We start from the raw sequence: 57,671 nt of genomic DNA on the forward strand, positions 1-57,671 counted from the left end.
GTGCAGACGGTGCAACGGGACCAATGGGACCAGCAGGACCAATAGGACCGGCAGGTGCAGACGGTGCAACGGGACCAATGGGACCAGCAGGACCAATAGGACCGGCAGGTGCAGACGGTGCAACGGGACCAATGGGACCAGCAGGACCAATAGGACCGGCAGGGGCTGACGGTGCAACGGGACCAGCAGGACCGGCAGGTGCAGATGGAACAAGTGGTTGGCTGCTGGATGGAAATGTTCCTGGTTCAGGTTCTTTTTTAGGAACTACTAATGATACCATAATGGATATACGATCTAACAATACCAGTATTTTACAGCTTGGAAGAAGACAAACACTTGGATTGACTCAATCTTATATAGATTATAATGATAACAATCAATACTTAACATATATAAAAGGAAACAATGGGGTATCGGCACTTCAATTTCAAGCTGATGCAGCTCAATTTTACAAACCCATGTTCTTTACTACTACAGATGGTAATTTTAGGTTGAAAGGAAGTGCTGCTGAGACAGATTTTTTTGAAATAGGCTCTACTGGGGTATCCAATGCTGGAGAAGTGGAATTTATCATTGGTGATGATGGTGCAGAACCTTTTGTTTTTAAGCGTTATGACTATAGGGATCAATTACTAAAAGAGCTTTTTAGAATCCAAGGAAGTTCAGATGCACAAAATGCATTGCCAAGAGTTGGTATCAATACAGGTCAGTTAGCAAACTCTACCCTGCAAGTAAGCGGTTCATTGTCTACAGCAATTACAACAACCACTACCAACTTAACATTGGATGAAACACATTCTACTATAATTGTAAATTCTAACAGTACAATTACATTACCAGCTGCTAACAGCTGTGAGGGGCGTTCTTATATTGTTAAAAATACAGTTAACAGTCCAATAAATATAAGTAGCTATATCAATGAAACGGGCGGCACCAGTACAACTATTCCATCAAACAGCACTATTACACTTCAAAGTAATGGCTCTACTTGGAACTCACTTTCTTCGGCCAGTGCAACTATAGTTTCAAGTGATGCCAACAATGCTATCTCTGTTGGTAGTGATGGTGGAGCTTATTTAAAAATAAATTATGGAGGACGTTGGACAAATAGTGATACTAGCACCAACATAAATGTCAATGGTACCATAGCTCCAATTTTTGGGAACCAAGATTATAAAGACGACGGCAACAATTTATACGAAGTAAGTGGCAATACCTTGATTGTAAAAGAGGCAGGAAGGTATGATATACGAGCTAATTTATCATTATTGGGTATAAATTCAACTGGGTCTACAGAGCAACGTACAAATGCCAGTGCGAGAATAACTGTAAATGGTACAGCAATAGGTGCAAATGCTACATCTGGTTATATACGATATGGAAGCAACCATACGCAATCCAGTATTCATATGAACGAAATATTACAATTAAATGCCAATGATGTTATCACATTGGTGATGTTTAGAGAAGCTAATTCTGGAACTGTAAGGTTTAGTGGTGCAGGAGAATCTAGTTTCAACATAAACAAACTAAGATAATAGTATGTACAGAAATAAATTTTTATTTTTCTTCTTGTTAATTGCATTACAATCTTTTGCACAAGATGCTGTACATAATTTTGGAAATATCCAGATTCATGAGACAGGTTTGGTGGGCTTTCACATGAATTTAATCAATGATGGTTCTTTTGACCAAAATGTTGGTTTGGTCGGTTTTTATAATTCTAATAATTCTTTAACCGTTTCAGGAGCCTATAATACAGCTTTTTATGATTTAGAAGTTGCCATAGATGAGGGTCTGTTCATAGAAACATCTTTAACAGTAAATAATCATGCAAATTTTATTACTGGCCATGTAATTACTCCTAGGGCAAATCAAGATATATCTATTAACTTCAACAATTTAGCTTTCTATAGTGGAGAAAACAACCTTTCTATGGTGGATGGTTACGCGGGCTTGACCAATATGGATACATTTACATTTCCAGTTGGCTATAATGATGTTTTACGTCCATTGACCATTGAATCAGAATCGATAGACCCTCTTACAAAATGTGCTTATTTTTTTGAAGACCCAAATACACCAATGTATCTCAACAATGGTTTTGATACGGATATTGTTGAAACAGATTTTCTAAGTGTAAGCACCCAAGAATTTTGGAAAGTTAATGGCTCGCAACCTTCCAAGGTAACCCTTACATGGAATACCATGAGCAACATTATAGTATTGGCAGAATTATTGACAGATTTAAAAGTAGTTGGATGGAGTAAGGCTGATAATCAATGGGTGAATCTTGGAAATACAAATGTTGAGGGTGGCCTGGATTATGGACGCTTAACTTCTGACACTTTTATCCCCAATGATTATGAAATTATTACCATAGGTGGTAATAATGATATATATGAAACTTTAAGTACAATAGAATTGGATAACTATTTTATGACCCCAAATGGTGATGGCAAAAATGATTACTTGGTCATAGAAGGGTTAGAAAACTCCCCCAACAATACGCTTCAGGTTTTTAATAGATACGGCGTTATGGTTTATTCAAAAACAAACTATAACAACGAATTTAACGGAAAAGCAAATGTCAATTCTGTAATTAAAGTAAATTCAGGTTTGGCATCAGGTGTCTATTTTTATATTATAACACTCAATGAACTTAGACAAAAGCACCAAGGATATCTATATATTTCTCAATAATTACATTCCTTTTTAATATTTAAACTTTTCCATTTTATCTGAATAATTTTAATGGTATTTTTAATACCATGAAAAAAGGTTCTTCAGAAGCAAATCAATGTTTTGAGTCAAAAATCATTACTACAAAAGACACCTATGCTGTTAGACAACCTGTTTTAAGGGAAGGAAGACCATTATCCTCTTGTGCATTTGAGGGGGATGATTTGAAGTCTACAATACACGTTGGAGTCTATTCCCAAAACACTTTAATAGCAGTTGCAACTTTTTTAAAAAACGATAATTCCCAGCATTCGTTCAAAAATGCCTATCAATTAAGAGGAATGGCTGTCACTAAAAACCATCAAGGAAAAGGGATTGGAAAAATACTTCTTAACTTTGGTGAAACATTATTAATAGAAAAACAAGTTTCACTCTTATGGATGAACGCCAGAGAAAGTGCGGTTCCTTTTTACAAAAATTTAAATTATACCAGCATTGGCAATGTTTTTGATATTCCCATGGTTGGAAAACATTATGTAATGTTCAAAAAATTAAAACAAACCAAATGAAGAGACGATCATTTATACAAAAAAGTAGCTTTTTTGGCATGGCCTTAACCACAATGCCTTATAATATGTTGGCGATACAGGAGGAATTTTCTGTTGAAGAGCTTATGGGAAAGGCAGATATAAAACTATATGGAGAAGGAATTAATTTAAGAAAAGAAGCCCATGATGCCTTTTTGGAAATGAAAAAGGCAGCCTATAGTGATGGTGTTGATATAAAAATAGTTTCCAGTTTTAGAGATTTTTATAGACAAGAATCCATCTGGGAAAGAAAATACGAGCAATACACAGAAAGTGATGAAATGCTGCCTTTGGCAGCCATTGACAAAATTATAGAATATTCAACCATTCCGGGTACTAGTAGACACCATTGGGGAACCGATATTGATATTATAGATGGATATAGAAAAACCACAGGTGATGTTTTGGTTCCAGAAAAGTTTGAAGGAGAAGGTCCATTTGTAGATTTTAAAAAATGGATGGATAAAAATTCCAAAAAATATGGATTCTACTTGGTCTATACGGATGTACCCAAAAGAAAAGGTTTTAAATACGAGCCATGGCATTATAGCTATGCCCCTATTTCTATCCCTATGCTTTCTGCATATAGAGGTAAGAATATTTTTAAATTAATGCAATTGGAAGAGTTTGTTGGAAAAGAGCATTTTACTACTGGTTTTTTAAAAGCCTACATCAGAAATAATATTTTGGATATTAATCCAGAACTTTTATAGTCTTTTTTGTAAATTGAAAATCCTATTTAAACACTAGTAACCATGAGAAGAGGTAGTTGGAAAATTCGCATATTAATTGGCTTGGCCATTGTTGCCTTTGCGTTTATCCAAAAATGCAATAATACAGAAGTAAATCCTTATACAGGTAGATCCCAACACATAACAATGACTTCCGATCAAGAAATTGCTATTGGTCTGCAAAGTGCCCCTGAAATGGCGCAACAACATGGTGGGCTTTATCCAGACGAACGTTTACAAGCTTTTGTAGATGCCGTTGGCAATAAATTAGTGCAAAGTAGTATTGCAAGGGAAACACCATACCAATATGAATTTCATTTGTTAGCAGATGATAGAACAATCAATGCCTTTGCGTTACCTGGTGGGCAATGTTTTATAACATATGCTCTTTTTTCTCAATTAAACGAAGCTCAATTGGCTGGTGTGCTTGGTCATGAAATTGGGCATGTAATTGGCAGGCATTCCGCAGAGAGAATTGCTGATAGTCAAACTTGGCAAACCGCTACTATGGGAGCAACTGTTGGCGCTGGAGACTTAGGCAGTATTGTAGGAGGTATTGGTCAAAATACATTGTTAAAGAATGGAAGGGGAGATGAACTGGAAAGTGATGAGCTTGGAGTGCTTTTCATGATTCAATCTGGGTATGATCCTTATCAAATGATTGAGGTTATGAAAATTCTAAAGGCTGCTGCTGGCCCCAATAGAGTTCCAGAGTTTCAGAGCACACATCCAGATCCAGTAAACCGTATTGAGAAGATAAAAGAGGCAATCAACAAATATAAAGGACAGTAGAACGATAAAATACTGTTATTAATCGGTTGTCAAATCTTAATTTGTTATATTTGATTCCCTCTCAAATCCTATATAAACAACCTCACATTTGGCCCTTATAGCTGTGGACCGAACCTATTAAAGAGACGCTATATGGGAACATTATTACATTTTAAAAATTTATATGTTGATGCTTTTAATGAATGTAAGCCAGGGATTTTAGTAACGCTATTAAAAGCTTATTCTATTTTTTGTGGTATTTTATTATTCATGGCTGTGTATGCTTTTATGTACAGACTTTTTACTGGCTTTGACTTTTAATAACAATTACTCTTTTACTTGAACACTATTTGATGTAATTTATATTAATAAAAAACGCCCTTGAATATCAAGGGCGTTTTTTGGTTGATGAATAAACGTATAGCTATTTTTTCTTGCCAGTAGCGGCCAATACAACCAATACATCATTAGCACTGGACATTTCTGCATATTTTTTTACAGAATATCCTTTATCACACTTAATTTTTAAGTTCGCTCCGTTGTCTATTAATAATTGTAGTATTTCTGCACGATTATAGCGAGCAGCAAAAATGGCAGGTGTTTTGCCCAAAGACTTTTGGTTTACATCTTCTCCTAGTGTAATCAACTTTCGTACAGTATCAATATCCCCTTTCATAATGGCTTTACAAAATGAATTAATTTCAAAGCTTTTAAAGCTAGTTAAGTTCTCTGTCACCATAGTGACATCCTTTTTGTTTTCGGCACAAATGCCGGTAACTGCCAACATACATGCTGCAGCTACAGTTAAAATTGTTTTTTTCATGATGAATGAATTATAGTTTTTGATTATACAATAATAGACTCCGTTTATTCTTAAATGTTTCAGCATTAACAGTTAAATAACATAAGTTTAACATATAGGACTTTATTTTAGTTAAATTTTTAACGGCAATTCTAAAACAATGTGAAACTTCGCAAAAAGCCAAAGCAATTTGTAGGGATACTTGTTAAATCGTTCTATTTTTGATGTTAGAATAAAGATGTTAATGATGAACAAGAAAGTAATATTGATGATTTTGGACGGATGGGGAAAATCACCAGACCCAAAAGTATCTGCAATAGATAATGCCCAAACCCCATTTATTGATTCCTTATATACAAAATACCCTAATGCCTCTTTAAGAACTGATGGTTTGCATGTTGGTCTACCAGAAGGGCAAATGGGAAATAGTGAGGTTGGTCATATGAACCTTGGTGCTGGGCGTATTGTATATCAAGATTTGGCGAAAATTAATTTGGCCATAGAAAATGATACTTTAAAAAATGAAAGAGTATTGGTGGAAGCTCTTAAATATGCTACTGACAATAACAAAAATGTTCATTTTTTAGGATTACTAAGCAATGGTGGTGTGCATGCTCATACAAATCATTTAAAAGGGTTTATTGATGCTACCAATGAAGCTGGAGTAAAAAACTCATACATACATGCCTTTACAGATGGACGTGATGTAGATCCAAAATCCGGAAAAGGGTACGTAGAAGATATAGAGAATTTTATAAGTGGAACTAACACAAAATTAGCAACAATAACTGGTCGTTATTATGCTATGGACAGAGACAACCGTTGGGAACGCGTTCATTTGGCATATGATGCATTGGTAAATGGAATTGGGACCAAAACAACGAATGCAACAGAAGCAATTCAAAAAAATTATGATGATGATGTTACCGATGAGTTTATAAAACCATTAATTCTAACTGATGAAAATGGTAAACCACTTGCCACTATTCAAAAAGATGATGTGGTTATCTTTTTTAATTTTAGAACAGATAGAGGGCGTGAATTAACGGAAATGTTGAATCAGAAAGATTTTCCAGATTACAATACCAAAAAATTGGATTTGTATTATGTAACCATCACCAATTATAGTGATGCCTTTAATGGAATAAAGGTCATTTTCAATAAAGACAATATTACTGAAACTCTAGGAGAAGTACTTGCCAAGCATGGTAAAAAACAAATTAGAATTGCTGAAACAGAAAAATATCCACACGTAACCTTTTTCTTTTCAGGAGGACAGGAAGAGCCTTTTGAAGGGGAATCTCGAATTTTAAAAAACTCCCCTAAAGTAGCAACATACGATTTACAGCCAGAGATGAGTGCATATGAATTAAGGGATGCCCTAGTGGAAGACCTTAAAAAAGGAGAAGCAGATTTTGTGTGCTTAAATTTTGCCAACGGAGATATGGTTGGCCATACCGGAATAATGGAAGCTGCCATCAAAGCATGTGAAGCTGTGGACGAATGTGCAAAGGATGTTATAACAACTGGGTTAGAAAATGGGTATACAACACTACTTATTGCAGATCATGGAAATTGCGAGACCATGATAAATCCAGACGGAAGTCCACATACCGCTCATACAACTAATCCAGTTCCAATTATTTTAATAGATAATGATTTAAAGGAAATTAAAGATGGTGTTTTAGGTGATGTTGCCCCAACAATTTTAAAACTTATTGGTATTCCGCAACCAGATGCAATGACTCAAAAACCTCTAATATAAACCATGAAAAAATATATTTCATGTATTGGTTTACTCCTATTTATTTTTGGATGCAGAACTCAAAAAGAAGTAGTCAATACACCAGAGATATTATTGGTCGGCAAAGCCATTGAATCAGAATTAAGAAATACTCCCTATTCAGATTGGTATGTTCCAAATTATGAAAACCATATAGTAAGCGAGGAGGATATCAATACAATAAAACCTCTACTAAAAAATGTTAAAATAAAAGCATTTATGGGAACTTGGTGTAGTGATAGTAAAAGAGAAGTTCCTAAGTTTTTTAAGATTATGGATGTCGTGGGTTATTCTAAAGAAAATATTGAGTTAATTACCATGACCCGTAAAAAGGATACTCCTGAAAATTATGAAGAAGGATTGGAAATTATACGTGTTCCTACCTTTATTTTTTATAAAAATAATAAAGAACTCAACCGCTTCGTGGAAGACCCTATTGAATCTTTGGAAAAAGATATTATAAAAATATTGAGTGGTATAGAATACAAAAATGCTTATGCTGAATAATCTAAAAATTAGGTTGGTCAATAGAATAAAATCTTTCCATTTATTGGATTCCTAGTATCTTTGCCCCTATGGTAAAAATCAAAACTTTAGAGGAAATAGAATTAATGCGCGAAAGTGCCTTAATAGTCTCTAAAACATTAGGGGTTATTGCTGAGGAAGTAAAACCTGGAGTTAGTACACTTCAGTTGGATAAAATTGCTGAAGAACACATTAGAGATCATGGAGCCATTCCAGGGTTTTTAGGACTCTATGATTTTCCCAATACACTTTGCATGAGTCCCAATGCACAAGTAGTGCATGGTATTCCCAATGCTGAACCTTTAAAAGAAGGTGATATTATTTCTATAGATTGTGGAGTATTAAAAAATGGATTCTATGGTGATCATGCCTACACTTTTGAAGTAGGTGACGTAACTCCCGAAATTAAAAACCTTTTAAAAATCACTAAAGAGTCGTTATATATTGGTATTAGGGAATTTAAGGCTGGAAATCGTGTTGGTGATGTTGGTTATGCAATTCAACAATATTGTGAAAGTCATGGATATGGGGTGGTTAGAGAGCTTGTAGGACATGGACTAGGAACAAAAATGCACGAAGAACCAGAAATGCCCAATTATGGAAAAAGAGGAAGAGGCAAGAAGTTTTTAGAGGGAATGGTAGTTGCCATTGAGCCCATGATCAACATGGGAGTCCGTAATATAAAACAATTAAAAGATGGTTGGACTATCCTAACAGCTGATGGAAAACCTAGTGCGCACTTTGAACATAATGTGGCCATTGTAAATGGTAAACCAGAACTTCTTTCAACCTTTAAATACATTTATGATGCTTTGGGAATAGAAAGTGATGAGGAAAATGAGTTTAGGCAAAACGGATAGGATAATGAAAGTAAAGCACATTTTAGCGCTCTTTGTCCTAGGTTTTATAGCTACTCTTTTGAGCACTTTATTAAAAATTTTACACTATCAATATAGTACTGAGTTGTATACAACGGGCTTGGTACTAAAAATAATTAGTAGTGTCCTATTGATATGGAAAATTCTTTCAACAGATAAGTTTAAAGAGTTTTTAAACAGGTAATTGTTAAATGAGTGTCTTTAAAACGATTTTAAATATAATTCCAAGACCCATTCTTATTAAAGTAAGTTTTTGGGTGCGTCCAATTACATCACTCTACTTAAAAGGTCATACATATACCGACCCCATTGATGGTAAGTCTTTTCGGAAATTTTTACCTTATGGTTATGAAACCACAAGGGAAAATGTACTCTCCCCTTCTACTCTATCCTTAGAAAGACATAGATTGTTGTGGTTATATTTAAAAAATGAAACCAATTTCTTTACCGATAAAATAAAAGTTCTTCACTTTGCTCCAGAACAAGCATTTTATAATCGCTTTAAAAAACTAAAGAATTTAGAATATATAACAACCGATCTTAATTCTCCATTGGCGACAGTAAAAGCAGATATTTGTGATTTGCCTTTTTCTGATAATTCTTTTGATATAATTCTCTGCAATCATGTTTTAGAACATATTCCAAACGATACCAAGGCCATGCAAGAATTGTACAGAATACTAAAACCTAATGGCTGGGGAATTTTTCAAATACCACAAGATTTAAAAAGGGAAACTACTTTTGAAGACAATTCTATTACAGACAAAAAAGAACGAGCCAAAATTTTTGGGCAATACGATCATGTTCGTATTTATGGGCGTGACTATTTTGATAAACTCAGAAAAATTGGTTTTAATGTTGAAGAGGTAGATTATACCACAACCTTATCATCCAAAGAAATTAATGAATATAGATTGGCTAAGGGTGAATTAATTCCATTGGTGAAAAAGTAATTATTTTACAATCAACTCCTCAAAGCCCATTGTCATAAATTCTGCTGGCTCTCCATTTTTATCCAAATAGATAATATAGGCTTCTAAAGCATCTTGTTTTACCAATAATTTTATAGAATCGTCCAAATCCATTGCCATAAAAGCTGTAGCAAAAGCATCTGCTTCTGCGCAAGTATTTGCAATTACAGTAGCTCCCAATACATTTGAATTTTTGGTGTACCCTGTTTTAGGGTTTATAGTATGCACATATTTTTTACCTGTAATAGAATCTATTCTAAACTTTCTATAATTCCCCGAAGATGCCAATGCCCTATTTTTTAATTCCAGTAAAATCTTTGGTTTACTTCTATCTTTACCTTGTGGGTCATCAACTCCTACAGTCCATTTTTTTTCTGCTATTCTATTTTCACCTTTGGTAACAATTTCACCTCCTACTTCTACCAAGTAATCGGTAATTCCATTAACATCTAACATTGCTGCCAATCTATCAATTGCATATCCTTTTGCAATGGCATTAAAATCAAAATAAACACTTGGTGATGCTTTCCAAATAGTGTTGGATTCTGTAATGCCTACCTTATCAAAACCAACGTAGTTCAAAAGGCTATCTACTCTAGTACTATCCAGTTTAATTTGATTTCCAGGACCAAACCCCCAAGCATTTACTAATATTCCAACTGTGGGGTCAAAATAACCGTCTGTTCTTCTATACACTTCATACGAAAGCTCAAAAACATCTTTGAACATAGCATCAACCACAATTGTAGAATCCCCTTGGTTGATTTTTGAAATATCAGAATTGGGTAAATATGTTGACATGGATTGATTTACCGCTGTAAAAACAGAATCTATCTGGCTTTGATAATCCAACTCTTTGTTAGCCAAATAAGTTATACTATAAGATGTTCCTAAAGCGGAACCGTAATTGGTGTTTTTGGTAAGCCTATTACATGAAAACATGGAAATTAGAATCCCCATCATAAAAATCTTTTTCATACTTCTAAACTTCAATAAGTCCTTCATAGTCAACAATATAATCTTCGTTTAAATACACAGGTAAATATTCCTCCTTGGCGTTGGACAAACCTACTCCTGCATAATAGGTTATCGCCTTATATTCTACCGCATGTTGTTTTATTCTTTTCATCAAGACTTTATCATAAACTTTTGGGTTTTGGTCGTATGCAATACTGCGAACAACAATAAAGTACACTTGTTTTTCTTTTATACAGACAAATTGGGGGTTTTTCTTTAGGGTGCTGTTTACCGCCATAAACTCATACCCTTGGGCTTCCAGCTCCCTGCCAACAATGTTCATTGCCAAATTATGTAGTTCTTGCTCACTTAACTCCTTCATTAAAAATGCCTATTAAAAAAACCGATATTCAAAAAAAGATATCGGTTTATTATTATTTCAACCCTTTAGTCATAAACAATCAGACACTTAAGGCCTATCCACCAAAGTCATCAAAACGTATATGTTCATCTGGGATTCCAAAATCCTCACCCATTTTTTGAACAGCTTTGTTCATTAATGGAGGCCCACAGAAATATAGTTCAATATCTTCTGGTGACTCATGATGACTTAAATAGTTGTCTATTACACAATTATGTATAAACCCAACAAAACCATCACCAGGGGCATCAACACTTTCTTTCACTTTCCAATTATCCTCAGGTAAAGGTTCTGAAAGCGCCAAATAAAACTTGAAGTTTGTAAACTCCTTTTCTAAATCATAAAAATGTTTTAAATAGAATAGCTCTCTTTTGGAACGACCCCCGTACCAATAAGTTACTTTTCTTCCTGTTTTTAATGTTTTGAACAGGTGATATAGATGTGACCGCATTGGTGCCATACCTGCACCACCACCAACGTAAAGCATTTCAGATTCTGATTCATTGATAAAGAATTCACCATAAGGTCCAGAAATAGTAACTTTATTACCAGGTTTTTGTGCAAAAATATAGGAGGAGGCAATTCCTGGGTTAACATCCATCCATCCATTTTTGGACCTATCCCATGGCGGTGTAGCAATACGTACATTCAACATAATCTCCCTACCTTCTGCTGGGTATGATGCCATTGAGTAAGCTCTTTCAACAGTTTCATTATTTTTCATCACCAATGGCCACAAACCAAATTTATCCCATTCGGCCTGGAACTTATCTGGAGTCTCATGCTCTTCTGGATGCGCCGTGATATCAATATCAGAATATTTTATCTCACAGTTTGGAATCTCAATCTGAATATAGCCTCCAGCTTTATATGGCATATCCTCAGGAATTTCCACAACAAACTCCTTAATAAAAGAGGCAACATTATAATTACGAACTACTGTAGCTTCCCATTTTTTGATACCAAAAATTTCCTCAGGAATGGTGATTTCCATATCCTGCTTTACTTTTACCTGACATGCCAAACGCGCACCATGCTGCAATTCTTTACGTGAAAAATGAGGTGTCTCTGTTGGCAATGCTTCTCCTCCTCCAGAATTTACATGACATTCGCATTGAATACAAGTTCCACCACCACCACAAGCAGATGGTAAAAATATTTTTTGCGCACCTAGAGTGCTTAATAAACTATCACCTGAAGCTACTTCTACTTCTCTCTCTCCGTTAATAGTAATCTTTACTGGACCAGATGGAGATAATTTTTGTTTTACAAACAATAATAAACCTACTAACACTAATGTAATTAACAAAAATGAAGCAACGGTTGCTGCGATTGTTCCTATTGTACTTGCTGCTAATACCATCATTTACTCTATTCCTTTTATGTTGTTGGCCAATTCTTTCTTTTCAGCTTCTTTTGTCTCAACGTTAACAGTAGTCTCTTTTTCTTCTGGCTCATTATCTCCAGTAAGCATACCTCCAAAACTTAAAAAGCCGATTGCCATTAATCCTGTTATAATAAATGTAATTCCCAATCCTCTTAAAGGAGCGGGAACATTTGAATATCTAATTTTTTCACGAATAGCTGCTATCGCCAAAATTGCTAAAAACCACCCAATACCAGAACCTACACCATAAACGGTTGCCAACCCTAATGATGGTATTTCGCGAGATTGCATAAATAAAGAACCTCCCAATATAGCACAGTTAACAGCAATAAGTGGCAAGAAAATACCAAGTGAATTATACAATGACGGAGAAAACTTCTCTACCACTATCTCTACCAATTGTACCATTGTTGCAATTGTTGCAATAAAAAGAATAAAGGATAAAAAACTTAAATCATAATCGGCATACTCAGCCCCTAACCACTTTAAAGCTCCTGGTTGTAAAATATACTGATCTAATAACCAGTTTAAGGGCACTGTAATCGCCAGTACAAATATTACGGCAGCGCCTAAACCAACAGCAGTAGCAACTTTCTTAGACACAGCAAGGTATGAACACATTCCCAGGAATACTGAAAATACCATGTTATCTATAAATATTGACTTGAAAAATAATTCTATATATTCCATATATTTTATTTAAAATGACGTTTAACGTCTAGTCTTCTATTAATGCTTTGTTTCTACTTCTTTGAATCCAAATGATAATACCCACAACTATTAAGGCCATTGGTGGCATAATCATAAATCCATTATTTTCATAACCAAACTTATATAGTCCAGTTTTTTCTATGGCATCTCCCAATACTGGGAAACCAAATAAGGTACCTGACCCTAAAAGTTCTCTGAAAAACCCTACTATTATTAAAATGAGTCCATAACCCAAAGCATTTCCAATTCCGTCCAAGAAAGATTTCCAAGGCCCATTGCCCAAGGCAAAAGCTTCAAAACGTCCCATTATGATACAGTTGGTTATAATTAACCCTACAAAGACAGAAAGTGTCTTGCTCAATTCATACGCAAACGCCTTAAGCACCAAATCCACAATGATTACCAATGTTGCAACCACTATCAATTGCACAATGATTCTAATTTTTGATGGTATTATATTTCGCATCAAAGAAATAACTACATTTCCTATCCCCAATACAAATATTACAGATATAGCCATTACAATAGAAGCTTCTAACTCCGCTGTAATAGCCAAGGCAGAACAAATACCAAGTACTTGAATTGTAATAGGATTATTGTCTGCTAATGGATCGGTTATTAAACTGGCATCTTTTTTTGATAAAAGTCCCATATTTTTTAGTTTTCTAAAGTTTTAAAATAAGGCTCGTACAATTTTAATTCGCTTTTAAGCATTGCAGAAACTCCGTCTCCTGTAATTGTTGCTCCAGCGATAGCATCAACCTTGTTATCTTCTTTTCTTTTATTTAATGGATCATTATTTCCTTTTGCTACTTGTATTCCCGTAAAAGTTCCATTTTCATTTTTTAAATGCTCCCCAACAAAATCGTCCATAAAGAAACGTTTGTTGATGTTAGCACCTAAACCAGCTGTTTCCCCCTTATGATCAAAAAACACTCCTTGAACCACCATCTCTTTATCTAAGGCAACAAAGCCCCAAATAGCATCCCAAAGACCTTTACCTCTTATTGGTACTACATAAAATGTTTTACCATCTTTCTCTCCAACAAACAATGGCAATTTTCTTTCAGTACCATCTTTAGCTAAAGACATTTGCTTTTTAACATCAATTAAATATGCATTCTCATCCTCAGTAACATTACTCCCTTGAATTACCAACTGTTTTTTAATGTACTTTGAAAACTCATCGGCAACAATATCTTTAGAAACAAAAGCCATGCTTCCTTCTTCATTACCATTAACACCCATTGCATAAAGAATATTTTGTTGTTTCTCTATACGTTTATTTTCATCAATATTTGGTTTTAATGCTGATGCTGCAAAAGCTAATAATGAACCAACCACCAATACCATTCCTATAGCAAATAGTACTGTATATAAATTTTTATCTGTTCTCTTTTCCATCCTTACGCAGTTTTTGCTTTAAGACGTTTTTGTCTTCGTTTAACATTTCCTTGAACCACATAATGGTCAATTGTTGGTGCAAATACATTCATTAATAAAATGGCTAACATTACCCCTTCTGGATATCCTGGATTAAACACACGAATCATTATAGAAAAAAGACCCACTAAAAATCCGTATATCCATTTTCCTTTATTAGTCTGTGAGGCCGTAACTGGGTCGGTAGCCATAAATACTGTACCAAAGGCAAAACCTCCAATTAATAAATGGTGCCAAAAAGTAGTATTCATTAACGTATAAAACTTACTGTATTCTGGCAACCATCCTTGACTTATTACCAAATTAAAAATTAACCCCATGGTCAATGCCCCCAATACGGAAGACAACATAATCCTCCAACTACCAATTTTAGCAAAAATTAAAAACAAGCCCGCCAATAAAATCAATAATGTGGATGTCTCCCCAACCGAACCGGGAATAAACCCAAAAAAGGAATTCATAAGTTCATTTCCTTGACTTAATACTTCTTTACCTTGCGCAAGACTACCTAATATAGTTTCACCAGAAATAGCATCTAAACTTTCACCAGAAGCTATTAGTTTATCTCTTTCTACTGCACCAGTAACCCAAACTTTATCTCCACTCATCCATGTAGGGTAAGCAAAGAATAAAAAAGCACGGATTGTTAGTGCTGGGTTAAGAATATTCATTCCTGTACCTCCAAATACTTCTTTACCAATTACAACACCAAAGGCAACTGCCACAGCAAGCATCCAAAGAGGAATATCTATAGGTACTATAAGTGGTACTAACATCCCTGTTACCAAATATCCTTCTTCAACCTCATGTTTTTTGATTACAGCAAACAAAAACTCTATTCCCAGACCAACCAAATAGGAAACTATTACTAGGGGCAAAATTTTCCATGCTCCAACCCAAAAGTTATTCATAGTCCAGAATTCAGAGCTAAAAAACCCTCCTGAAACAGCATTAATTTCTTCTAATTGTAAGTGATGTTGATAACCGGCATTAAACATTCCAAAAATTAAACATGGAACAAGTGCCATAATCACTGTATTCATGGTACGCTTTAAATCATCCGCTACCTTTATATGGGTACCGTTATGCGTAGTTTCATTTGGCAAGTACAAAAAGGTGTGCAGTGCATTAAATGCAGGAGCCATTTTAGTGCCTTTATACTTCTCCTTTAAATTATGTAAGTTGTTTTTTAAACCCATTTTTATATTTTTCTTTTTAAGTAGAAAAATGAATAATTATCCAATTTCTTTAATCATTAGGTCCAAACCTTTTCTTATAATATCTTGATGTGGTTGCTTAGAGACACATACAAATTCTGTCAATGCAAAATCCTCAGGCGCTACTTCGTACATTCCCAAAGCTTCCATTTCATCCAAGTCTTTATACATACACGCTTTTAAAATTTGCATGGGGTATATATCCAATGGAAAAACAGCTTCGTAATTACCCGTTGTTACAAATGCTCTGTGCTCTCCGTTTGTATTTGTATTTAGATCAAATTTCTTCTTAGGCGTCAACCATGAAAATGTCATTGCTCTAGAAGTAGATATTTTATTAAAAATAGGCTTGTTCCAACCCATAAAATCATAATCATCACCTTCAGGAATAGCAGTAACAGTATTGTTATAAAATCCTAAATGACCTTCTGGATTACTTATAGCACCAGAAAGTACATCCCCATTTATAACTCTAAATTTATCATCGTTTACTCCACTGGCATACAAAAAGGTAGAGATTTCGGCACCTATTTTAGTTTTGTAATATTTAGGTACTTTAACAGATGAGCCCGCTAAAGCCACAATACGCTCAGCATTAAATTCTCCTGTGAGAAGAAGTTCTCCAATAATTACCAAATCCTGTGCATTTACAGTCCAAACTATTTCTCCCTTATTAACAGGATCAATTTTGTTGATTTGTGTACCAACCAACCCTGCCGGATGGGGTCCAGAAACAGTATGATGAGACACATTGCTTAAACCAGCCAAAGGGGAGTTTTTGGATTTACCTACAGACACATGCACTTTACCAGAAGTAAGCTGGCTTAAAGCTGTTAATGCTGCCTGCAACTCATTTTCTTTACCCTGCAACGTATAATCCAAATCTGCTGCCAAAGGAGCGGTAGTATATCCAGAAACAAATATAGCTTTTGGAGTATGCTTTGGGTTAGCTACAATATCATAAGGTCTTTGCTTAATAAATGGCCAACAACCAGATTCTAATAAAAGCGCCTTAATATCTTCTGCACTTGCTTTAGTAACATCCAGTTTTTTATGCGTTGTAGCGCTTTGGGTTTTATCAGCAAGTATTTTTACAGACAAAATCCTTCTACGATCACCCCTTTCAATTTCTGAAACCTCCCCACTAACCGAAGAAACAAAACGCATGGCCTCAACATCTTTATTAAAAAAAATGGGTTCGCCAGCTTTCACCTTATTGCCTACTTTTACAAGCATTTTTGGCAATATTCCATGAAAATCTGAAAGGTTAATCGAGTATGCGTTGCTTAGTACGGCTTTGGAAGTAGTCTGTTCAGCGGCTCCAACAAGGTTAATGCTCAAGCCTTTTTTAATCCGAATGTCTTTAGACATATTTTGTAGACCTTAAATTATCAAAATTTGCTGCAAATCTAATACTTAATAGAAAGTTTTCATAATAATTAACTAGAAAAATAGGCAATAAAACGAGGATATTATTTTAGGTATGCTTTTTGTTTAACTTTGCTAAAAAAGCATTAAATGCCAATAAATCTTAAACGAATCTTTTTTCTTCTATTTGCCCTACCCTTATTTTCACAGGTACAAGAAGAAATAAACCCACCAGAGAATATTAAATCCATCATTTTTAAGGGGCCAACAGAAGACCAATTTCCTATTGTTCAACTTGGGGAACCTATTAATTTAGAGTTTGATGACCTTTTGGCACAGGAGCAAGATTATTATTATAAAATAGTACATTGCGATTATGATTGGACACCTTCCTCCCTTTTAAAATCACAATATTTAAATGGTGTAGATAATCAACGTATTATAAATTATGGAAACAGCTACAATACACTACAGCCCTATTCCAACTACAATCTTACCATTCCAAACAACAATGTTAGATTAAAAGTTAGCGGTAATTATGTGCTAGAAATTTACAATAGTAGATACGAGCTTCAATTTTCTAGACGGTTTATTGTTTATAAAGATATAGCTAAGGTTGGAGCGCAAATAAAAAGGTCTCGGGATTTTGCATTTATCAATGAAAAGCAAGTGGTGCAGTTTACTATAAATTCAGCTGGGTTCCAGTTGGTCAATCCAAAAAGAGAAGTAAAAGTAGCCATCATACAAAATTACCATTGGCCAACAGCTTTGTATAATGTGGCCCCACAATACACTATAGGAACTCAATTGGTATATAAGTACGACCAAGAGACCAGTTTTTATGGCGGAAATGAATTCTTAAATTTTGACACCAGTGACTTAAGGGCTCCTAGTGCGGTTATTTCTAGGATAGAGTATAAAGAACTGTATCACCATATTCTATTTTCTGATAGAGCTCGTGCCGATAGGCCTTACACCTTTTTTCCCGATATCAATGGTGATTTTGTTATTAGAACGTTACAGGGAGATGATAATTCTAGAGAAGCAGAATATACCCAAGTGCATTTTAGCCTTCCATACACTCCAGACATTGGATTGGATGAAGTCTATGTTTTTGGCAAGTTCAACAATTATGACTTGAACGATGAAAATAGAATGACTTATAATGAAGAATCTGGCTATATGGAAGCAACCATAAAAATAAAGCAAGGTTTTAACAACTATAAATATGTCATTAAAAATGGGGACGGTATTATTGATTTGAATATCATTGATGGTAATTTTCATTTTACGGAAAACAACTATACCATAATAGTATATTACAGAAATTTTGGTGACCTTTATGACAGCGTAATAGGAATAGGCTCTGCAAACTCTAGGGACATAAGTAATTAGCCTATCTTTTACCCTTTAAACAAGATGGAAAACAAACCAACCATACTGTCCAAAGGAAGATACAATCTTAAATACAGAGGGACCAAGTGTTTAAATTGTGAGCATCCTTTAGATATGAGTGACAAGTATTGTCCCAGTTGCTCGCAGGCCAACAGTACCAAAAAACTTACGCTCAAAGATTTTTTTGATGAATTTTTTAGCAGTCTTATCTCTTATGACTCCAAGCTCATAAAAACATTTTCCGCCCTTATAACAAGACCAGGAAGAATTACCCGTGATTACGTTAATGGAAAAAGAGCTTCCTACACCAACCCTTTTCGGTTTTTGTTGAGCCTTGCAATCATCTATTTTTTAATGGTCAATTATACCGGGGATTTTGAAAAGCTTAATAATACTGCTGGTAAAGGAGAAAAAGCAAATCAAAATGTTGGTGTCCTTAATTTCAATTTTAACGAAGCTATGGAACAGGAAAAAGAGGCAAAAGAAGCTTTGGATTCTTTGGGATTGACAAAAACCATTAACAAAGGGATTGAAAAAGGAATTGAACAAGCCTCCAAAAAAGATTCCACCATTTTGGCAGATCCCACCACTTATTTTATTTCTTTAAAAGAAAAATCAGGTATAGATAGATATTACACCAAACAAGATTTTTTTGACCTTTTGCTAGATGAGGAAGTTATTTATGATTTTGACGAAGCAAAGGAAAAATACGAAGTTGAAGATACTGTTGAGAACAGGAACATGTTCAATATGGCTGTCAATATAGAAAAAGCAAAAACAGAACCAGGTACTTTTATAAGCTACATTGTTTCCAAATTACCATTTACCATATTCTTCTTTTTACCGGTCTTTACATTGTTCATTTGGTTGGCGTATATCAGAAAAAAATATAATTATACCGATCATCTGATCTTTAGTTTTCACAATCAGTCCCTGTTGTTTATCTTGCTCATTATTAGCTTTTTGATAGACACCATTTTTAAGGTGAGCAGTTCTGGAATTTTTCTTTTGATATTTTCCATATATCTGTACAAAGCTATGAGGAAATTTTATGGGCAGGGAAGATTTAAAACTATTGTTAAATATATGTTCCTTAACTCAATTTTCTTTATTTTAGCAACGGTTACAGTGCTCCTGTTGATTACAGGAAGCGTTTTAACATTTTGAGATTAAAAAAGTATGATTACACAAGTAACAAAAGGCATAAAAATATCCGTGGATACTAGTTTTGAAGGAACTTTCTTTAAAAACTACAAGATGCACTTTGCCTTTGGCTACACAATCACCATAGAGAACCAAAGTAAGGATTCGGTTCAATTGACCTCCCGTCACTGGTGTATTTATGATGCTTTGAACGAAATGGAAATGGTGGATGGTGAAGGTGTCATTGGAAAAAAGCCCGTTATTAAGCCTGGCGAATCCCATACCTATAGTTCTGGATGCCTTTTGGGTTCTCCTATTGGAGCAATGAGAGGTCACTACAATATGGTGAATTTTAGTTCTACCGAAAAATTTAGAGTCTACATCCCTACTTTTAAGTTTAGTGCTCCATTTGCATTGAATTAAAATTTTACTTCTTTATTCTTTTTTCAAAGCTGTTAGGTTTCACTAACTTTATCCCATAATTTGTTTTAAAATACACAATCATGGGTAAAGGATTTTTTCAAGTACCAACTGCATATAACGAACCAATAAAAAGCTACGCTCCTGGAACACCAGAAAGAGAAGCCGTGCTTAAACAATACAAAGCCTATTATAGTGGTAGTGTGGATATTCCCCTTTATATTGGAGGGCAGGAAATACGTACAGATAATACCAGAACCATGTCCCCACCGCATGACCATAAACATGCTGTAGGAAAGTATCATTTAGCGGAAAAAACACATGCAGAACTTGCTATTGCCACCGCTTTAGAATCTAGGGAAGCCTGGGCCAATTTAACCTGGGAACAACGCGCCGCCATTTTTATGAAAGCTGCCGAGTTGATTGCTGGTCCTTACCGTGCAAAAATAAATGCAGCTACCATGATAGCGCAATCCAAAACCATTCACCAAGCTGAGATTGATGCTGCTTGCGAGTTTATAGATTTTCTACGTTTTAATGTGGAATATATGTCGCAAATTTATGAAGAGCAGCCAGATTCTGCTGAAGGCATTTGGAACCGAGTAGAATACCGCCCTTTAGAAGGTTTTGTGTACGCCATTACCCCATTTAATTTTACTGCTATTGCAGGAAATTTACCTGCCAGTGCTGCCATGATGGGTAATGTAGTTGTATGGAAGCCAAGCGACCACCAAGTTTTTTCTGCAAAAGTAATTGTTGATGTTTTTAAAGAAGCTGGTTTGCCAGATGGCGTTATCAATGTTATTTATGGAGACCCTGTTATGATTACCGAAACTGTTTTGGCGAGTCCAGATTTTGCCGGCATCCATTTTACTGGCTCCACCTATGTTTTTAAAGAACTTTGGAAACAAATTGGCACCAATATACATACCTATAAAACCTATCCAAGAATTGTTGGGGAAACAGGCGGTAAAGATTTCATTATAGCCCACCCTTCTGCCAAACCAAAACAAGTGGCCACGGCCATTATCAGAGGGGCATTTGAATTCCAAGGGCAAAAATGCAGCGCAGCATCTAGGGTTTATTTACCAAAATCCACTGCCAATGAAATTTTAGAATTGGTAAGGGCTGATATTAAATCCTTTAAAAAGCCCGGCTCTCCAGAGGATATGAGCAACTTTATAACTGCTGTAATTCATGAAGGTTCTTTTGATAAATTGGCAAAATATATTGACCAAGCTAAAAAAGATAAAAATGTAGAAGTCTTTGCTGGTGGTGGATATGACAAGTCCAAAGGGTATTTTATAGAACCTACAGTTCTTTTGACCACTGACCCTAAATACACTACTATGGAAACCGAGCTTTTTGGACCCGTAGTTACTATTTATGTGTATGAGGACAAAGATTGGAGCAAGACCCTACAATTGGTGGACACTACTTCTGAATATGCCTTAACAGGTGCCGTACTTTCTACAGACCGTTATGCAATTGACGAAGCTACCAAAGCCTTACAGAATAGTGCAGGTAATTTTTATGTAAATGACAAGCCTACCGGAGCCGTTGTAGGGCAACAACCTTTTGGTGGGGCAAGGGCCTCGGGCACCAATGACAAGGCTGGGTCTGCACAAAATTTATTGCGTTGGGTATCTCCTAGATTAATAAAAGAAACCTTGGTAACACCAGAGGATTATAGATATCCATTTTTGGGGAAGTAATAATGATTAATTAAGCTTCAACATAAAAATTACTACGAGTTTAATTTCAAATAGCCTTCATGCACATTATAAATTTGACTTACAAAGTTCCTCTTGAAAAGGTTGACAAACATTTAGACAATCACATTGAATATTTAAATGAACAATATCAACTAGGGAATTTTCATGCTTCTGGAAGAAAAGTTCCCAGAACTGGAGGAATTATCTTATCCAAGATTTCTGATAAAAATGAATTATTAAAGATTATTGAAAAAGACCTTTTAAAATAAATGACTTGGCCAATTATGAGCTAACCGAATTTATACCAAATAAGACAAGTGAAGAGCTGAAAATTTTATTAGAATAAAAATAAGTACACACAAAAACACGCTTAACCTAACTGGGCATTACATATACAACATCAAAACCACTTATAAAATCACAAATCTCAAATAAATAACAATCCATCTTGTTAATTTATTACTTTTAGCACGACCCATAAAGGGTATTATTAATCCTAACCCTATAAAAATGAAAATTAAACTAGTATTATCGGCTTTAATGTTGACATCTGTTTTTGCACTTACAGCACAAGACAATTTGGTACAAGCTACCCTACAGGGCACATTGGCCTACAACCAAGGACAAGTGGTTTCTTTGGCAGAAGCTTTCTCAGAAGACCAATATGACTGGAGACCATCAGAAGGTGTTCGTTCTGTTGGAGAATCTATTCTACATGTTGCCAGTGGTAACTATTTTTTGGCATCCAAAATGGGTTTTACCCCTCCTTCTGATGTAGATTTAATGAATATTGAAAAAATAGAGGGCAAAGAAAACATTTTAGCTGTTTTAAAAAAGTCAAACGAATTTGTTCTTAAAAACATTATGCTTGTAGAGAGCTCTAAATTTGGTGAAGAAATAGACTTTGGTTTTATGAAAATGAGTGCTTTGAGTGGGCTTTTAACAATTCTAGAACACAATGGCGAACACAAAGGACAATTAATTGCCTATGCAAGGTCTAACGGAGTTACGCCTCCTTGGAGTAAATAATTATAAAAAAGTTTACTTAAAAGGTGCCTTTCGGCACCTTTTTTTATTAGTCTACCCTTTAAATTTCATGGGTAAGTACACTACTTTTTTAGTTTCAAAAAAATCGTCTTTAAAATACTCATGTAAATCAAAAATTTCGGCTGTTTTATAGTCTTTTAATTCTTCAGATAAATCGCCTCCTTTTAAGTAAAGGATTCCATTTTTCCTTTCGTGTAGTGATTCTTTTTTTATTTTTCCCTTTGTCCATCTTACAAAAGTGGGCATTGCTGCAACAGCTCTACTTACAATAAAATCGAACTGAGACTTTAATTCTTCAACCCTACCATGTACTGTTGTAACATTTGTCAATTGCAACCCTTCTATCACCTCATCTACAACTTTTATTTTTTTTCCAATAGCATCAATCATAGTAAAATGGGTTTCTGGAAAAAGTATTGCCAAGGGAATCCCAGGAAAACCACCACCAGTACCCACATCCAACACAGATGTTTTAGGTAAAAACTGATGTATTTTGGCAATTCCTAAAGAATGTAATACATGACGCACGTATAATTCATCAATATCCTTTCTGGAAACCACGTTTATTTTTTGGTTCCAGTCCTTATAAAGGTCCTCCAACTGTACAAAATGCACCTGTTGTAGTTTTGTTAAATCTGGAAAATAGTTGAAAATTATGTCCGCTTTCATTGATATTCCATTAATTTTGTCAAAAATACTATATTAGTAGACATTCTGCTGCGTTATAATTAAAGTAGCTTTATATAAAAACATACCAAATTATGGAAAAAGGACCTATCCGATTTTCTAGAAAAGATTCAACTCAATTCTTCAAAACGCTCAATCAAAGAGTAAATACCTATTTCAAGGAAAATAAAATAAAGAAAACAGGTAACTGGAAATTACATTTGAAAACCATTGTAATGTTCTGCTTATTCTTGGCTCCATATTTTTTAATATTAACATTAAATCTTCCTGTGTGGGCCTATTTATTATTAACCATTGTTATGGGAGTGGGCATGGCAGGAGTGGGCATGAACGTGATGCATGATGGTAACCACGGTTCTTATTCTAATAAAAAATGGATTAATAAATTAATGGGTGGCAGTATCTATATTCTTGCTGGTAATGTATACAATTGGCAGGTACAACACAATGTGTTGCATCATACTTATACCAACATTCACAATCATGATGAAGATTTGGAAGCAGGTCGTATCTTAAGATTTTCTAAACATGCCGAATGGCGAAAGCACCATAAATTTCAGCATTTTTATTCTGTTTTTCTATACGGATTGTTAACATTCAACTGGGCAATTACAACAGATTTTCAGCAAATGTACCGGTATATGAAGCGTAAGTTATCTTATGGCAAACTACCCAACAAAGTAACCAACTGGAGCACATTGGTCATCACCAAGATTCTTTATGTCTCTATTTGGATTGTACTACCACTAATCTTTGTTGACATTGCATGGTGGAAAATCTTGTTGGGGTTTTTTATTATGCATTATGTTGCAGGTGTCATCCTAAGCGTCGTATTTCAATTGGCACATGTAGTGGACGATGCAGAAACTCCGTTACCAGATGAAAGCGGTACCATGAAAAATACATGGGCCATTCACCAATTAATTACTACCGTGAATTTTGGCACCAAAAACAGAATTGTAAACTGGTTTACTGGCGGGCTCAACCATCAAGTAGAACATCATATTTTTCCTCATATTAGCCATATACATTACACAAAAATTTCAAAAATTGTTAAACAAACGGCTAAAGAGTTTAATTTGCCCTACAACGAATATAAAACTACAAGAAAAGCTATAATTTCGCACTTCAAACATTTAAAAGAGTTGGGCAAAAACCCTGCTTTACAGTACTAGCAAATTTTGACACTTATGAGTATTGAATTATCCGACAGGATTAATAGCCTAGTGCCTTCTGCCACCCTAGAAATGGCAGCTAAGGCTCGTGAATTAAGAGCTTCTGGAAAAGACATCATTGGTTTAAGCTTAGGAGAACCAGATTTTAATATCCCAGATTATATTAAAGATGCTGCTATAGAAGCAATCAACCAAAACTATAACTCTTATACTCCTGTAGATGGGTATGTAGAGTTAAAGAATGCTATTATTACCAAGTTCAAAAGAGACAATAATATTACTTATGATGCCTCGCAGATTGTAGTATCTACTGGCGCAAAACAAGCATTATATAATGTTGCCCAAGTATGCTTAAACAAAGGTGACGAAGTAATTTTACCATGCCCGTATTGGGTAAGCTATAGTGACATTGTTAAATTGGCAGATGGAATCCCTGTTGAAGTTGCAACCTCAATGGATACTGACTTTAAGATGACTCCTGAACAATTAGAAGCCGCTATAACGCCTAAGACAAAAATGCTTTGGTATAGTTCTCCATGTAATCCCAGTGGTTCTATATATAGCAAAGAAGAATTACGAGCTTTGGCAGATGTTCTACAAAAACATCCTCAAATTATTGTTGTAAGTGATGAAATTTACGAACATATTAATTATGGTGTAACTGCACATGCCTCCATGGGAGCTTTTGAAGATATGGTTGATAGAACCGTAACCGTAAATGGTGTAGCCAAAGCTTTTGCCATGACTGGTTGGAGAATTGGTTTTATTGGTGCTCCCACATATATTGCAAGAGCATGTAACAAACTACAAGGACAGGTAACCAGTGGTGCCAATTGTATTGCACAAAGAGCTGTGATTACTGCTTTGTTAGAATCTCCCACTCGTATTAAATACATGGTTGATGAATTCAAAGAAAGAAGAAAATTGATTTTGAATTTATTAAATGAAATTGAAGGGTTTAAATGTAATGAACCTGAAGGTGCTTTCTATGTCTACCCAGATGTATCCTCATTTTTTGGAAAAACATTAAATGGCACTACTATAAATAATGCCTCAGATTTCGCAATGTATTTATTGGAAAAGGCCAACGTAGCAACAGTTACCGGGGATGCCTTTGGTAATGGTAATTGTATACGCATTTCTTATGCGGCATCCGAGAAAGAAATAATAGAAGCCATATCAAGAATAAAAGCGGTAGTATAACAACTGCAAAACAATTAAGAAAATCGGCTTTTCGTTATTTTAATTTTAACTGATTGCCGATTTTTTTTATGTTGATTTCCAAAAATAGGGAGTCAATAAAATAAGAACAGTAAAAAGTTCTAACCTACCTGCAAGCATTAAAAATCCACACCACCATTTTCCAGCATCGGGCAAGCTATTAAAATTGCTTACTGGGTTAAGACTGCCCAAGGCAGGTCCCACATTACCCAAAGAAGAGGCAGCTCCACCAATAGCGGATTGGAAATCCAACCCTAAGAAACCTAAGATTAATGCTCCAATAATGAACAACAACATATAAAGGACAAAAAATGCAATGATATTATATACAATATGCTCTTGAACTGTCTTATTATTATACCGTACTGGAATAATTGCATTGGGGTGAAGTGTTCGTTTAAACTCTAACAAGCCATTCTTAATAATCAACAAATGGCGCATCACTTTAATACCACCCGCAGTTGAACCTGCTGAACCACCTAAAAAGAACAACCCAAAAAAGAAAATGGTTAAAAAGGGTGTCCAACCAGTAAAATCTGCACTTACAAAGCCTGTAGTAGTAATTACAGCTACAACCTGAAATAATGCATGTCTAAAAGCACTTTCCCCTTTTCCCAATACCATAGGGTGAAAATCTGATACAGGTACATTGGTGTTATAATAAATCACCAAAGCTGAAATAATTGCAAAAAGTCCTATAAATATTGCATAATATTTAAACTCTTCATCTTTAATAACCCGCTGTATTTTCCCTTTAAAAACAAAATAGCTCAGTACAAAATTACTACCTGCTAAAAACATGAAAAATATTACAATATATTGAATAAGAGGTTGGTTGTTCCAATACGCCAAACTAGCATTCTTGGTTGAAAAACCACCTGTTGAAAGTGTTGCCAAGGAATGGTTTATAGCATCAAAAAAAGACATTCCTGCTAGCTTCAACAAAATAGTTTCTGCTGCCGTATAGCCCACATAAATATACCATAAACGTTTTGCTGTATCTGTGATTCTTGGATGTAGTTTATCTCCTGCAGGACCAGGAGCCTCTGCAGCAAACAACTGCATACCTCCAATTCCCAATAAGGGAAGAATTGCAATGGCCAAAACAATAATACCCATACCACCAATCCAATGGGTAAGACTTCGCCAGAACAGAATTCCCTCTGGCATTGACTCTATATCATCTAAAATAGATGCTCCTGTAGTGGTGTACCCAGAAATGGTTTCAAAAAAAGCATTGGTGACACCTGGAATGGCATCAGAAAATAAATATGGAAACATACCAGAAACCGACATAACCAGCCAACCGAAGGTAACAATCATATATCCTTCTTTGCGCTTCACTTCCTTTTTATGGTCTCTGGTATAGAACATAGCCAAAACACCAATAAGCATTGTAACAATGGCCGCAAGGGTAATATCTAAGGTAACCCCATCTTTATAAATTCCACTGACCAAAGCAGCAATCAGCATAAAAAAACCGTTGCAGAGCAACAGCAACCCCATAAGATGTATGATTATTTTGGAGTTAAGACGCATTACAAGAACAGCTTTTCTATTTTTGGAATAGCTCTAGGCAAACAACAAACCACTACCCTATCACCTTCTAAAATTTTAAAATCCCCAAGAGCAATAATTCCTTCTCCATCCCGTACCACACCACCAATAGTCGCTGACCTTGGAAAGTCCAATTCACGGATGATTTTTCCATTTACTATAGAGGTAGATTTAACAATAAACTCTAAGATTTCAGCATTAAGATTGTTTAATCTAGTTAAAGCAACGACCTCCCCTTTTCTGATATACCTAAAAATATTATTTGCAGCCAATAGTTTTTTATTGATAAGTGTATCAATACCTATGGAATGAGACAACTGAAAATAGTCCATATTTTCCACTAATGCTATGGTCTTTTTTATATGCTTGGATTTTGCCACAAGACAAGACATAATATTGGTTTCAGAATTTCCTGTAACAGCAATAAAAGCATCCATGGATTCCAAACTTTCTTCATCCAACAGTTCCACATTGCTACCGTCACCATTAATAATTAAGGCATTTGGTAATCCGTCTGCAATTTCAAAAGCTTTTTCCTTATCTTTTTCTATCAGTTTAACATTAAATTTCTTGGAGCAAAGATCTCTAGCTGTTTTAAAACCAACCTTACTACCACCAAGAATCATTACATTTTTAATTTCTTCTTTTTTCTTTCCAGTAAGTTTATAAAGTTCATCCACACCACCTTTAGAAGTCACAAAATATACTTGGTCTTCTTCTTTAAAAACGGTATCACCCCTAGGAATTAGCGTGTATTGAGTACCTGTTCGCTGAATAGCTATAGGCATAAAATGTAGTTCTGGAAATACTTTTGCAGCATCCTTGACAGTTTTACCAACAAATGGTGCAGATTTTGGAAGCGAAACACCAACCATAATCAATGCGCCATCCTCAAATTCGTAAGTGTCGTTAAAAGCGGATTGATTAAGTAATAATTGAATCTCCGTAGCAGCCAGTTCCTCTGGGGAAATAAGTTCATCAATCCCCAATTCATCAAACTTAACCAAGTCTTTATAATCAACAAACTCAGTATTAGATATTCTAGCAATGGTTCTTTTACAACCCAACTGTTTTGCCAACATGCACAATGTTATATTGGTGGTTTCTGATGCTGTAACGCCAATTACCAAATCAGACTTTTCTGCCTGAGCGTCTAACAACATAGAAATAGACGTTGCATCCCCTTTTAAAACTCTAATATCCAGGTGACTATCTGCGTAGGTAAGGTTTTCTTTATTGATATCAATAAGTGTGATATCCTGAGATTCGTATGATAGTAGCTTTGCCAAATGAAAACCTACTTCACCAGCTCCAGCAATTATTATTTTCATTTGCTTTTAAAATTGTTCTTCATAGGTTAAAACCTATAATCTTCTAGCAATTAATTGTAGTGAAACAGAATGTATAACACTCTGGTATAGAACATATAAAAATTATTATGTTCATTCAACGGGGCAAAATTACGCAAATTTATGTTCCTGATTATATTATTCCGTTAATATGTGCATTACAAACGATTCTGAGCCCATGTTTTATAAAAGAATCAATCTGTCCTTGTATATTTGCCCAAAATAGTAAAATGGCAGAGAAGATTACCCCATATAAGGATTCCAAACTTGGCAAAAAAGAACAGGTAACCCAAATGTTTGATACTATTTCTGGGAGCTATGATGGTCTTAACAGGGTAATTTCTTTTGGAATTGATGTAAAATGGAGGAAAAGGGTTGTTGCTATACTTACCAAAAAACAGCCAAGTACAATTCTAGATATTGCAACAGGAACAGGGGATTTGGCCATTAATATGGTAAAAACCGGGGCCAAAAAGATTGTTGGGTTGGATATTTCTGCAGGAATGTTAGAAGTAGGGAAGAAAAAAGTAGCTGATAAAAATCTGGATTCCACCATAGAAATGGTGGTTGGTGACAGTGAGAATTTGCCTTTTGAAGATAATACATTTGATGCCATTACAGTTGCTTTTGGAGTTCGCAATTTTGAAAATCTGGAAAAGGGATTATCAGAAATATACAGGGTTTTAAAACCCTCTGGAACTTTTGTTGTGTTGGAAACCTCTGTACCTACCAAAACACCATACAAGCAAGGGTATAGGTTTTATACCAAAAATATTTTACCCTTAATTGGTAAGCTTTTTTCAAAAGACCAATCCGCATATAGTTATTTATGCGAATCAGCTTCAGTATTTCCGTATGGTGGAGCTTTCAACAATATTTTGAAGAAAATTGGGTTTATAGAGGTAGAAAACAAACCTCAAACATTTGGGGTTGCATCCATATATGTTGCAACAAAATAAACACATGAAAAATATTTTTCCCTTATTGGGGGGATTTTTACTTTTTTTTGCCTCTGTACAAGCACAGTTTAATGAGAAGCCCATTTTAAATCTTGAAAATGAGGATAAACCATTTTTAAATTTTGGGTACTTTCTAGGTTTTAACCAATATGATTTTCAATTTGAATATAAAGATGACTTGCCAGACATTTTAGTGGATAAATCTTTTGGGTTTAATGTTGGTTTAATTGGTGAAATGCGCATTAATGAGTTTTTGGATGTACGCTTTGAACCTGGCCTTCACTACACACAGCGAATATTAGGATTTCCAGGATTTACTGCAGAAAATGATGCCATTAGAGAAGTTAAATCTACCTACATAAACTTTCCTTTACTATTAAAAGTAAGCACCAAAAGATTAGGGAATTGGAAACCATTTCTTATTGGTGGTGGTTCAACCTCCTTAAATCTTGGGAGTAATGAAGATAGCTTGGACGACAATAGTAGTGGCACTTTTAGGATGAAAAAAATCACGTATTATTATGAGTTGGGGTTTGGAATTGATTTTTACACCCAATATTTTAAGTTTGCTCCTTCCATAAGAGGGGTTTTTGCTCTAAGCGATGAATTAGTAAGGGATATTGACCCCAATAGCCCATGGACAGGAAATATTGATGCTATGCGTACTCGTGGTATTTTTGTGAACTTTACTTTTGAATAGAGCTATCCTTTATTTCTTTTAATTTCATTTAATAAAATAGCCGTGGCTGTGGCAACATTAAGGCTTTCTGCAGTTTTGTTACCGAATTGAGGTATGCTTACTTTTTTGGAAATAAAAGCTTCTATTTCGCCAGAAATTCCGTTGGCCTCATTTCCCATGACCAATATTCCAGATTTTGGCACTATTTCTTTATAAACCACATCGCCATTCATAAAAGCACCATAAATATTGGCATTAGACTTTTCTAAATAGTTTTTCAAATCAGTATAAACAATATTTATTCTACTTATGGAACCCATAGTGGCCTGCAACACTTTTGGATTATAACAATCCACTGTGTTGGGAGAGCATAAAAGAGTTTTAATCCCAAACCAATCACACAAGCGTATAATGGTTCCTAAATTACCTGGATCTCTTACATCGTCCAAAGCCACTACCCAATCGGCAGCATTAATTTCTGTAGGTTTTGGAATATAAAAAACACCAACAACCATGTTTGGGGTTTGTAGGGAACTAATTTTTTTTAAATCAGTTTCTAAAATTAATTCTGCTACTTCTTTATATTTCTCAACAAACTCCGCATCAGTGCTATAAATAATATGAGGAACAATTTGTGATGCTAAAAGTTCTTTTACCACCTTTACACCTTCAACAACAAACATACCGTGTTGATTTCGGTATTTTTTTTGCTGTAAGCTTTTTATAAATTTTATCTGGTTTTTAACAACCATACAAATAATGTATTTTTGATTTCATGAATACCCAAAAAAGTCTTACTGGATACATAGCAAAAATAGGGTTATTATTACTATGTGTTGTCATTACTTCCTGTAATGCACTTAGAAGGGTTGGGGATGAAGAACTGCTACTTACCAAAAATTCTATTTATGCTGATGGTGAAAAAGTTACTAATGAGGATGTTCATAGCTTAATTGTTCAAAAACCGAATAGTACTTTATTAGGATATCCGTTACGATTGAATTTATATAACCTTGCCAAACAGAATCCAGATTCATCCTACCAAAACTGGTTGTACAAAAAAGAAAAGAGAGAACAACGACTAATAAATTGGTTGTCTAAAAAACAAGTTGATAGACTTGGAGAATCTTTTATGGTGAAAGGATACAGTGAATGGCTCAAAAATATTGGAGAGCCACCAGCTATAATAGACACTTCTAGAACTACCAAATCATTAAAAAGATTAGAAGCCTATTATGGTAGTAAAGGCTATTTTAACAACAAAGTAACTTATGATATTGTTCCCAATGGAAAACAAAGAGCAGAAATAGATTACAAGGTAAATTTAGGAAGCCCATATTTAATTGATTCAATTTCAAAAAAAATAAACTCGACCGCTATTGATTCAATATACAAAATACATACGGATGAATCTTTTGTGAAATCTGGCAAACAATTTGATTTATCGGATTTTGACAATGAACGTGAAAGGCTTACGGGGTTATTCAGGAATTCTGGTGTTTATAATTTTCAGGAAAGTTCCATTAAATATAACATATCCAGAGACACTATAGTGACCAATGGTGACCAAAAAATGGGCGTAGAACTTACGATTGACAATTTAAAAACAAGAAGTGAGAATACTTTGACAACATCAGAATACAAAGTCCACAGATTTGATAAAGTCAATATATATACCGATTACCTTTTCGACAATGGAAAAGATTCTCTCAAATCAATAGATTATGAAAATTTTACCATTTATTATAAGGGCAAGCTTCGTTACAAACCTAAAGCTCTAGCAAACGCAATTTTTTTGGAAAAAGATAGTGTTTATAGAGATATAGACAGGTTGCGTACCTATAGGCAGATAACTAGCCTGAACACTTTTAAATATCCAAGCATAGATTTAATCCAGGATAGCACCCAAACAAAGCTAACATCCAATATTTACTTAGCGGCACGTCCAAAATATTCATCTGAAACAAATTTTGATGTTACCCATTCCAATTATCAACTATTGGGTATTGCCTTTAGTCAATCTCTGGTCACAAGAAATGTTTTTGGGGGAGCCGAAACCTTAAGCCTTTCAGCTAGAGGAACTTTTGGTCTTTTAGGCGATACTTCATTATCAGAAGATTTCTTTTCAGAAATTGGTGGAGATATTAATTTGACATTTCCAAGAATTTGGATGCCCTTGTTTAATACTGAAAGGCTTATTCCATATTATATGCTGCCACAGACACGTATGTCTTTAGGAACCAGTTTTCAAAAAAATATTGGATTAGATAAACAAACTTTTAATAGCATTCTAAGTTATAATTGGTCTCCAAATGATTTCAAAAAAAATAATATTGAGCTATTAAATCTTCAATTTGTAAGAAATGTAAATACAAACAGATATTTTAATGTCTATCAAAATTCTTATAGAAGATTAGATGAGATTGCTGACCCATATCAAGATGATACTAATTTCAGTGAATTGTTCAATGAAAATGACGAGTTAATTGTCCCTACTGGCACAGATGGGTTTATTGATGAAGTACTAAACAATGGCTTAGCTCTTAGCCAAGATGACTTTAACACTGTAAGAAGTATTAATGAACGTAGAAACAGGCTTACAGAAAACAACTTAATATTCGCCTCTAATTACACTTTTACCAAAAACAACAAAAACGGAATAAACGATAATGATTTCTACCAGTTTAGATTTAAGCTAGAAAGTGCCGGCAATCTTTTATCGGCCATGTCCAATATTGTTACCTTTAATCAAGATGACAATTCCAATTTGTTGGTCTTTGGAGTCCCGTATTCCCAATATGTAAAAACAGAATTCGATTATATAAAACATTGGAACCTTAATGGACCCAATGTACTGGCGTTTAGAAGTTTTTTAGGAATTGCTATTCCATATGGAAATTCGGACAATATTCCGTTTACACGAAGTTATTTTGCTGGCGGGTCCAATGACAATAGGGCATGGAGAGTATATTCTTTAGGGCCAGGGCGAACCCAAGAAGTCAATGATTTTAATGAAGCCAACCTAAAATTAGCTTTGAATATGGAATATCGTTTCCCTATAGCAGGTGACGTAAAAGGAGCTTTGTTTGCTGATGCGGGAAATATTTGGAACGTTTTGGACAATGTAGATGATAAAGAAGCAACTTTTAATGGTTTTAGTTCCTTAGCAGATATTGCATTGGGAACTGGGTTTGGGCTAAGATATGACTTCACTTATTTTGTTATTCGTTTAGATACGGGTTTTAAAACATACAATCCCGCAGAAGAAGCATCAAAAAGATGGTTTAGGGATTATAACTTTGCAAATGCCGTCTTTAACATAGGTATAAATTATCCTTTTTAGACCTAATTATTTTATTACTTTTGTGGCATCTTTTTAAAAACTAAACAGACTAAAAAAAATTATGGGTCATAATATAAAAGCAGGAGTTGCCACAGGTGATGAAGTTCAAGAAATTTTTAACTATGCAAAGGAAAAGGGATTTGCCTTACCTGCGGTAAATGTTATAGGCTCCAATACCATAAATGGAGTATTGGAAACAGCTGCTAGCCTAAATGCACCTGTTATCATACAATTTTCAAATGGAGGTGCTCAATTCAATGCAGGAAAAGGATTGTCAAATGATGGGCAAAAAGCTGCAATTGCTGGTGCAGTTGCTGGCGCAAAACATGTACATCAATTAGCGGAAGCTTATGGTACAACTGTTATTTTACATACCGACCACTGTGCAAAAAAATTACTGCCCTGGATAGATGGACTTTTGGATGCTAGTGAAAAGCACTATGCTGAGACTGGAAAATCACTTTTTAGTTCACATATGATAGATTTATCTGAAGAACCAATCGAAGAAAATATTGCTATCTGCAAGGAGTACCTAGCCAGAATGAGCAAAATGGATATGACTTTGGAAATAGAACTTGGTATTACAGGTGGTGAGGAAGATGGTGTAGATAATTCTGATGTAGATGATTCTAAGTTATACACACAGCCCGAAGAAGTGGCATACGCCTATGAAGAGCTTTCCAAAGTAAGCCCAAGATTTACAATTGCAGCTGCCTTTGGAAATGTACACGGGGTTTACAAACCAGGAAATGTAAAATTGACTCCAAAGATTCTTCTAAACTCTCAAGAGTATATCTCAAAAAAATATGGTGTTGAGCATAATCATATAGATTTTGTTTTCCATGGTGGGTCTGGTTCAACAGTAGAAGAAATTAGAGAAGGTATTAGTTATGGTGTTATCAAAATGAATATTGATACCGACTTACAATATGCTTTCCTTTCTGGTGTAAGGGATTATGTTCAAGACAATAAAGACTATTTGCAAGGACAAATAGGAAATCCAAAAGGGAGTGACGAACCAAACAAGAAGTTTTATGATCCACGTGTATGGTTGCGTGCTGGGGAGGTTACATTTGTAGAAAGATTAAAGAAAGCTTTTGAGGATTTAAACAATGTAAATACCTTATAATAGAATCATTAGTAATTTCTTTTAATTTTATATTTGACGTATGACAGCATGGTTTAAGAGAACAGAAAAGGGAATACAAACAGCTACCGAGGAAAAAAAAGACACCCCAAAAGGACTTTGGTATAAGTCCCCAACAGGGAAAATTGTTGAATCGGAAGAATTGGCAAAAAACTTTTATGTTAGTCCAGAGGACGACTATCATGTAAGAATAGGAAGTAAAGAGTATTTTCAGATTCTTTTTGATGACAATAAATTCAAAGAGCTAGACGCTAAACTTTCTTCTAAAGATCCTTTAAAGTTTGAGGATACCAAAAAATATACTGATAGATTAAAAGCTGCAGAGAAAAAAACTGGATTAAAAGATGCGGTTAGAACAGCCGTTGGAAAATCCTTGGGAAAGGATTTAGTAGTGGCAGCCATGGATTTTAGTTTTATTGGTGGTTCTATGGGAAGTGTAGTTGGTGAAAAAATTGCTAGAGCTATAGATTACGCCATTAAAAAGAAAATTCCTTTTTTAATGATTTCTAAATCTGGTGGTGCCAGAATGATGGAGGCAGCATTATCGTTGATGCAATTGGCAAAAACATCGTCCAAATTAGCACAGCTTGCCGAGGCAAAGATTCCATACATATCTTTATGTACCGATCCAACAACTGGTGGCACTACAGCCTCTTATGCCATGTTGGGTGATATTAATATTGCCGAACCTGGGGCTTTAATAGGTTTTGCAGGACCACGTGTAGTAAAGGATACAACGGGGAAAGAATTACCAGAAGGATTCCAAACTTCAGAATTTCTTAAAGAGCATGGGTTTTTGGACTTTATCTCACATCGTAGAGATCTTAAAAAGAAAGTTAATTTATACATAGATCTAATACAGAACAATCCTATTAGGTCGTAAACAAAATAATTGTATATTTGCGCCCGGATTGAAAATCAATCATATACATAAAAATCATTAAAAATAATATTGGAATGTATTTAACTAAAGAAGTAAAAGCCAACATTTTTAAAAAACACGGCGGAGAAGAAAAAAACACAGGTTCTGCCGAAGGGCAAATAGCCTTGTTCACGCACAGAATTAATCATTTAACAGAGCATTTAAAAAACAATCGTAAAGATTACAATACAGAACGTTCTTTGGTTAAATTGGTTGGTAAAAGAAGAAGTCTATTAGATTATTTAATTAAGAAAGATATTGTTAGGTATCGTGCCATAATTAAAGAATTAAATATTAGAAAATAATAAAAAAGGGGAAGCTTAGCTTCCCCTTTTTTCAACATAAAGTCCTGATTTTAGATAAAGTTGGGCAACACAAAAAGCTGCATTTAGTTTTTCATTGGTCAACACAACAACACAACCCGACCGTCAGGCAGACGGTAGACCAAATGTTTAACAGACCTATACATATAACAATAGGTTGAAACAATTTTTTATGATTCCAAAAACTTTTAAAGAGGTCATAGACCTTGGTGATGGTAGAGAAATTTCTATCGAAACCGGAAAATTGGCAAAACAGGCGCATGGTTCTGTAGTTGTCCAATCTGGAAAATGTATGTTATTATGTACAGTGGTTTCCAATTACAAGCAAAGCGATGTAGATTTTTTACCTCTAACGGTAGATTATCGTGAAAAGTTTGCTGCTTCAGGCCGTTATCCTGGTGGTTTCTTCAAAAGAGAAGCAAGACCTAGTGATGGTGAAGTATTGACTATGAGATTGGTAGACAGAGTTTTACGTCCATTATTCCCAAAAGATTATCATGCTGAAACACAAGTAATGATTCAGTTAATGTCTCACGATGATGATGTAATGCCAGATGCTATGGCAGGATTGGCAGCATCTGCAGCTATTCAATTATCAGACTTTCCATTTGAATGTGCTATATCAGAAGTTCGTGTTGGTAGAATCAATGGTGAGTTTATCATCAACCCAAGTAGGGCGCAATTAGAAGAAAGTGATATCGATATGGTTATTGGTGCTTCTGCAGATTCTGTGATGATGGTAGAAGGTGAAATGGATGAAATTTCTGAGGAAGAAATGGTTGAAGCCATAAAAGCTGCTCACGAAGCCATAAAAGTACAATGTGCTGCACAAATTAAATTGGCAGAAGCTTTTGGCAAGAAAGAAGTTCGTGAATATGAGCCAGAAAGAGAAGATGAAGATGTGGCTAAGAAAATTCATGACATGGTATATGATAAAGTATATGCCATTGCAAAGGCAGGTTCTGCAAAGCACGAAAGAAGTGCTGCTTTTTCAGAAATAAAGGAAGAGATTAAAACATCATTCTCCGAAGAAGAAATAGAAGATTTTGGAGATTTAGTTTCCAAATATTACTACAAAGCAGAAAAAGCTGCTGTTCGTGATCTTACTTTAAATGAAGGTTTACGTTTGGATGGTCGTAAGACCGATGAAATTCGTCCTATTTGGTGTGAGGTAGATTATTTACCTTCTACTCACGGTTCTGCCATATTCACAAGAGGAGAAACTCAAGCTTTGGCAACAGTAACCTTAGGAACTTCTAGGGAAGCAAATCAAATAGATATGCCATCCTATGAAGGTGAAGAAACATTCTATTTGCATTATAACTTTCCTCCTTTTTCAACAGGAGAGGCAAGACCTATTAGGGGAACATCTCGTAGAGAAGTTGGGCATGGTAACTTGGCACAACGTGCTTTAAAAGGAATGGTTCCAGAAGATTGTCCTTATACAGTACGTGTTGTTTCCGAAGTATTGGAATCCAATGGTTCATCTTCCATGGCAACAGTTTGTAGTGGTACTATGGCATTAATGGATGCTGGTGTGCAATTAAAGAAGCCTGTTTCTGGTATTGCTATGGGATTGATTTCTGATGCAGATTCTGGAAAATATGCTGTTTTGTCTGATATTTTAGGTGATGAAGATCATTTGGGAGATATGGACTTTAAAGTAACTGGAACTGCTGATGGCATTACAGCTTGTCAAATGGACATTAAAGTAAAAGGACTTTCCTACGAAATTCTTGTAAATGCTTTAAAACAAGCGCAAGCAGGTCGTATACATATTCTAGGCAAATTGACTGATACTATTGCTGCTCCGAATGCCGATGTTAAACCGCATTCTCCAAAAATGGTAACAGCTCGCATACCTAATGAATATATTGGTGCTTTAATTGGTCCAGGTGGAAAAGTAATACAAGAACTTCAAAAAGAAACAGGGTGTACAATTGTTATTAATGAAGATCCGGTTACTGAAGAAGGTATTGTTGAAATACTTGGAACAGGGCAAGAAGGAATTGATGCTGTTTTAGCCAAAATTGACTCATTGACATTTAAACCAGAAGTAGGCAGTGTTTATGAGGTAAAAGTCATAAAAATGTTAGACTTTGGTGCCGTGGTTGAATATATGGAAGCTCCAGGAAATGAAGTTTTACTTCATGTATCTGAACTAGCATGGGAACGCACAGAAAATGTTTCTGATGTAGTGAACATGGGTGATGTGTTTGATGTTAAATACTTTGGTCTTGATAAAAGAACTAGAAAAGACAAAGTTTCTCGCAAAGCATTGCTTCCAAAACCAGAAGGTTATGTAGAAAGACCACCAAGAACTGATCGCGATAACAATCGTGGACGAGGTGGAAATGATAGAAATAGAGATAGAGACCGTAAACCAAGAAGAGATTAAAACTTCCTAGTTTGCCGAAATTATAAAGCCCTTAATTCATTTTAAGGGCTTTTTTTATGCATTTTAACCATAAAATTGAAATTTAGTAACCCTTTTGTAACATTTCTAGAATTTCTACGTATAAGTATATGCAGTCTATGCAAATTGAACTTAATTTATTTTAATGAGACAGCTTAAGATTACAAAACAGGTTACCAATAGGGAAACCGCATCTTTGGACAAGTACTTGCAAGAAATTGGCAAAGTAGATCTTATTACCGCAGACGAAGAAGTAGAATTGGCACAACGTATCAAGGCAGGCGACCAGATCGCTCTTGAAAAACTAACAAAAGCCAATCTAAGATTTGTGGTATCGGTCGCTAAACAGTACCAAAACCAAGGGCTTACTTTACCGGATTTAATTAACGAGGGAAACCTTGGCCTAATTAAAGCTGCACAACGATTTGACGAAACTAGAGGTTTTAAATTTATTTCTTATGCCGTATGGTGGATTCGTCAATCTATTTTACAAGCATTGGCAGAGCAATCTAGAATTGTACGTTTGCCTTTGAACAAAATCGGTTCTATTAACAAGATTAATAAAACCTTTGCTTTCTTGGAGCAAGCTCATGAGCGTATGCCATCAGCTGAAGAAATTGCCAAGGAGCTAGACATGACAGTTGATGATGTAAAACAATCATTAAAAAATTCTGGCCGCCATGTATCCATGGATGCACCTTTAATTGATGGAGAAGATTCTAACCTTTACGATGTATTACGTAGTGGCGAGTCTCCAAATCCAGATAGAGAATTGTTGCACGAGTCTTTAAGAACTGAAATAGAAAGAGCTTTGGAAACATTGACTCCAAGAGAGGCGGATGTTATTCGTTTATATTTTGGTTTGGCAGGACAACATTCTATGACCTTAGAAGAAATTGGTGAAACTTTTGATCTTACAAGAGAAAGAGTTCGTCAAATTAAAGAAAAGGCCATTAGAAGGCTTAAACATACATCTAGAAGTAAGATTTTAAAGACATATCTTGGATAACCAAGAATAAATTACAAGTAAAATATGTGCTAAATTGGAAATTTGGCATATAAATTGTAATTTTAACAGTAACAACAGTTTATCATGACTGTTCGTTTTTTGATTGATGAATAAACTCCGGCTGATTACCGGAGTTTTTTCATTTATAATAACCACATCATTTCACTACTTTTGTATGAGTAACGAACTTAGTTCAACATACATGAGTAAAAAAATTATAGCCCCTTCTCTTTTAGCAGCAGATTTCGCAAATTTACAGCGAGATATAGAAATGGTGAATCAAAGTGAAGCAGATTGGTTTCATTTAGATATTATGGACGGTGTTTATGTTCCAAATATTTCTTTTGGTATGCCAGTTGTTAAAGCCATTGCTTCTCATGCAAAAAAAACATTGGATGTTCATTTAATGATTGTTGACCCCGACCGTTATATAAATACATTCGCAGAATTGGGGGCCAATAACCTTACAGTACATTATGAAGTTTGCACCCATTTACATAGAACCCTACAAGCCATAAAAGCAGCAGGAATGAAAGCTGGTGTGGCACTTAACCCCCATACAAGCATAGACTTATTAGAAGACATTATCAATGATATTGACCTAGTGTGTATAATGAGCGTAAACCCCGGGTTTGGTGGACAATCATTCATTGAGAACACCTATGAAAAGGTAAAAGATTTAAAAGCATTGATAAAAACTAAAAATGCAAGCACCTTAATAGAAATTGATGGTGGAGTAACTTCGAAAAATGCAAAAACACTGATTGATGCCGGAGCAGATATTTTGGTAGCTGGGAGTTTCATCTTTAAAAGCTCCAACCCACCACAGACCATTATAGAACTTAAAGATATCATAGCATAATGGAATTTTTTGATGTTGCCATTATTGGCGGGGGTCCCATAGGTATAGCTTGTGGATTGGAAGCCAAAAAAAAAGGCCTGTCATATATTATCCTTGAAAAAGGGCCCATAGTAAATTCATTGTTCAATTATCCAGTAAATATGCAGTTCTTTTCCTCCTCGGAACGATTGGAAATTGACAATGTACCTTTTATAAGTAAAGAGGCAAAACCCAATAGAAGTGAGGCATTGGAATATTACCGTAGAATTGCCACATCAAATGAATTAAATATCAGATTATTTGAAAAAGTAGAATCAATTGAAAAAAAAGACAGCAATTTTATTATTGTATCCAATAAAAACAAATACAACTCCAAGAATGTAGTTGTTGCCACCGGTTTTTATGATTTACCCAACCGCCTAAAAGTACCAGGAGAGAACTTATCCAAAGTATCCCACTATTACAAAGACCCACATTTTTATGCTGGTCAAAAATTAGCAATTATTGGAGCAAGTAATTCTGCCATAGATGCTGCATTGGAATGTTGGCGTAAGGGTTCAGATGTCACTCTTATTATTCGTGGTTCAGAAGTAGGACAACGTGTAAAATATTGGGTTAGACCAGATATTATTAATAGAATTGAAGAAGGAAGCATCAAAGTATATTACAATTCTGAAGTAAAAGAAATTTCAGAAAATAAAATATCAATAAATACTCCTGATGGTATTATTTCTATTGAAAATGACTTTGTATTGGCCCTAACGGGATATATGCCCAATTTTGAATTTTTAGAAAAAATAGGAATAGAACTATCACAAGATGATAAAAGATTACCTAATTACAATCATGACACTATGGAAACCAATGTGGAAGGAGTATATCTTGCAGGAGTAATATGCGGAGGAATGGAAACTCATAAATGGTTCATAGAAAATTCAAGAATTCATGCCCCAATAATCATGAGTGATATATTGACAAAAAAGAAAGTATAACATCTTTTCAATAAATAAAAAAAGCCTTGCATTGCAAGACCAATTTTTATGTGACCGCGGAAGGATTCGAACCCTCAACCCTCAGAGCCGAAATCTGATATTCTATCCAGTTGAACTACGCGGCCTATTGCCTATAACTTAGGAAAGTTTTGCTTTTACAATGGTAGAGATAGTTTTACCATCAGCCTGTCCAGCCAGTTCTTTGGATACCATTCCCATTACTTTGCCCATATCTTTCATACCCTCTGCACCAATAGCATCAATTGTTTGTACAACAACTTTTTCAATTTCTTCTTCAGATAATTGTTCTGGTAAAAACTTTTCAATAATAGCAGCTTGTGCCAATTCAGGAGTTGCCAAATCATCCCTACCTTGTTCAGTGAAAATTGAAGCACTATCTTTTCTTTGTTTTACAAGTTTTTGAACCAGCTTTATTTCATCCTCCTCAGATAATTCATTACCAGCACCGCTTTCCGTTTGCGCCAACAGCAAAGCGGATTTAATTGCTCTAAGTGATTCTAAAGCAACTGAATTCTTGGCTTTCATGGCCGTTTTCATTTCTTGCATTACCTGTTGCTGTAAACTCATAGTCTATTGTTTTTTTGCGGGACGAAGATAAAAAAATATACCCGAAAATAGTTCATCTATTTTCAGGTATATCAATAGTTTTTATAGCCCATAATTATTAAAAAAAGCACTAATCCACATTATCATGCAAAAAAGAGTTGTTGGAACGCAATTGTATTTCATCATTACTGTCCTCGCTCAATGTTGTTCTGGAAACTTTGTTTTCATTTGGGTTGTCATTAAGGTTTACTCCTTGCCGCTTATAAGCTGGTTCTTTTTCAATTTCATCAACATTGTTTAAGCTGTTTTGAAATTTATAATTAAAGTCTTTGAGTTTCTTTCTTCTCTCATCTGCTCTACTTCTTAAAATATCTTCAATAGAACTGTTCATGGGGTCAGCATCTCCGCCTAAACTGGCTTCAACTTTATTTTCTTTTTCTTTTAGCGTAATTTTTTCAAAAACTAGCTCTTCTTCCACTATTTTAGGAATAAATTCTTCAGCTTTGGATTTGGCCCCTGTTAATTTCTCTTCTAGTTCCATATAATCATCCAAGCTATAGCGCGTTTCTCCCTCTTTATTATATTCCAAAACAGGAACAACTTCTATATGGTCAGTAACATCCATGTCACTCACTTCATCACTTAAATCAAAAGTAATTACATGTTCTTGTTCATCTTCCTCCTCTGTAATATCATCATTATTAAACAAAGGCAAATCGAAACTCAAAGCTGTTTGGTCCTCTTCCTTTTTGGAGGATACCACAACAGGATCAATTACCTCTATATCATTTATTAAATCCTTGGCATCTATAATAATGAAATCATCTTCTACTAGATTCTCAGCGATTACCTCCTCATAAAAAACATTAAAGTTTCTAATATAATTTGTTGTAGGTATTAATTCATCATCTAGTTCAACATCCAATAAGGTATGTTTAATAACTGGCTCAGAAACCACCTCTTCTTCCTCTTCTAAAACAATATCGTCCAAGTTTTTTTCTTCAACTTCAACTTGTTCTGCCCTTTTCTCTTCCTCTAAAGTGTGGATTATTTTTTTTGTTTCGGTATTTACAATATCGTCTTGTTGTTCAATATCAAAACCTGTGGCTATAACAGTTACTGCAATTGCTTCACCTAAAGTATCATCCTCACCCACACCCATAATAATATTGGCTCCAAAACCTGCTTCTGTTTGGATATGATCATTGATTTCCCCTATTTCATCTATTGTAATTTCCTGAGAACCAGAAACAATAAGCAGCAATACATTTTTAGCCCCAGAAATTTTATTGTCATTCAATAACGGAGAATCCAAAGCTTTCATAATTGCTTCGTTGGCTCTTGATGAACCTGATGCTGTAGCAGAACCCATAATAGCTGTACCACTATTTGAAAGTACTGTTTTAGCATCCCTTAAATCAATGTTTTGAGTATAATGATGCGTAATTACTTCTGCAATACCTCTTGCAGCAGTTGCCAATACTTCATCTGCTTTAGAGAAACCAGCCTTAAAACCTAAATTACCATATACTTCTCTTAATTTGTTGTTGTTGATGACTATTAAAGAATCTACATTTTCACGCAATTTTTCTATTCCTTGTTGCGCTTGTTGGCACCTCATTTTTCCTTCAAACTGAAATGGCATCGTAACGATACCTACCGTTAAAACATCCATTTCCCTAGCTTGTTTGGCAATTATTGGAGCAGCACCAGTTCCTGTTCCTCCACCCATTCCAGCAGTAATAAAAACCATTTTTGTACTATGTCCCAGCATGCTTTTAAGATCCTCCATGCTTTCAATAGCAGCTTGTTCACCAACTTCAGGGTTTGCACCAGCACCCAATCCTTCTGTTAGAGATACACCCAATTGTATTTTCTTCGGTACCGGACTATTATCCAATGCCTGAGAATCTGTATTGCAGATTACAAAATCTACTCCATTGATTCCTGCTTGGAACATATGGTTAATGGCATTACTACCACCACCGCCAACGCCGATTACTTTTATTACATTACTTTGATTCTTAGGTAAATCAAAAGAGATATTATCAAATTCGGTGCTCTTGCTCATGTTTTATATATTACTGGTTGTATATTGATTTTATTGAATGATTTTTTACTCTGCGTTATCTAAAAAGTCTTTCAACTTTTCTGACCATTTATCAAAAACAGACTTTCTTTCTCTTTTGATTGCTCCAGTGGTCGCTGTTTCCACATGCTGCTCATCATACATACCATCTTCCAGTCCTTCTTGCTCCTCAACAACTCTGTTCTTATCCTTGTTTTTTACTGCATTCATTAATAATCCTACAGCTGTAGCGTACATAGGACTTGCTATTTCTTCATCAGAATCACCTGCCAAATGCTCATTTGGAAAACCAATCCTTGTATCCATTCCTGTGATATATTCCACTAATTGCTTTAAATGCTTTAATTGGCTACCACCACCTGTAAGAACAATACCAGCAATTAATTTCTTCTTTTGATCATCGTGCCCATAATTTTTTATCTCTACATATACCTGCTCTACAATTTCTACAACTCTAGCGTGGATTATTTTAGAAAGATTTTTAAGTGTAATTTCTTTTGGTTCTCTTCCTCTTAACCCAGGAATAGATACAATTTCATTGTCCTTGTTCTCACCCGGCCATGCAGAGCCAAACTTCATTTTTAATAATTCCGCTTGCTTTTCTATAATAGAGCAACCTTCTTTTATATCTTCTGTTATTACATTACCTCCAAAAGGGATAACTGCCGTATGACGAATGATGCCATCTTTAAAAATGGCCAAATCAGTTGTTCCGCCTCCTATATCTATCAATGCAACACCAGCCTCTTTTTCTTCCTGGCTTAATACGGCATCTGATGATGCCAAAGGCTCCAATGTTATATTGCCTAAATCCAGCCCGGCACTTTTAATACATCTGCCAATATTTTTTATTGAAGTAACCTGACCCACAACTACATGAAAGTTGGCTTCTAACCTACCTCCGTACATACCAATAGGTTGTTTAATCTCTGCCTGTCCATCTACCTTATATTCTTGCGGCAATACGTGAATGATTTCTTCGCCAGGTAGCATAATCAATTTATATACTTGATTGCATAACTTATCTAAATCCTCTTCGTTGATAACTTCTTCTGAATTGATTCTTGTTATATAATCACTATGTTGTAAGCTTCTAATATGTTGCCCAGCAATACCAACTACTACAGAACCTATTTTTAATCCTGCATCAACTTCTGCCTGCTCAACAGCCTGCTGTATTGATTTTATAGTTTGGGTAATATTGTTTACAACGCCACGATGAACGCCTAAGCTTTTAGATTTACCAATACCCAAAACCTCAATTTTGCCGTATTCGTTCTCCTTACCAATAATGGCTACAATCTTAGTGGTTCCTATATCTAACCCAACTGAATAACTATCTTGTTCCATAATTTATATTTTGGTGCAAACTACCTGATTATTAAATTCTAAGCTTACCATGTTATATTCTTCCAGCGTTTTGTCCTTATTTGCTTTGGTATAAAACGCTTTAAAATTGTTGAACTTCTCTGTTAAATTGTCCACTCCACCAAGATTCACCACAAAATTTTCCATTCGGAATTTTAGCTGATACTTATCTACATCATCAATATGTATTCCTATAACATTTTTACGTAAAAACTCATCAGAATTAATATGTTTTAGGATAACATATACATCCTCCAGACTTTCACCTGTGATTTTTCCCGTAATTATAGGAACTCTAGCAGAATGATACTTGGATAACGGCATGCGTTTCCCCTCATCATCTACATAAAATTTTGTAATCCCCTCTACTCTTCCGATTGGTCGCCTCTGAACAATTTTAGACGTAAGTTCACCATCTACAGTAAGATAAACTTGGGCACTTTTCACCATTTCATTGGTCTCAATGACCTTTTCTATAGTATTCAAAACTAATTTTTCTTTAGGCACGTTTTTAAGACTCCCATAATTTTGTATTAACAATTTATTAACCGACTCATGTGTTAGGTATAAATTGTCATTTCCTACAAATTCAATTTTTAAGTCTTTGATTTTCTTGCCTTTACTTCTCACATCTGTAAACGCATAAAGACCAGCCACAATAAAGAGCAACAATATCATTTTAAAAATGTTCCAATTAAATCGCATTTTCAAATTCTTTTTTTATATGTGAAACTTCTAATCCAATATCACCAGCACCCATGGTGACCAATACTTCTGGATTTTGTTTTTTTATTTCCTTAATTAAATTCTCTTTTAGAACCAATTTTTTATTCTTATTATTTATTTTTTCTAATAACCATTCAGAGGTAATTCCCTCTATTGGCAATTCTCTTGCTGGATAAATATCCAACAGCAGAATACTGTCAAATTTGGCTAAACTCATTGCAAATTCAGCAGCAAAATCCTTTGTTCTGGAAAATAAATGAGGTTGAAAAATGGCTAAAACTCTTTTGTTTGGATGCATTTCCGAAATGGCGTCATAAATGGCATTTATCTCGGTAGGGTGATGCGCATAATCATCAATAAAAACAAAACTGTTGTTCTTTATTTTATACGAAAATCTACGCTGTACACCTTTAAAGCTTTCCAAAGCATCCGCAAGACGATTCAAAGGGGAACCTGCTTGAATCGCCATTGCAAAAGCTACCAAGCCATTCAGCAAATTATGTTTTCCCGGCTTATTGAACTTAACCCGTTTTAGGGTTGTTTCTGGAGTTTCCAAATCAAAAATGTAGGTGCCATGTTCTATTATTAAATGTCGAATACAATAATCCGAATCATCATCTATTCCATATGTAATTCCATCCAAAGGCAGTCCTTTTCTAACAAAAAGCTTTCCGTTTGGTTTTATTTTATTTACGAAATCTTTGAAAGATTTCTTTAATTCATCAGTAGTGCCATAAATATCCAGGTGATCCGCATCCATAGATGTAACACAGGCTACATTGGGCGATAATCTTAAAAACGATCGATCAAATTCATCAGCCTCTACAACAGAATACTTATTCCCTTCAAACAAAAAATTACTATTAAAATCTTCTGATATGCCTCCCAAGAATGCGGTTAAAGGGGTTCCTGTTTCTTTGAGTAAGTGAGCCAAAATACTTGAAGTTGTAGTTTTACCATGAGTCCCGGCCACAGCAAAGCAAAATGTATCCTTGGTTATTATTCCTAAAACCTCTGAGCGTTTCTTTACATCAAAACCATTCTTTTGAAAATAACTATACTCCGTATGCTCTTTTGGAACGGCTGGCGTATACACAACAAGAGTGTTTTTTGGATTCTTATAATCTTCTGAAACTAATTGCAAGTTATCCTCATAATGAATAACTATATCCATTTCCTCTAAACTTTCCGTTAAGGGAGTTTTAGTCTTATCATATCCTGCAACATTCTTATTAATGAACTTAAAATATTTGGCCAAGGCAGACATACCAATACCTCCGATACCAATAAAATAGACGCTATGTATGTCCCTTATGTTCATGATGCTTTAAGCAGTTTTTCTATTTGATTTACGATATCTTTTGTTGCATTTGGCATCGCCAATTGTTTTATATTTTTGGCTAGTTCTTCTTGTTTGTTTTTAGACATGTATAAATCTGAAAAAAGGCTTTCAAACCCAACATCCAGATTTTTCTCTTTTATCATTAGAGCCGCATTTTCCTTGACTAAAGCTTCTGCATTTTTAGTTTGATGATCTTCCACAACATTGGGAGACGGAATAAATATGGCTGGTTTCCCAACGATACATAATTCTGAAACTGAACCTGCTCCTGCTCTTGATACAATTATATCTGACGCTGCATAGGCAAAATCCATCCTGTTTAAAAAAGGCAGAACCTTTACTGTGTCAGAATCGTGTTTTTTATAATTTGCATAGTACAATTTGCCACATTGCCAGATAATTTGGATGTCAAAAGTTTTGAAAAACTCTAGTTTTTGTTCTATCAATTGATTTATTCTCCTTGCTCCTAGGCTTCCGCCTAAAATCAATAAAGTCGTCTTTTTTATATTCAACCCAAAAAAACCTACAGCTTCTTTCTCATTACAATTATTTTTCACCAAATCCGACCTCACTGGATTTCCTGTTTTAACAATTTTATCAGCTGGAAAAAATTGCTCCATTCCATCATAGGCCACACATATTTTTTGTGCTTTTTTAGCCAACAACTTATTGGTAATTCCAGCATAGGAATTTTGTTCCTGCAAAACACAAGGAATTCCTTTTTGCGATGCAATTTTTAAAAGTGGTCCACTAGCAAAACCCCCAGTACCAATTACAGTATGTGGTTTAAACTTTACTACTATGTTTCTTGCCTTTATCAAACTACTTATCAATTTAAATGGAAACATTAGGTTTTTTAATGTCAATTTCCTTTGTAACCCACTAATCCATAAACCTTCTATTTTATATCCTGCCTGTGGTACTTTTTCCATTTCCATTCGATCCTTTGCACCAACAAATAAAAATTCAGCTTCAGGATATCTTTCTTTCAATTCATTTGCAATGGCAATGGCAGGGTAAATATGTCCGCCAGTACCTCCTCCAGAGAGTATAAACCTATAATTGCCCACTCAATACTTCTAAAGGATTCGTTTCATCCATCTCCATACTTTCAATTTCTGAAGATGTTCTTTTTATACTTGCGCTCAATACAATTCCAATAGCCAAACAGGTCATCCAAATAGAGGTTCCTCCCATGCTTATTAATGGCAACGGCTGTCCTGTAACTGGAAAAAGCTGCACTGCTACCGCCATATTAATCAATGCCTGAAAGACAATAGGAAGACCTACACCCACAACCAATAACTTACCAAAAATGGTTTGGTTTGCATTGGCTACGACGACAATTCTAAACAACAACAACAAATAGAAAAACATGAGTGTAAATCCTCCAATAAGTCCGTATTCTTCAACAATTATGGCATAAATAAAATCTGAAGAACTCTGTGGCAAAAAGTTCTTCATAACACTTTTCCCTGCACCATTCCCAATTAAACCTCCACTTGCAATGGCGATTTTTGCCTTTTCAATTTGATAATCAGCCTCGGTATCTTCAGGGTTCCAAAAACTTTCTATTCTGCTAGTCCAAGTATCCACTCGATTCGGAAATAAATCTGGCAAGGCCTTAGCTGTTAAAACAAACATGGTAAGCCCCAACAAACCTGCTCCTACTATTCCCAACAAATACTTAATAGGATATCCACCTAAAAAACATAAAACCAATACCATAAAAAAGATAATGGCCGCAGTGGAAAAATTGGCTGGTAAAATCAAAACAACAACTAAAAAAACTGGAATCCACAATGGTAAAATGCTTTCTGTAAAAGTGATTGTTTTCTCTTTAATTTTAGTTAAATACCTAGCTACATAGACCATTAGCACCACAGATGCCAAGGTTGATGCTTGAAAAGTGTAACCCACCAAAGGCAATCTAATCCAACGGCTAGTATTGGTTCCTCCAGAGCTACTTCCCTGTGCCAATGTGTAGACCAATAATATTAATACTATGGGCATAACAATAAGAGAAAGCCCTTTAAAAAAATGGGTTGGTATTTTATGAACACCATAAATAATTCCAAAACCTAAAAACAAGAACAAAGCATGTTTTACCAAATAACCAATAGTAGTCCCATTACCCACTACATAAACCAAGTTGCTACTGGCACTATAAACAGGTAAAAACGAAAATAATGCCAATAGGGCAACCACGCCCCAAATAGCCTTATCCCCTTTTATATTTTTAAAGAATCTTACCATTCTTCTTTATAAGTTTTTTACTGCTTCTTTAAATTGATTTCCTCTATCCTCATAATTATCAAAAAGGTCAAAACTTGCACATGCCGGTGACAACAATACAGTATCTCCTCTTTCTGCAATTTTGTATGCAACTTTTATGGCTTCTTCCATGGCATATGTTTCTATCATTAAATCCACCACATTTCCAAAGACATCCACTATTTTAGAACTATCTAGCCCCAAACAAATAATCGCTTTAACTTTTTCACGAACCAATGGCATTAATTCCATATAATCATTTCCTTTATCTACCCCACCAACTATCCATACTGTAGGGGTGCTCATACTATCCAATGCATAATAGGTTGCATTTACATTGGTTGCCTTGGAATCGTTTATATACTGTACATGATGTATTTTCAAGACTTTTTCCAGTCTATGTGGCGCTCCTTGAAAATTTTCGATACTCTGCCTTATCGTCTCCTTTCTAATGCCTACTAACTTAGCTGCTGTAGATGCGGCCATTGTATTCTTAAGGTTGTGCTTACCTTCTAAAGCTAATCTGTCTGTAGTAACCATTATAATATCTTTTTTTATTTTAATTCTAATTTCATTGTTCACTAAACATGCCCCTTTCTCAACTTTATTTTCAATTGAAAAAGGCAATAATTTGGATTGAATTGGATGCTCATCTAACCATTTAACCAGAACTTCATCATCTGCATCATAAATGAGATAATCATTCTCATCCTGATTTTTAGTTATCAAAAACTTAGAAGCGATATAATTCTCAAAACTATATGCATACCTATCCAAATGGTCGGGAGTAATGTTTGTAATAATGGCGATATGTGGTTTAAACTCCACTATGCCATCCAATTGAAAACTGCTAATTTCCAACACGTAATAATCAAAGTTATTTTCTGCAACCATTTTTGCATAACTGTCACCAATATTGCCTGCCATGCCTACATGCAAACCACCTTCATTTAAAATGTGGTTCGTAAGCATTGTAGTTGTGGTTTTACCATTACTTCCGGTAATTCCAATGACAACAGCATCTGTATATTTTGATGCAAATTCTATCTCAGAAATTACAGGAATGCCTTTCTCCACAATTTTCACCACCAAAGGCACTGTATCTGGTATGCCAGGGCTTTTCATTACTACATCAGCATTCAGTATTTTCTTTTCTGTATGCTGTTGATCTTCCCAATCAATCCCAAAATGTTCAAGAACTTTTTTGTACTTATCTTTTATTATTCCTTTATCAGAAACAAAAACTTTATATCCTTTGCTTTGACCTAAAATTGCTGTCCCAACTCCACTTTCTCCCCCGCCTAAAACAACCAGTAGAGCCATTTATCTCACTTTTAATGTCACGAATGTCACAATTGCCAATAAGATTCCTACAATCCAGAAACGGACAACTATTTTACTTTCATGATATTCTTTTTTCTGATAATGATGATGGAGAGGAGCCATTAAAAAAACACGTTTCCCCTCACCAAATTTTTTCTTTGTGTACTTAAAATACCCCACCTGCAACATCACAGAAATAGACTCTGCAAAGAAAATTCCGCACAGAATAGGTATTAACAATTCTTTTCTAACTATTATGGCAATTACAGCAATGATTCCTCCTATTGTTAAACTTCCAGTATCGCCCATAAATACCTGTGCAGGAAAGGCATTATACCATAAAAACCCAACCAAAGCACCAACAAAAGCAGTTATGAAAACAACTAATTCCCCTGCCATTGGGATATAGAAAATATCCAAGTATTCAGAGAAAATAACGTTACCCGATACCCAAGCAAAAATGCCAAGAGTAAGAACTATGATTGCCGATGTCCCGGCCGCCAAACCATCTATCCCGTCAGTTAAATTTGCACCGTTTGAAACCGCTGTGACTATAATTATCACAACTGGGATAAAGATTAACCATGCATATTTTTCCAGTCCATCACCAGCCCAAGAAATTAAATCAGCATAATCAAACTCATTATTTTTAAAAAAAGGAACTGTAGTCTTGGTTGATTTTACTTCTTCCCCAGGAACTTCTTCAACTGTGAAATTTTCGGTTATTTGGGTTTTGCTCTGCTCTTTCATAGTAACCTGCGGATGTAAATAAAGAGTGGCACCCACCATTAATCCCAAGACAATTTGACCCATTACTTTAAATCGCCCTTTAAGACCTTGCTTATCCTTTTTAAACACTTTTATATAATCATCCACAAAGCCTATTATTCCCATCCAAACCGTAGTGATTATCAACAAAATGATATAAATATTGTCCAATTTTGCAAAAAGAAGTACTGGAATCAATGTGGCCATGATTATGATAAGTCCGCCCATTGTTGGGGTTCCCGCCTTTTGTTTTTGACCTTCTAACCCTAAATCCCTGACCGTTTCTCCAATTTGTTTGTGTCTTAAAAACAGAATAATCCTCTTTCCGAATACCGTTGCAATTATCAAGGACAACAACACGGACATGGCGGCTCTAAATGTTAAGAATTGAAAAAGACCTGCGCCAGGAAGCTGGTATTGTTTTTCCAAATATTCAAATAAGTAGTATAACATAATTATAAACCCGCCAAGGTCATTTGTTTAAACTTGTCAATAGTTCTTTTACAATTTTAAAATCATCAAAATCCGTTCTCTTACCATTGGTTTCTTGATACGTTTCATGTCCTTTTCCGGCAACGAGAATAATATCATTCCCAACAGCCAATTGGCAGGCAGTTTTAATTGCCTGTTCACGATTTTCAATAGAAAGAATTTTTTTCACATTTTGGGGTTCTACCCCAGCTTCCATTTCTTCAATTATTACACCAGCAGATTCTGTGCGGGGATTGTCTGATGTAAAAATGGCTTTGTTGCTCATTTCTGAAGCGATATGACCCATAACCGGGCGCTTAGACTTATCTCTGTCACCACCACACCCCACTACGGTGATAACATTTTCATTTCCAGTCCTCAATGTATTGATAGTATCAAGTACATTTTTAAGCGCATCCGGCGTATGGGCATAATCAACAATTGCCGTTATTTTTTCCTTTGATATATAATATTGAAACCTTCCGTCCACGTTTTCCAATTCGCTCAACAAACGAAGTGTTTCTATTTTTTCTAATCCCAGTAAATCAGCTGTGGCATAAATAGCCAACATATTATAGGCGTTAAAATCACCTATTAATTTTGACCATAATTCATTGTCATCAATTTTTAATAATTGACCATGAAACTGATTTTCCAAAATATTTGCCCTGTAATCTGCATACGTTCTTAAAGCATAGGTGTATTTTTTGGCTTTGGTATTTTGTAGCATTACCAAACCATTTTTATCATCAACATTTGTTAATGCAAATGCTTTTTTAGTCAAATTGTCAAACAGCAATTTTTTTGTATCCCTATACTCAGCAAATGTTTTATGATAATCTAGATGGTCATGAGAAAGGTTCGTGAAAATTGCTCCTTCAAAAACTAATCCTTCTGTTCTTTTCTGATGAATTCCATGAGAACTCACTTCCATAAAGCAAAATTCCACACCAGCATCGTTCATTAAGCTTAGATGTTTGTTTATAGTCAAAGCATCTGGTGTGGTGTGAGAAGTAGCATACTCCATATCATCCACCATAATTTTAATAGTGGAAATTAATCCAACCTTAAATCCTGCTCTTTTAAATAGCTGATATAAAAGACTACTGACCGTAGTTTTTCCATTTGTCCCTGTAACTGCAACTAGTTTTAAATTTTTTGAAGGGTTTCCATAAAAATTAGATGCCATGATTGCTAATGCCTTGGCTCCATTATCCACCTCTACATAAGTGACGCCGTTCACCATATTTTTTGGCAACTTCTCACAAATAATAGCTTTGGCTCCAGCATCCACCGTTTTGTCAATGTACTCATGTCCATCGGTAACCGTTCCCTTAACAGCAACAAAAACATCATCCATCCCCACTTTTCTAGAATCAAAGCAGATGGAATTAACCATTGTATTTGTAGTTCCGCTTACTGCGGAAAGACTAACCCCATATAGTATGTCTTTAAGCAGCGTCATGAAAGTTCTAATACAATTTTTTTGATTTTATTTAAATCGGTTCCCTGTGATATGGATTGTTCTTTTACTTTTCCGTTTCCTTTAACTTCCACGGTTAGTCCCAAATTTTCTAGAATAGAAATAGCATCCATTCCACTCATCCCTTTTACATTAGGCATTGTGCTATACTTCTTTTGAGCCTCTGCATAATACCCTTCATATCTTAATTCCAACTCATTGTTTTGAGGTTTTAAAAATTCAACCTCATCAGTTTTTGGAGAAATGGTATAAATTTTTTGTGCGATTGATTTAAAAACTGGACCAGACACATCTGCACCATAATAACCAACACTTCTATCCGGTTCATGAATCACCACAATGCAGGAATATTTTGGATTCTCTGCTGGAAAGTATCCTGCAAAAGATGATATGTACTTCAGCTTATCCGGATCCTTAGAAACGTAGTTCTTTTGAGTTGTACCTGTTTTCCCCGCCATTGAAAAATTCTCTGCATACAATCCATGACCAGTTCCATGCTTCTTCTCCACTACATTTTTAAGAAGCTGTTGTACTTTCCCAATAGTTTCTTTAGAACAAATAGATGGATTGATAACTTCCTTATCAAACTTTAGAATTGTTTTATTCCACTCCTTCACCTCTTTAATCAATCTTGGCCTTAACATCTCACCATTATTGGCAATAGCGTTATAAAATGAAAGTGTTTGTAAGGGTGTCAATGAGACTTCATACCCATGAGACATCCATGCTAAAGAAATACCAGACCATCCTTTATCCCCTGGATACCTTATAACTGGTGTGCCTTCTCCTTTAATGGGCATACCCAACTCTTTATGCAATCCCATGCTCATTAATCGGTTTACAAACTTTTCTGGATTTTCTTTGTAGTTATTATGAATCATTTTAGCGAAGGCTGTATTGGAAGAAACCTCAAAAGCCTTAGAAACAGTAATTTCCCCATAACCACCATGTTTGGAATCTCTTACTGTTCTGTCATACACCTTAAACCTTCCTTTTTCTGTATCCATCACTGTGCTTGTGTCTACCACTTTGTCTTCCAAGGCAGCTACCATGGACATTAATTTAAAGGTAGATCCAGGTTCATGGGACTCTCCTACAGCATAATTTAATCGTTCATAATATTTACCATCTGCTGTTCTACCTAAATTAGAGATTGCTTTCACCTCTCCAGTTTTGGTCTCCATAACTATGACACAACCATGATCTGCTTTGTAATGCTCCAATTGCTTCAACAGAGCATGATGGGCTATATCTTGTATGTTGATATTGATTGTAGAAACCACATCATACCCATCTTTGGGCTCAACTATATTATCCAAACCAATTGGTTTCCATTGACCTTTGGCAATTTTTTGCTTTAATCGTTTTCCTTCTATACCTCTTAAATATTGTCCAAAAGCACCTTCTAGCCCTACCCTAGTGTAATACCCATTATCATCCACGCGTTCATAACCAACACTGCGTTCGGCAATTTTCCCTAGTGGGTGTTCTCTTACTATTTTTTGTTCAGCAATAAAACCTCCTCTGTTCGGGCCTTTTTTAAACAGTGGAAATGCTTTTACTTTTATGTAATCTGAATAGTCTAGATTTCTAACTATCAAGGCATATCTATTTTTATTTACCTTGGCTTTCCTTAAAACTTGCTCGTAATGCGACGAAGGTTTTCCTAATAATTTGGAAAGCTCATCGGAAAGAGGTTTAACATTCTCTTCAAAATCATCGCTCTTGACAGTTTCAGCATCAAAACGAATGGTATACCTAGAAACTGACGTTGCCAAAAGGCTGCCATCATCAGAATATAAATTACCCCTATTAGGTTCAATGGTGAACATTTTTTCAGTACGCTGCATGGCTAAATCCTTATATTTATCGCCATCCACCATTTGTATTCTGGTCATTTTAAATGCAACAGCAAAGGCAAAGACAAAAAGGAATCCTGCCACTACATACAACCTGGTCAATATGTTTTTTTCTGTTGTTGCCACTATTCTGCTGACTTAACTTTTATTTTTTTTGGTGGAGTTTCAGAAGGATACAACCCTTTTTCCTCTACCACTTGCATTACCTTAGATTCTAATTTTAATCGTTGCACATCTCCACGAGTGTCAACAAACTCACTTCTCAATTCTTTAACCTCTTCATTTAAGGCAGCTATTTGATGTACTTTTTTGTCCGCACTATGAGAACTGGCAATCATAACCACCGCCAAAAAAGAAAAGAAGAAAATGAACAACCAGTTTTTTGGCGCATCTCCACTTATTAAAAACTTTCCTTTTAATATGTTTAATAATCCCTTTTTCATTTTATATTCTTTCAGCTATTCGCAGTTTAGCACTGCGCGCCCTATTATTTTCTTTTATTTCTTCGGGTGATGGTGCAATTAAGCCGCCTACCTTTTTAAATGGAACATCCACATTGCCATAAAAATCTTTCTCAGCCTCGCCATCAAATTTTCCTTCGCGAACAAACCTTTTCACCAGCCTATCTTCTAAAGAGTGATAACTTAAAACACTAATTCTTGCTCCTTTTTCCATTAAATCTGGTGTCTGTAACAAAAATTCTTTTATTACCTGAATCTCTTGATTTACCTCAATCCTAATGGCTTGGTATATCTGGGCCAGAATTTTATGTTCCTTGAACTTGGGCAAAAACTTTTGCAACACCTTTTTTAACTCTTCAGTGGTTCTTATTGGCGATTCCTCTCTATAATCCACTATTGATTTTGATAGTGCATTGGCATTTCTTAAATCACCATATTCAAAAAATACTTTTCTTAAATCATCATAGGAGTAATCATTAACCACTTCATAAGCAGATACACTGTTTTTTTTGCTCATCCTCATATCTAAATCTGCATCAAACCTTGTGGAGAAACCACGTTCTGCTTTATCAAATTGATGGGATGAAACTCCAAAGTCTGCCAAAATTCCATCTACTTTCCGAATGCCATAGAACTTTAAAAACTGAGTGATGTACCTAAAATTTTCATTGATTAGCACAAATCTTTCATCATCTAGCGCATTCTTTAAAGCATCCTCGTCCTGATCAAAGGCAAATAACTTTCCATGCTCCCCCAGCCTTTTTAATATTTCGTTGGAATGCCCTCCACCACCAAAGGTCACATCTACATACACTCCATCTCTTTTTATATCAAGACCATCAACGGTCTCTTTGAGCAATACCGGATTATGGTAACTCATTTGTATTTAACTTCTTGCTTCCCATAGATTCCTCAGCCATTTTTGCCACATCTTCGTCCGAAACATTGATAGTCTCCTCATAACCATCTTTATCCCAAACCTCTATAAAACCAACAGAACAAGTCAAAACTACGTCTTTACTTATTCCAGCAAACTCCACTAAATTCTTTGGAATCTGCAATCTTCCAGTACCATCAATCTCAACAGGGGTTAGGCCAGCCGTATAAATTCTAAAAAAAGTGTTGTTTACTTTATCAAAGCTGTTTTGCTCCCTTAATTGTTTACTTATATCATTCCAGTATTCCATAGGGTGCAGTTCCAAGCAACGCTGAAATACCGATCTCTTAAGAACAAAACCATCATTAAGCACAGGTGCCAACTGTTTTTTTAGTACAGTTGGCAACATAATCCTACCTTTGGTATCGGCTTTACAATTAAATTGACCTATGAGATTAATCACTGAATATGAATGGCTTTAGCTTTAAT

At 35.2% G+C, this 57,671-nt stretch carries 55 protein-coding genes, 1 tRNA gene and 1 pseudogene; 29 read left to right on the forward strand and 28 right to left on the reverse strand.

Going from position 1 to position 57,671, the window contains the following annotated elements; translation table 11 throughout:
* From AC000W_RS05075 to AC000W_RS05100, 6 genes and pseudogenes are all read left to right on the forward strand, one after another.
* Window positions 1-1,538: pseudogene (locus AC000W_RS05075) on the forward strand (hypothetical protein); the annotation flags it as partial.
* A gap of 4 nt (window positions 1,539-1,542) precedes the next feature.
* Window positions 1,543-2,703 (forward strand): gliding motility-associated C-terminal domain-containing protein, encoded by a 1,161-nt coding sequence (locus tag AC000W_RS05080; RefSeq protein ID WP_474746585.1) that lies wholly within the window; start codon window positions 1,543-1,545, stop codon window positions 2,701-2,703.
* 68 nt (window positions 2,704-2,771) lie between these two features.
* Complete coding sequence (locus AC000W_RS05085) at window positions 2,772-3,251, forward strand: GNAT family N-acetyltransferase (protein ID WP_474746586.1); 480 nt, start codon at window positions 2,772-2,774, stop codon at window positions 3,249-3,251.
* Window positions 3,248-3,982 (forward strand): M15 family metallopeptidase, encoded by a 735-nt coding sequence (locus AC000W_RS05090; protein ID WP_474746587.1) that lies wholly within the window; start codon window positions 3,248-3,250, stop codon window positions 3,980-3,982. Before AC000W_RS05085 ends, AC000W_RS05090 begins: the two co-directional genes overlap by 4 nt.
* A 42-nt stretch (window positions 3,983-4,024) precedes the next feature.
* Window positions 4,025-4,792 (forward strand): M48 family metalloprotease, encoded by a 768-nt coding sequence (locus AC000W_RS05095; RefSeq protein ID WP_474746589.1) that lies wholly within the window; start codon window positions 4,025-4,027, stop codon window positions 4,790-4,792.
* Between the two features lie 132 nt (window positions 4,793-4,924).
* A complete protein-coding gene (locus AC000W_RS05100) occupies window positions 4,925-5,092 on the forward strand; it encodes a DUF6747 family protein (RefSeq protein ID WP_474746590.1) in 168 nt (55 codons plus the stop codon).
* A 103-nt stretch (window positions 5,093-5,195) separates the two neighbouring features.
* Here AC000W_RS05100 and AC000W_RS05105 read toward each other — a convergent pair whose 3' ends face one another.
* A complete protein-coding gene (locus AC000W_RS05105) occupies window positions 5,196-5,594 on the reverse strand; it encodes an ankyrin repeat domain-containing protein (RefSeq protein ID WP_474746591.1) in 399 nt (132 codons plus the stop codon).
* 226 nt (window positions 5,595-5,820) lie between these two features.
* Between AC000W_RS05105 and gpmI the strand changes: the two genes are divergently transcribed.
* The 5 genes from gpmI to AC000W_RS05130 all read left to right on the forward strand — a co-directional run bounded on the left by gpmI (window position 5,821) and on the right by AC000W_RS05130 (window position 9,712).
* Window positions 5,821-7,338 (forward strand): 2,3-bisphosphoglycerate-independent phosphoglycerate mutase, encoded by a 1,518-nt coding sequence (gpmI, locus tag AC000W_RS05110; RefSeq protein WP_474746593.1) that lies wholly within the window; start codon window positions 5,821-5,823, stop codon window positions 7,336-7,338.
* Window positions 7,339-7,341: 3 nt separating this feature from the next.
* Window positions 7,342-7,863, forward strand: coding sequence for a thioredoxin family protein (locus AC000W_RS05115; RefSeq protein ID WP_474746594.1), 522 nt, complete (start codon window positions 7,342-7,344; stop codon window positions 7,861-7,863).
* A 68-nt stretch (window positions 7,864-7,931) separates the two neighbouring features.
* Window positions 7,932-8,741: a type I methionyl aminopeptidase gene (gene map / locus AC000W_RS05120; protein WP_474746595.1), complete on the forward strand. Its 810-nt coding sequence runs from the start codon at window positions 7,932-7,934 to the stop codon at window positions 8,739-8,741.
* Window positions 8,742-8,745: 4 nt separating this feature from the next.
* Complete coding sequence (locus AC000W_RS05125; RefSeq protein ID WP_474746597.1) at window positions 8,746-8,943, forward strand: gliding motility protein GldL; 198 nt, start codon at window positions 8,746-8,748, stop codon at window positions 8,941-8,943.
* Between the two features lie 7 nt (window positions 8,944-8,950).
* Complete coding sequence (locus AC000W_RS05130) at window positions 8,951-9,712, forward strand: class I SAM-dependent methyltransferase (RefSeq protein ID WP_474746598.1); 762 nt, start codon at window positions 8,951-8,953, stop codon at window positions 9,710-9,712.
* Here AC000W_RS05130 and AC000W_RS05135 read toward each other — a convergent pair whose 3' ends face one another.
* The 8 genes from AC000W_RS05135 to AC000W_RS05170 form a co-directional block, all read right to left on the reverse strand.
* Window positions 9,713-10,708, reverse strand: coding sequence for an FAD:protein FMN transferase (locus AC000W_RS05135; protein ID WP_474746599.1), 996 nt, complete (start codon window positions 10,706-10,708; stop codon window positions 9,713-9,715).
* Between the two features lie 4 nt (window positions 10,709-10,712).
* On the reverse strand, window positions 10,713-11,069 hold the full coding sequence (locus AC000W_RS05140) for a Na(+)-translocating NADH-quinone reductase subunit F (protein WP_474746601.1): 357 nt from the start codon (window positions 11,067-11,069) through the stop codon (window positions 10,713-10,715).
* 94 nt (window positions 11,070-11,163) lie between these two features.
* Window positions 11,164-12,471: an NADH:ubiquinone reductase (Na(+)-transporting) subunit F gene (gene nqrF / locus AC000W_RS05145; protein WP_474746842.1), complete on the reverse strand. Its 1,308-nt coding sequence runs from the start codon at window positions 12,469-12,471 to the stop codon at window positions 11,164-11,166.
* Window positions 12,472-12,474: 3 nt separating this feature from the next.
* Window positions 12,475-13,185, reverse strand: a complete 711-nt coding sequence (nqrE, locus tag AC000W_RS05150) for an NADH:ubiquinone reductase (Na(+)-transporting) subunit E (RefSeq protein WP_474746602.1) — start codon at window positions 13,183-13,185, stop codon at window positions 12,475-12,477.
* Between the two features lie 28 nt (window positions 13,186-13,213).
* Complete coding sequence (locus AC000W_RS05155; RefSeq protein ID WP_474746603.1) at window positions 13,214-13,858, reverse strand: NADH:ubiquinone reductase (Na(+)-transporting) subunit D; 645 nt, start codon at window positions 13,856-13,858, stop codon at window positions 13,214-13,216.
* 5 nt (window positions 13,859-13,863) lie between these two features.
* Entirely contained in the window at window positions 13,864-14,610 is a 747-nt protein-coding gene (locus tag AC000W_RS05160) for a Na(+)-translocating NADH-quinone reductase subunit C (protein ID WP_474746604.1), read from the reverse strand.
* 2 nt (window positions 14,611-14,612) lie between these two features.
* The gene (locus AC000W_RS05165; RefSeq protein WP_474746606.1) at window positions 14,613-15,848 is read right to left on the reverse strand and encodes an NADH:ubiquinone reductase (Na(+)-transporting) subunit B; all 1,236 of its coding nucleotides are present in this window, start codon (window positions 15,846-15,848) and stop codon (window positions 14,613-14,615) included.
* A gap of 36 nt (window positions 15,849-15,884) precedes the next feature.
* Entirely contained in the window at window positions 15,885-17,237 is a 1,353-nt protein-coding gene (locus AC000W_RS05170) for a Na(+)-translocating NADH-quinone reductase subunit A (RefSeq protein ID WP_474746607.1), read from the reverse strand.
* 147 nt (window positions 17,238-17,384) lie between these two features.
* On the opposite strand from AC000W_RS05170, the gene AC000W_RS05175 reads away from it, so the two are divergent.
* The 6 genes from AC000W_RS05175 to AC000W_RS05200 all read left to right on the forward strand — a co-directional run bounded on the left by AC000W_RS05175 (window position 17,385) and on the right by AC000W_RS05200 (window position 22,936).
* A complete protein-coding gene (locus AC000W_RS05175; protein WP_474746608.1) occupies window positions 17,385-18,629 on the forward strand; it encodes a type IX secretion system plug protein in 1,245 nt (414 codons plus the stop codon).
* A gap of 24 nt (window positions 18,630-18,653) precedes the next feature.
* On the forward strand, window positions 18,654-19,796 hold the full coding sequence (locus AC000W_RS05180; protein WP_474746610.1) for a DUF3667 domain-containing protein: 1,143 nt from the start codon (window positions 18,654-18,656) through the stop codon (window positions 19,794-19,796).
* 12 nt (window positions 19,797-19,808) lie between these two features.
* The gene (gene apaG / locus AC000W_RS05185) at window positions 19,809-20,195 is read left to right on the forward strand and encodes a Co2+/Mg2+ efflux protein ApaG (RefSeq protein WP_474746611.1); all 387 of its coding nucleotides are present in this window, start codon (window positions 19,809-19,811) and stop codon (window positions 20,193-20,195) included.
* A gap of 80 nt (window positions 20,196-20,275) precedes the next feature.
* A complete protein-coding gene (gene pruA, locus AC000W_RS05190) occupies window positions 20,276-21,907 on the forward strand; it encodes an L-glutamate gamma-semialdehyde dehydrogenase (RefSeq protein WP_474746613.1) in 1,632 nt (543 codons plus the stop codon).
* A 59-nt stretch (window positions 21,908-21,966) separates the two neighbouring features.
* Entirely contained in the window at window positions 21,967-22,176 is a 210-nt protein-coding gene (locus AC000W_RS05195; protein ID WP_474746614.1) for a YciI family protein, read from the forward strand.
* Window positions 22,177-22,417: 241 nt separating this feature from the next.
* Window positions 22,418-22,936 (forward strand): DinB family protein, encoded by a 519-nt coding sequence (locus AC000W_RS05200; RefSeq protein ID WP_474746615.1) that lies wholly within the window; start codon window positions 22,418-22,420, stop codon window positions 22,934-22,936.
* Between the two features lie 51 nt (window positions 22,937-22,987).
* On the opposite strand, the gene rsmG is transcribed toward AC000W_RS05200, so the two are convergent.
* Window positions 22,988-23,623: a 16S rRNA (guanine(527)-N(7))-methyltransferase RsmG gene (gene rsmG / locus AC000W_RS05205; protein ID WP_474746617.1), complete on the reverse strand. Its 636-nt coding sequence runs from the start codon at window positions 23,621-23,623 to the stop codon at window positions 22,988-22,990.
* A 92-nt stretch (window positions 23,624-23,715) separates the two neighbouring features.
* Between rsmG and AC000W_RS05210 the strand changes: the two genes are divergently transcribed.
* Window positions 23,716-24,816, forward strand: a complete 1,101-nt coding sequence (locus AC000W_RS05210) for a fatty acid desaturase family protein (RefSeq protein WP_474746618.1) — start codon at window positions 23,716-23,718, stop codon at window positions 24,814-24,816.
* Between the two features lie 15 nt (window positions 24,817-24,831).
* The gene (locus tag AC000W_RS05215) at window positions 24,832-26,019 is read left to right on the forward strand and encodes a pyridoxal phosphate-dependent aminotransferase (RefSeq protein WP_474746619.1); all 1,188 of its coding nucleotides are present in this window, start codon (window positions 24,832-24,834) and stop codon (window positions 26,017-26,019) included.
* Between the two features lie 66 nt (window positions 26,020-26,085).
* Here AC000W_RS05215 and AC000W_RS05220 read toward each other — a convergent pair whose 3' ends face one another.
* Window positions 26,086-27,576 (reverse strand): TrkH family potassium uptake protein, encoded by a 1,491-nt coding sequence (locus AC000W_RS05220; RefSeq protein WP_474746621.1) that lies wholly within the window; start codon window positions 27,574-27,576, stop codon window positions 26,086-26,088.
* Window positions 27,576-28,925 carry a Trk system potassium transporter TrkA gene (gene trkA, locus AC000W_RS05225; RefSeq protein WP_474746622.1) on the reverse strand — a complete coding sequence of 450 codons (1,350 nt, stop codon included), beginning with the start codon at window positions 28,923-28,925 and terminating at the stop codon, window positions 27,576-27,578. Before trkA ends, AC000W_RS05220 begins: the two co-directional genes overlap by 1 nt.
* A 248-nt stretch (window positions 28,926-29,173) precedes the next feature.
* Between trkA and ubiE the strand changes: the two genes are divergently transcribed.
* The gene (ubiE, locus tag AC000W_RS05230) at window positions 29,174-29,902 is read left to right on the forward strand and encodes a bifunctional demethylmenaquinone methyltransferase/2-methoxy-6-polyprenyl-1,4-benzoquinol methylase UbiE (RefSeq protein ID WP_474746623.1); all 729 of its coding nucleotides are present in this window, start codon (window positions 29,174-29,176) and stop codon (window positions 29,900-29,902) included.
* 4 nt (window positions 29,903-29,906) lie between these two features.
* Window positions 29,907-30,602, forward strand: coding sequence for a type IX secretion/gliding motility protein PorT/SprT (gene porT / locus AC000W_RS05235; RefSeq protein WP_474746625.1), 696 nt, complete (start codon window positions 29,907-29,909; stop codon window positions 30,600-30,602).
* Between the two features lie 2 nt (window positions 30,603-30,604).
* Here the strand turns inward: porT and AC000W_RS05240 are convergent, their stop codons facing one another.
* Window positions 30,605-31,333 carry a TrmH family RNA methyltransferase gene (locus AC000W_RS05240; protein ID WP_474746626.1) on the reverse strand — a complete coding sequence of 243 codons (729 nt, stop codon included), beginning with the start codon at window positions 31,331-31,333 and terminating at the stop codon, window positions 30,605-30,607.
* Between the two features lie 23 nt (window positions 31,334-31,356).
* Between AC000W_RS05240 and tamL the strand changes: the two genes are divergently transcribed.
* The 8 genes from tamL (at window position 31,357) to AC000W_RS05280 (ending at window position 41,574) form a co-directional block, all read left to right on the forward strand.
* Entirely contained in the window at window positions 31,357-33,924 is a 2,568-nt protein-coding gene (gene tamL, locus AC000W_RS05245) for a translocation and assembly module lipoprotein TamL (protein ID WP_474746627.1), read from the forward strand.
* A gap of 61 nt (window positions 33,925-33,985) precedes the next feature.
* Window positions 33,986-35,053 (forward strand): class II fructose-bisphosphate aldolase, encoded by a 1,068-nt coding sequence (fbaA, locus tag AC000W_RS05250; protein WP_474746629.1) that lies wholly within the window; start codon window positions 33,986-33,988, stop codon window positions 35,051-35,053.
* Window positions 35,054-35,093: 40 nt separating this feature from the next.
* Window positions 35,094-35,954 (forward strand): acetyl-CoA carboxylase, carboxyltransferase subunit beta, encoded by an 861-nt coding sequence (accD, locus tag AC000W_RS05255; protein WP_474746630.1) that lies wholly within the window; start codon window positions 35,094-35,096, stop codon window positions 35,952-35,954.
* Window positions 35,955-36,028: 74 nt separating this feature from the next.
* The gene (rpsO, locus tag AC000W_RS05260) at window positions 36,029-36,298 is read left to right on the forward strand and encodes a 30S ribosomal protein S15 (protein ID WP_474746632.1); all 270 of its coding nucleotides are present in this window, start codon (window positions 36,029-36,031) and stop codon (window positions 36,296-36,298) included.
* Window positions 36,299-36,488: 190 nt separating this feature from the next.
* Complete coding sequence (locus AC000W_RS05265; RefSeq protein WP_474746633.1) at window positions 36,489-38,714, forward strand: polyribonucleotide nucleotidyltransferase; 2,226 nt, start codon at window positions 36,489-36,491, stop codon at window positions 38,712-38,714.
* Between the two features lie 163 nt (window positions 38,715-38,877).
* Window positions 38,878-39,741, forward strand: coding sequence for a sigma-70 family RNA polymerase sigma factor (locus tag AC000W_RS05270; RefSeq protein ID WP_167961952.1), 864 nt, complete (start codon window positions 38,878-38,880; stop codon window positions 39,739-39,741).
* Between the two features lie 202 nt (window positions 39,742-39,943).
* Window positions 39,944-40,603 carry a ribulose-phosphate 3-epimerase gene (gene rpe / locus AC000W_RS05275; protein ID WP_474746635.1) on the forward strand — a complete coding sequence of 220 codons (660 nt, stop codon included), beginning with the start codon at window positions 39,944-39,946 and terminating at the stop codon, window positions 40,601-40,603.
* Entirely contained in the window at window positions 40,603-41,574 is a 972-nt protein-coding gene (locus AC000W_RS05280; RefSeq protein WP_474746636.1) for a YpdA family putative bacillithiol disulfide reductase, read from the forward strand. Before rpe ends, AC000W_RS05280 begins: the two co-directional genes overlap by 1 nt.
* A gap of 51 nt (window positions 41,575-41,625) precedes the next feature.
* Here the strand turns inward: AC000W_RS05280 and AC000W_RS05285 are convergent.
* The 15 genes from AC000W_RS05285 to AC000W_RS05355 all read right to left on the reverse strand — a co-directional run bounded on the left by AC000W_RS05285 (window position 41,626) and on the right by AC000W_RS05355 (window position 57,645).
* Window positions 41,626-41,699: transfer RNA gene (locus AC000W_RS05285), tRNA-Arg, on the reverse strand.
* A gap of 13 nt (window positions 41,700-41,712) precedes the next feature.
* Window positions 41,713-42,162 carry a GatB/YqeY domain-containing protein gene (locus AC000W_RS05290; protein ID WP_474746638.1) on the reverse strand — a complete coding sequence of 150 codons (450 nt, stop codon included), beginning with the start codon at window positions 42,160-42,162 and terminating at the stop codon, window positions 41,713-41,715.
* Between the two features lie 109 nt (window positions 42,163-42,271).
* Entirely contained in the window at window positions 42,272-44,212 is a 1,941-nt protein-coding gene (ftsZ, locus tag AC000W_RS05295; protein ID WP_474746639.1) for a cell division protein FtsZ, read from the reverse strand.
* Between the two features lie 45 nt (window positions 44,213-44,257).
* Window positions 44,258-45,580 carry a cell division protein FtsA gene (ftsA, locus tag AC000W_RS05300; protein ID WP_474746641.1) on the reverse strand — a complete coding sequence of 441 codons (1,323 nt, stop codon included), beginning with the start codon at window positions 45,578-45,580 and terminating at the stop codon, window positions 44,258-44,260.
* Between the two features lie 3 nt (window positions 45,581-45,583).
* Window positions 45,584-46,303, reverse strand: a complete 720-nt coding sequence (locus tag AC000W_RS05305) for a cell division protein FtsQ/DivIB (protein WP_474746642.1) — start codon at window positions 46,301-46,303, stop codon at window positions 45,584-45,586.
* The gene (gene murC, locus AC000W_RS05310) at window positions 46,293-47,645 is read right to left on the reverse strand and encodes a UDP-N-acetylmuramate--L-alanine ligase (protein ID WP_474746644.1); all 1,353 of its coding nucleotides are present in this window, start codon (window positions 47,643-47,645) and stop codon (window positions 46,293-46,295) included. Before murC ends, AC000W_RS05305 begins: the two co-directional genes overlap by 11 nt.
* Window positions 47,642-48,736, reverse strand: a complete 1,095-nt coding sequence (gene murG, locus AC000W_RS05315) for an undecaprenyldiphospho-muramoylpentapeptide beta-N-acetylglucosaminyltransferase (protein ID WP_474746645.1) — start codon at window positions 48,734-48,736, stop codon at window positions 47,642-47,644. Before murG ends, murC begins: the two co-directional genes overlap by 4 nt.
* The gene (locus tag AC000W_RS05320) at window positions 48,723-49,922 is read right to left on the reverse strand and encodes an FtsW/RodA/SpoVE family cell cycle protein (RefSeq protein ID WP_474746646.1); all 1,200 of its coding nucleotides are present in this window, start codon (window positions 49,920-49,922) and stop codon (window positions 48,723-48,725) included. The genes murG and AC000W_RS05320 overlap by 14 nt, the downstream gene beginning before the upstream one ends.
* A gap of 6 nt (window positions 49,923-49,928) precedes the next feature.
* Window positions 49,929-51,263 carry a UDP-N-acetylmuramoyl-L-alanine--D-glutamate ligase gene (gene murD / locus AC000W_RS05325; RefSeq protein ID WP_474746648.1) on the reverse strand — a complete coding sequence of 445 codons (1,335 nt, stop codon included), beginning with the start codon at window positions 51,261-51,263 and terminating at the stop codon, window positions 49,929-49,931.
* Window positions 51,264-52,484 (reverse strand): phospho-N-acetylmuramoyl-pentapeptide-transferase, encoded by a 1,221-nt coding sequence (gene mraY / locus AC000W_RS05330; protein ID WP_474746650.1) that lies wholly within the window; start codon window positions 52,482-52,484, stop codon window positions 51,264-51,266.
* Window positions 52,485-52,503: 19 nt separating this feature from the next.
* Complete coding sequence (locus AC000W_RS05335) at window positions 52,504-53,967, reverse strand: UDP-N-acetylmuramoyl-L-alanyl-D-glutamate--2,6-diaminopimelate ligase (protein ID WP_474746651.1); 1,464 nt, start codon at window positions 53,965-53,967, stop codon at window positions 52,504-52,506.
* Window positions 53,964-55,970, reverse strand: a complete 2,007-nt coding sequence (locus tag AC000W_RS05340) for a penicillin-binding protein (protein WP_474746652.1) — start codon at window positions 55,968-55,970, stop codon at window positions 53,964-53,966. The genes AC000W_RS05335 and AC000W_RS05340 overlap by 4 nt, the downstream gene beginning before the upstream one ends.
* Window positions 55,970-56,287, reverse strand: a complete 318-nt coding sequence (locus AC000W_RS05345) for an FtsL-like putative cell division protein (protein ID WP_474746654.1) — start codon at window positions 56,285-56,287, stop codon at window positions 55,970-55,972. The genes AC000W_RS05340 and AC000W_RS05345 overlap by 1 nt, the downstream gene beginning before the upstream one ends.
* A gap of 1 nt (window position 56,288) precedes the next feature.
* Complete coding sequence (rsmH, locus tag AC000W_RS05350; protein WP_474746655.1) at window positions 56,289-57,185, reverse strand: 16S rRNA (cytosine(1402)-N(4))-methyltransferase RsmH; 897 nt, start codon at window positions 57,183-57,185, stop codon at window positions 56,289-56,291.
* Complete coding sequence (locus tag AC000W_RS05355) at window positions 57,172-57,645, reverse strand: division/cell wall cluster transcriptional repressor MraZ (protein WP_474746657.1); 474 nt, start codon at window positions 57,643-57,645, stop codon at window positions 57,172-57,174. The genes rsmH and AC000W_RS05355 overlap by 14 nt, the downstream gene beginning before the upstream one ends.
* Between the last annotated feature and the right edge of the window lie 26 nt (window positions 57,646-57,671).

It is taken from the genome of Saonia sp. (genome assembly GCF_056326165.1).

Coding starts and splice junctions, on each gene's coding strand:
- AC000W_RS05080 (WP_474746585.1), top strand. CDS start 1,543: ATGTACAGAAATAAATTTTTATTTTTCTTCTTGTTAATTGCATTACAA.
- AC000W_RS05085 (WP_474746586.1), top strand. CDS start 2,772: ATGAAAAAAGGTTCTTCAGAAGCAAATCAATGTTTTGAGTCAAAAATC.
- AC000W_RS05090 (WP_474746587.1), top strand. CDS start 3,248: ATGAAGAGACGATCATTTATACAAAAAAGTAGCTTTTTTGGCATGGCC.
- AC000W_RS05095 (WP_474746589.1), top strand. CDS start 4,025: ATGAGAAGAGGTAGTTGGAAAATTCGCATATTAATTGGCTTGGCCATT.
- AC000W_RS05100 (WP_474746590.1), top strand. CDS start 4,925: ATGGGAACATTATTACATTTTAAAAATTTATATGTTGATGCTTTTAAT.
- AC000W_RS05105 (WP_474746591.1), bottom strand. CDS start 5,594: ATGAAAAAAACAATTTTAACTGTAGCTGCAGCATGTATGTTGGCAGTT.
- gpmI (WP_474746593.1), top strand. CDS start 5,821: ATGAACAAGAAAGTAATATTGATGATTTTGGACGGATGGGGAAAATCA.
- AC000W_RS05115 (WP_474746594.1), top strand. CDS start 7,342: ATGAAAAAATATATTTCATGTATTGGTTTACTCCTATTTATTTTTGGA.
- map (WP_474746595.1), top strand. CDS start 7,932: ATGGTAAAAATCAAAACTTTAGAGGAAATAGAATTAATGCGCGAAAGT.
- AC000W_RS05125 (WP_474746597.1), top strand. CDS start 8,746: ATGAAAGTAAAGCACATTTTAGCGCTCTTTGTCCTAGGTTTTATAGCT.
- AC000W_RS05130 (WP_474746598.1), top strand. CDS start 8,951: ATGAGTGTCTTTAAAACGATTTTAAATATAATTCCAAGACCCATTCTT.
- AC000W_RS05135 (WP_474746599.1), bottom strand. CDS start 10,708: ATGAAAAAGATTTTTATGATGGGGATTCTAATTTCCATGTTTTCATGT.
- AC000W_RS05140 (WP_474746601.1), bottom strand. CDS start 11,069: ATGAAGGAGTTAAGTGAGCAAGAACTACATAATTTGGCAATGAACATT.
- nqrF (WP_474746842.1), bottom strand. CDS start 12,471: ATGGTATTAGCAGCAAGTACAATAGGAACAATCGCAGCAACCGTTGCT.
- nqrE (WP_474746602.1), bottom strand. CDS start 13,185: ATGGAATATATAGAATTATTTTTCAAGTCAATATTTATAGATAACATG.
- AC000W_RS05155 (WP_474746603.1), bottom strand. CDS start 13,858: ATGGGACTTTTATCAAAAAAAGATGCCAGTTTAATAACCGATCCATTA.
- AC000W_RS05160 (WP_474746604.1), bottom strand. CDS start 14,610: ATGGAAAAGAGAACAGATAAAAATTTATATACAGTACTATTTGCTATA.
- AC000W_RS05165 (WP_474746606.1), bottom strand. CDS start 15,848: ATGGGTTTAAAAAACAACTTACATAATTTAAAGGAGAAGTATAAAGGC.
- AC000W_RS05170 (WP_474746607.1), bottom strand. CDS start 17,237: ATGTCTAAAGACATTCGGATTAAAAAAGGCTTGAGCATTAACCTTGTT.
- AC000W_RS05175 (WP_474746608.1), top strand. CDS start 17,385: ATGCCAATAAATCTTAAACGAATCTTTTTTCTTCTATTTGCCCTACCC.
- AC000W_RS05180 (WP_474746610.1), top strand. CDS start 18,654: ATGGAAAACAAACCAACCATACTGTCCAAAGGAAGATACAATCTTAAA.
- apaG (WP_474746611.1), top strand. CDS start 19,809: ATGATTACACAAGTAACAAAAGGCATAAAAATATCCGTGGATACTAGT.
- pruA (WP_474746613.1), top strand. CDS start 20,276: ATGGGTAAAGGATTTTTTCAAGTACCAACTGCATATAACGAACCAATA.
- AC000W_RS05195 (WP_474746614.1), top strand. CDS start 21,967: ATGCACATTATAAATTTGACTTACAAAGTTCCTCTTGAAAAGGTTGAC.
- AC000W_RS05200 (WP_474746615.1), top strand. CDS start 22,418: ATGAAAATTAAACTAGTATTATCGGCTTTAATGTTGACATCTGTTTTT.
- rsmG (WP_474746617.1), bottom strand. CDS start 23,623: ATGAAAGCGGACATAATTTTCAACTATTTTCCAGATTTAACAAAACTA.
- AC000W_RS05210 (WP_474746618.1), top strand. CDS start 23,716: ATGGAAAAAGGACCTATCCGATTTTCTAGAAAAGATTCAACTCAATTC.
- AC000W_RS05215 (WP_474746619.1), top strand. CDS start 24,832: ATGAGTATTGAATTATCCGACAGGATTAATAGCCTAGTGCCTTCTGCC.
- AC000W_RS05220 (WP_474746621.1), bottom strand. CDS start 27,576: ATGCGTCTTAACTCCAAAATAATCATACATCTTATGGGGTTGCTGTTG.
- trkA (WP_474746622.1), bottom strand. CDS start 28,925: ATGAAAATAATAATTGCTGGAGCTGGTGAAGTAGGTTTTCATTTGGCA.
- ubiE (WP_474746623.1), top strand. CDS start 29,174: ATGGCAGAGAAGATTACCCCATATAAGGATTCCAAACTTGGCAAAAAA.
- porT (WP_474746625.1), top strand. CDS start 29,907: ATGAAAAATATTTTTCCCTTATTGGGGGGATTTTTACTTTTTTTTGCC.
- AC000W_RS05240 (WP_474746626.1), bottom strand. CDS start 31,333: ATGGTTGTTAAAAACCAGATAAAATTTATAAAAAGCTTACAGCAAAAA.
- tamL (WP_474746627.1), top strand. CDS start 31,357: ATGAATACCCAAAAAAGTCTTACTGGATACATAGCAAAAATAGGGTTA.
- fbaA (WP_474746629.1), top strand. CDS start 33,986: ATGGGTCATAATATAAAAGCAGGAGTTGCCACAGGTGATGAAGTTCAA.
- accD (WP_474746630.1), top strand. CDS start 35,094: ATGACAGCATGGTTTAAGAGAACAGAAAAGGGAATACAAACAGCTACC.
- rpsO (WP_474746632.1), top strand. CDS start 36,029: ATGTATTTAACTAAAGAAGTAAAAGCCAACATTTTTAAAAAACACGGC.
- AC000W_RS05265 (WP_474746633.1), top strand. CDS start 36,489: ATGATTCCAAAAACTTTTAAAGAGGTCATAGACCTTGGTGATGGTAGA.
- AC000W_RS05270 (WP_167961952.1), top strand. CDS start 38,878: ATGAGACAGCTTAAGATTACAAAACAGGTTACCAATAGGGAAACCGCA.
- rpe (WP_474746635.1), top strand. CDS start 39,944: ATGAGTAAAAAAATTATAGCCCCTTCTCTTTTAGCAGCAGATTTCGCA.
- AC000W_RS05280 (WP_474746636.1), top strand. CDS start 40,603: ATGGAATTTTTTGATGTTGCCATTATTGGCGGGGGTCCCATAGGTATA.
- AC000W_RS05290 (WP_474746638.1), bottom strand. CDS start 42,162: ATGAGTTTACAGCAACAGGTAATGCAAGAAATGAAAACGGCCATGAAA.
- ftsZ (WP_474746639.1), bottom strand. CDS start 44,212: ATGAGCAAGAGCACCGAATTTGATAATATCTCTTTTGATTTACCTAAG.
- ftsA (WP_474746641.1), bottom strand. CDS start 45,580: ATGGAACAAGATAGTTATTCAGTTGGGTTAGATATAGGAACCACTAAG.
- AC000W_RS05305 (WP_474746642.1), bottom strand. CDS start 46,303: ATGCGATTTAATTGGAACATTTTTAAAATGATATTGTTGCTCTTTATT.
- murC (WP_474746644.1), bottom strand. CDS start 47,645: ATGAACATAAGGGACATACATAGCGTCTATTTTATTGGTATCGGAGGT.
- AC000W_RS05320 (WP_474746646.1), bottom strand. CDS start 49,922: ATGGTAAGATTCTTTAAAAATATAAAAGGGGATAAGGCTATTTGGGGC.
- murD (WP_474746648.1), bottom strand. CDS start 51,263: ATGGCTCTACTGGTTGTTTTAGGCGGGGGAGAAAGTGGAGTTGGGACA.
- mraY (WP_474746650.1), bottom strand. CDS start 52,484: ATGTTATACTACTTATTTGAATATTTGGAAAAACAATACCAGCTTCCT.
- AC000W_RS05335 (WP_474746651.1), bottom strand. CDS start 53,967: ATGACGCTGCTTAAAGACATACTATATGGGGTTAGTCTTTCCGCAGTA.
- AC000W_RS05345 (WP_474746654.1), bottom strand. CDS start 56,287: ATGAAAAAGGGATTATTAAACATATTAAAAGGAAAGTTTTTAATAAGT.
- rsmH (WP_474746655.1), bottom strand. CDS start 57,185: ATGAGTTACCATAATCCGGTATTGCTCAAAGAGACCGTTGATGGTCTT.